Genomic DNA, 57,220 nt, shown 5'->3' with positions numbered 1-57,220 from the left:
TTTCCGTATTCGAGGTGGCTACCCGGCCTGAGTGCGTCCATGCTCACTCCGGCCATGAAACAATGGCGACATCATTTCGACTGGCATGGTCGCCAAAAGAAACTGGCGACGCCGTCCCGATTCCCGGAATCAGGCTGAACGGATGCAAGCAATCGACAGCTCACACCTGGGCCAATGCATTGGCGCGCCACATGCGGTTATCACCGGTGCTGGCTCCCTGGGTATCGGACCGCGTGCATTCCCAATCGCCACGCCCATCATTCGGCCTACCGGTTGCCTGCTCCCTGCCTCCGTAGCCCTACGGATGGCGGGCGTCCTGGGCGGCGAGGCATGATGTCTGCCGTGAAGCCCCTGACGAATATCCGCACTTCTCTTCTCTGGCTGGTCCTGTTCTGCCCCATTGCTGCCTGGATCGGTTGGCAGGACCATGCTGACCGGTACGAGCGTTTCTTCCAGGACACCAGCATCGCGCAGCGCATGCTCAGCCAGAAGACCGTACAGCACGAAGCGGTGCTGGCGACCCTGGCCGCGCTGTCGCATCCGCCCATTCCGGAACGCCTCCTCCCCAGCTTGCAACCATCAATGTCGCAACTGCTGGGTCTGGGCTACCTGCGCGACGGGGCCTGGGCAGGCAGCACCCTGTCCCCGACGGGCCTGGCTGCTGCAGTCGAGCACGCCCGCCAGGAGGGGCGGCCCGTCACACTGCCAGTGGACGCGTCCCGCTACTGGCTGGTTGCCCCATCGGGCTGGAGTCTGTTGCTGGACGCACGGCAACTCATACCGGCCGCCGACTTCCCGCCCTCGCTGGCCATGCTGACACTGGATGTCGGGGCGGGCCCATTTGCGCTGCTGGCGCGCCAGCCCGCCGCCAGCTCGCCGGGCTGGAACATCGACGTGCGCAAACCGCTGGGTGCGGTCAGCCAACCCTTTCCCATGCACAGTTGGCGCACGCTGACGCTCGCCGACTGGCCCTGGGCAGAGTGGCTGGCCTGGGCCGCTGCCAGCTGCCTGCTGGCGGCCAGTAGCGCTGCCTGGCAGCGGTCGCGCGCCGACGCAAGGCGCCAGCAGGAGGAGGTCCGTCTGGCAGCGATGACGCGGCTGAGCACCCTGGGTGAAATGGCCGCGGGTATTGCCCATGAGTTGAACCAGCCGTTGACCGCCATCCTCGCGCAGGTGCGTGCCGCCGAACGTCTGCTGGATGATGAAGAGGAGCGCCCCGCGGTGCGTCAGGCTCTGCTCGCCAGCGCTGGCCAGGCCCGCCGCGCGGCTGACATCATCAGTCGCATGCGCGAGCTGGTGAAGCCCAGCTCGCCCTCGCCGCGCGCGGCGGTGGACCCCGATGCCTTGGCGGCTTCGCTGTTGTTCCTGCGTGAAGAGGAGCTGGCACGCCGTGGTATCCGCCTGACGTGGCGCAACGCCAACCCCGACGCCCGTCCCCTGGGTGACCGGGTGACGCTTGAACAAATCCTCCACAACCTGGTCCAGAACGCCGCCGACGCGCTGGCCGACGCGCCGGGCACCCGGAGTATCGTCCTGAGCGGCGGCGTCGAAGGCACGGAGTATGAGTTCAGCGTCAGCGATAATGGCCCTGGCATTCCCCCCGAAGCCTTGTCGCGGCTGTTCGAGCCGTTCTACACCACTCGGCCGCAAGGCATGGGGCTGGGCCTGGCATTGTGCGAAACGCTTGCCGGTGCCATGGACGGCCGCATCGCTGCCCGCAACCTCGACCCCTCGGGCGCATGCTTCACGCTGCGCCTGCCCCTCGCCGGAGCCGATGCATGAGCCTCCCCGCCCATTCCCCGCTCGTATACCTGGTCGACGACGACGATGCCGTGCGCGACGGACTGGCGCTGTTGCTGCGCAGCGTCGGGCTGCGCAGCGAGGGCCATGGCGATCCCCAGGCCTTCCTCTCCTCGTTGTCGCCACAGTCAATCGGTTGCGTGGTGCTGGACATCCGCATGCCGGGGATCGGCGGGCTGGACGTGCTGGCAAGGCTGGCGGAGTTTTCCGATCTGCCTGTCGTGATGCTGACCGGTCACGCCAACGTCGACCTGTGCCGCCGCGCCTTCAAGGGCGGCGCCATGGAATTCCTGCAAAAGCCGGTGGACGATGACGTTTTCCTGGATGCCGTCCAGGCCGCCGTGCGCACCCATGTCGCCAGTCGCGAGCGCCAGGCTGTGACACAGGCCGCCGTCGAACGGCTGGCACGCCTTTCCGGGCGCGAGCGTGACGTGCTGGTGCGCATCGTCCAGGGCATGAGCAACAAGGAAATCGCGCGCGAATTCGATCTGTCGCCGCGCACCGTGGAAACCTATCGGGCCAACGTCTTCGCCAAGCTCGAGGCCGACTCGCTGGCGCAGCTCATCCGCCAATACGCCACCCTGCTGGACTCGCCGTCTCCGTAGCACTACGGAGGCCGTCGCGTAGTCGGGCGCATACCGCGGCAAGTAGGTTCTGGCCACACTGGCTACTCCTGAAATCGATCCACGAAAAGGACGTAACCATGCCTCGTTTTTCCCTTGCCGCCGTGCTTTGCGCCCTGACCTTCGCGGGCGCCGCCAACGCCGCCGTACTGAAAGAAGGCAATATCTCGACTGCCGATGCCCAGAAACTGGCCGCCGCCACTGTCGCCGCCTGCCAGGCCAAGGGCTACAACGTGAGCGCGTCGGTAGTAGACCGCGCGGGCCTGCTGAAAGCCTTCGCCCGTGCCGACAACGCCGGCCCCCACACCATCGAGGCCAGCAGCGCCAAGGCCTTCACCGCCGCATCCGCCAAGCTTCCGACCCTGACCATCATGGAAAATGCCCAGAAGAATCCGGGTGCCGCCAACCTGACCGAAATTCCGGGCTTCCTGCTGCTGGGCGGCGGCGTCCCGGTCAAGGCCGGCGAGAGCGTGATCGGTGCGATCGGCGTGGCTGGCGCCCCGGGCGGTCACCTGGACGCGCAGTGCGCCGACGAAGTCCTGGCAGCCAACGCTGCACTGTTCAAATAAGCGATCGTTGCACTTCCGCTCTTCCGACAAGCTCCGCAGCCTGCCCTACGACTTCGACAGGCTGCGTGGGCACGAAAATCATCGAGCAAGCGCATGGGCGGCACCGGTATCAGAACACCGTCAGGGTGTAGCTCAGGATCAGGCGGTTCTCATCGATATCGGTGCGGTAGTTCGAGCGCGCAGTCGCATTGCGTACCCGCACCGAGACGTTCTTCAGCGGGCCGCTCTGCACGGTGTAGCCGATATCCAGGTCGCGCTCCCAGTCCTCGCCCTCGAAGCTTCCCGTGTCGACGTTATCACCCCGGATATAGCGGACGCCGGCAATCAGCCCGGGCACGCCCAGCGCGGCGAAATCGTAGTCGTAGCGCAGCTGCCAGGAGCGCTCCTCGGCGGAGGCGAATTCGTAGGTGGGCACCTCGTTGCCCAGCGGCGAGACGGTGACGAACACACGGGGGAAGCCCTGGTCGCCGAACATCGCCTGGTAGCCCAGGTAGAAGTTATGCCCGCCGCGCCTGGCCGAAAGCAGTGAGTAGAAAGCGCGGTTGTCGATCTCGCCGATGAGCTCCCGCCCATCCTCGGCGGAGTCGAAGTAGCCGAGGTTCGCTCCCAGCGTCCAGTCACCCAGGGGTTCGCTGTGCTTGAGCCCCAGGAAGCGCTGGTTGTAGAGGTCTTCCAGTTGCCCGTACCAGGCACTCAGGGTGGTGCGGTTCTGGTTGAAGGCGTAGTCGCCGCCGGCGTAGTTGAAGCGGTCGGAGGTGATCAGCCGCGCCCGGGCGTCGCGCCGGGGTGCGAAACCGACGATGGCGCCGATTTCCTCGTCCCCCGCCTCGCTGCGGATGCTGGTGGAGCGCAGCTGGCCGGCCTGCAGGGTCAGCCCAGCGATTTCCGCCGAGCTGATGGCAACGCCCTGGTAGGTGTTGGGCAGCAGGCGGTTGTCGGTCAGCACCAGCACCGGCACATTGGGTTGCAATTCGCCCACCCGCAGTTCCGTCTTCGACACCCGCACCTTGGCTGTCAGCCCCAGGCGGCTGTAGTCGTCCGGCGCCGTCTCGCCAAAGGTGCCGGGCAGCAGGCCGGTGCCCGCGCGATCAGGGCTGCTATCCAGTTTCAGGCCCAGCAGGCCGATGACGTCGACGCCAAAGCCCACGGTTCCAGGCGTGTAGCCGGACTTGACGTTGAGGATGAAGCCCTGGGCCCACTCCTCCGCCTTCGACTGCCGGCTCGGCCCGATTATGTCGGAGAAGTCGCGGCTGAAGTAGTAATTGCGCGCGGTGAGGGTGGCACCGGAGTCGGCGATGAAGCCGCCCTCCCCGGCCTGGACACCGAACGGCAGGGCGATGAGGGCGGCGGCGAGCAGCGGGTGCGGCCTTTTCGGATTAAAAGTCATTGGGCGTTCTCTTGTTCTTGTCGTGGGGCAGCAAACCCCTGCCGCGGCGCCGTGAGCGGGCGCAGGAAAAAAGGGGCTCGGGAATCAAGCTGGCGGAGTCCGCGCCCATCGGGCCGGGGGCGGACTCCGTGGTACGAGGCCGATCAGCCGGAGCTGGACTCCAGCGGCTCCTCGGCCAAGGCGCCGCCATGGGACGGCTGACCCGGCCGGTGCCAGATAAACACCAGGATGGCGGCGGCGCCGACCAGCCCCGGCAGGGCGAAGGCCAGGAAGCTTGCCTGGATCGGCAACTGCGCGGCATGTAGCGCACCGCCCAGCAGCGGGCCGATGATGGCGCCGAGGCGGCCGACGCCCATGGCCCAGCCAAGTCCGGTGGAGCGGATGTGCGCCGGGTAGAACTGCACGGCGCAGGCATTGGCGAGAATCTGCGTGCCGATGGTGCAAGCGCCGGCCACACCGATCAGCAGGTACAGCACCGGCAGCGGGGACTTCAGTGCCAGCAGGCTGAGGGACAGCGCGCCCAGGGTGAAGAAGGCGAACAGCACGCGACCAAGGGCGACACGGTCCCCGAGCCAGCCACCGCCGATGGCACCGAAGATGGCGCCGAAGTTCAGCACCAGCAGGAACGCCAGGCTGGAGTTGAGCCCGTATCCGGCGGCGTTCATCAGCTTCGGCAGCCAGGAGCTCAGGGCGTAGACCATCAACAGGCAGCAGAAGAACGCCACCCAGAGCATCAGCGTGTTCAGGGTCCGTCCGTCATGGAACAGCTGGGAGATGGTGATCTTGCTCGCCTGCCCTTTGGGCAGGTGCAGGCGGTCACCAGTGGCGGGCACGTACGCAGGCTCCGCGCGACACAGCAGCGCCTGGGCACGCGCCACATCCCCCTGGCGCAGCAGGAAGTTGAGCGACTCCGGCAGCTGGCGCACCAGCAGCGGCAGCACCAGCAAAGGCACCACGGCGACGAAGAACACCGCCTGCCAGCCCCAGGTGGGCATCAGCAACATGCCCAGCCCGGCGGAGAGCATGCCGCCCACCGAGTAGCCGCTGAACATGATCGCCACCAGGGTGCTGCGGATTTTCTTCGGCGCATATTCGTTCATCAGCGCCACCACGTTGGGCATCACGCCGCCGATACCGAGCCCGGCGATGAAGCGGCAGATCGCGAACTCCTCGGGGGTGCGCGCGAAGCCATTGATCACCGTGAAACCGCTGAACAGGGTCACGCAGGTCATGATGGTCTTGCGCCGTCCGATCCGGTCCGACAGCGGGCCGAAGAACAGCGCGCCCAGCATCATCCCCAGCAGTGCGCAGCTGCCGAGCAGGCCGGCCTGCAGCGCGGTGAGGCTCCAGGCCTGCATCAGCGCGGGCAACACCACGCCGTAGATGACCAGGTCATAGCCGTCGAAGATGATGATCAGCGCGCACCAGAACAGTACGCGCGCGTGGAAGGTATTGAAGCGGGCCCCGTCGAGCAGGGCGGAAACGTCGATGGCACGCATGGCATGGCTCTTCTTGTCATTGTTATAGAGCCGGGACGGCCGACTGGGCTCGCCCCGGTAGAACGGAGCGGGTCAGGCGCAGTGGCTGCGGGACTGCCAACCCAGGCGCGCGCGGGCGTCAGCCACATCGGCATCCAGGTCGTGGTTCCACAGCCAGTCGAAGCGGCTGGCCAGGGTTGCGCCCAGGGCCTGCTCGTTGTCGCCCACTGCCGGGTCGCGCAGCTCGTACAGCTCGCCCGCTTCCCAGGAGGTGCGCTGCACACGACAGGCGCGGGGGCGGCGCAAGGCGTCGTAGGCCGCCAGCAGCTCGCCGAGGTTGCCCTGGCTCACTTGCGGATCGCCCAGCAGACGGGCCAGGAAGTAGGCATCTTCCAGTCCCTGCCCTGCCCCGGCTCCCTGGTGCGGCAGCATGGCGTGGGCCGCATCGCCGATCAGGGCCACCCGTCCGTGTACGTAGCCGGGCAGCTCGGCCAGGTCGTGCAGCGCCCAGTGGGTCGGCGCGGGGATGCACTCCAGCAGGATGCGCGCGGCATCGCCCCAGCCGGTGAAGGCTTCGAGCATCTCGCGCTGGCTCGCTTCGCGTACCCACGGCGCATCCTGTGGCCAGGTGGGATTGGGGCTGCTGCGGTCGGAAACGAAGGCCACCACGTTGATGATGCGGCCCTGCTTCACTGGGAAGGTGAGGATGTGGCCGTCGAGGCCGAGGTACATCTGCGGCACGTCCACCAGATGCGCGTCGACACCGGCGACGCGATAGGCCTCGCGCAGACGCAGGCTGTCGATCATCCCGCGATAGGCACAGGTCCCGGTAAAGCGCGGCGCGACTGGCGCGGCGCCGATGCCCTCCAGTACATGGCTGCGGATTGCAGACTTGATGCCGTCGGCAGCGATCAGCAGGTCGCCCCGGTAATCCGTGCCATCGGTGAACAGCACGCGAGCTGCGTCGCCCTGCTGCTCCACGCTGAAGGCGCGCTTGTTGAACCGTGCCACGCCCTCGGGCAGGCGGCTGGCCAGCACATCCAGGAAGTCCGCGCGATGCACCGAGGACTGCCCCACGCCCGGCGCCACGCTGGCGCCGATGTAGCCGGCATCGCTGCTGCGGCGCCATTCGAACCACACGTCCTGCCAGGGCTCCGGCGTGCGGTCGGCGACCTGCCCATAGGGCTCGGCCAGCCCGAGACCGGCGATGGCCCGGACCGCATTGGCGCCGAAGGAAACGCCCGCGCCCACTTCACCGAAGGCCGGCGCGGACTCGAAAAGCTGAACGTCGAGATGGGAGTGACGGCACAGGTCCAGTGCCAGGGCGACGCCGGAGATACCGCCGCCGATGATGCCGACGCGCAAGGCAGGCTTCGTGGTCATGTTCGTACCCATGATGGTGTTGTTGTTGGAGTGGAACCATCATGTCGAAGCCAGGAGTATTGATAAATGCAGCGACTCGCATACAGACTATTACAAGTGTGAATATTCCTCCCGACCCGCCGCCTCACGAGACGCCCCATGGACCTACGCGACCTGGACCTGAACCTGCTGGTGGTCTTCAACCAGTTGCTCATCGACCGGCGCGTCTCCACCGCCGCCGACAACCTGGGCCTGACCCAACCCGCCGTCAGCAACGCCTTGAAGCGCCTGCGCACCGCCCTGCAGGATGACCTCTTCGTACGCACCTACCAGGGCATGGAGCCCACCCCCTATGCGGTGCAACTGGCCGAGCCCGTGTCGCTGGCGATCCACACCCTGCGCGACGCGCTGAGCCGCCAGGACAGCTTCGACCCGCTGACCAGCGACCGCACCTTCACCATCGCCATGACCGACATCGGCGAGATCTACTTCACCCCGCGCCTGATGGACGCGCTCGCCCGCCTGGCGCCGAAATGCCGCATCAGCACCGTGCGCAACACCAGCGTGACGCTGATCGAGGCCCTGCAGAACGGCACCGTCGATCTCGCCGTGGGGCTGCTGCCGCACCTGCAGGCGGGCTTCTACACGCGCCGCCTGTTCCACCACCGCTATGTGTGCCTGTGCCGCAAGGGCCACCCGGTCACCCGCGAGCCGCTGACCCTGGAACGCTTCTGCGCCCACGGCCACGTGCGGGTGATCGCCGCGACCACCGGCCATGGCGAGGTGGATGCCCACATGGCGCGCCTCGGTATCGAGCGGGACATCCGCCTGGAAGTGCCGCACTTCGTCGCCGTTGGCCACATCCTCCAGCGCACCGACCTGCTCGCCACCGTGCCCGAGCGCTTCGCCGACTCCTGCGTCGAGCCCTTCGGCCTGGTCGCTCTGCCCCACCCGGTCGAGCTTCCGGAGATCGACATCAACCTGTTCTGGCATGCGAAGTACCATCGGGATCCCGCCAACCGCTGGCTCAGGCAGTTGATGTTCGAGCTGTTCGCGGATTGAGGGCCTTTGCCGGCCCCGCATCTGTCCCCTTCCCTTCGCTGGTTCGGGGCCACTCGGCAGAAAAATGTTACGGACTATGAACTTCCGCCCGCCGACTCGGCTCAACCCTACATCGTCAATTTTTCGTAGGGAGCGTTAAGCAAGAGAACTTAGACGGAGGCACTTTATGATTGTTAAAAAATGCCTACTGGCTCTGGCTATTGGTGGAGTCCTCTCGGCATCGACAGTGTTGATGCCTGATTACATTTCGGTTGGCTCATACGCGTTTGCCAGGGATGGCAGCAGTGGTGGTGGAGGCCACGGTGGTGACGGTGGCGGAGGTCACGGTGGAGACGGCGGCGGTCACGGTGGCGATGGTCACGGCGGTGACGGCGGCGGTCACGGTGGCGATGGTGGCGGTCACGATGGCGGTGGTCACGATGGCGACCATGGTGAGGCAGGCCATGCCGGTGATGGTCATGATGGAGGCAAGGGACACGGCGACGCTGACGCGGACCATGACAACGACCATGACAGAGACCATGACAGAGACCATGACAAAGTCGGCGGCAACCGGGGTCCTGGCAATGCCCATGACGATGATGCAGGCGATCGCGACGACGCGGACGGCATGGCCGATGCGCCCGACGCGGCAGATGCAGCCAGGGACGCTGCCAAAGATGCGGCGGATGCAGACAGAGACGCCGCCAAGGGTGCGGCGGATGCGGCCAGAGACGCCGCCAGGGATGCGGCAGATGCTGCCCGAGATGCCGCTAGAGACGCTGCAGATGCCGCCCGAGATGCAGCCAGGGACGCTGACAAGGACGGCGCGGATGCAGCCAGAGACGCGGCTAGAGAAGCCGCAGATGGCGCCAGAGAGGCGGCCAGGGAGGCTGCAGATGCTGCCCGCGATGCTGCCAAGAACGAGGCAGATGCTGCCAGGGAGGTTGATAAGGAAGCCGCAGATGCTGCCAGAGAGGCAGCCAAAGAGGCCGCAGATCTAGCCAGAGAGGCTGCTGGCAAGGCTGAAGATGCTGCCAGAGAGGCGGCTGAAGAGGCCGCAGACGCTGCCAGGGAAGCTGCCGAAGACGCCGCAGATGCCGCCAGAGAGGCTGCGGAAGACGCCAATGAAGCCCCTGACGCGCCGGACGTCGATGTGGTCGAGGCAGAGCCTGAACCCAATAACGTACCCGACGCACCGGATGTCGATATGGTCGAGGTACAGCACTAAGGCCGCGGGTTCCGAAAGGAACACGCGGGCATATCGGTAGAGCGTCCCGGGAGTTCCAGGGACGTATCAGAGGGAGTCGCTGGGCCTGAAGCGTCACGGGGCCTGCGGCTCCTTCTCGCATCTGGTCCATTGGCCAGGCTCCCTTCTACGGTATACGGATCCCGCCAACCGCTGGCTCAGGCAGTTGATGCTCGAGTTGTTCGCGGATTGAGGGCGAGCCTGACTGTGCCCGACTCAGCGCATGTTGACGCCGCCGTCAACGCTGATGACCTGGCCATTGATCCACTCGCCGTCAGCCGACGCCAGGAACGCCACCGTGGCAGCAATGTCCGTCGGCTCGCCAAGGCGCGGACTGCGACCACGTTCGAGCACTTCGGCCTTGAACTCCTCCGCCGCCCGCGTGCGGATGGTTTCAGTCAGGATCAACCCTGGCGCGACCACGTTGGCGCGAATGCCCTGCTTCCCCCAGGCCGAAGCGACGTGCCGCATCAGCGCATGAATGCCGCTCTTGCTGATGCCGTAGCAGACTCGCTCCGGCTCCCCCATGAACGCCGCTGCGGAACTGGTGTAGACAATCGCGCCACCACCGCGCTGCAGTAGCGCCGGTAGCGCATGGCGGGTGCACAGCAGGTAGCCGCGCAGGTTGACTGCGATCGTACGGTCGAATATCTCGAGCGGCACATCGAGCACGGTGGTGTCATGCATGATCGCGCCCATGTCGGCCGCGTTGGCGTGCATCAGGTCGATGCCGCCGAAAGCATTCAGCGCGGTCGCCACCAGCGCGGCCACCGAGGCATCGTCGCTGATGTCGCACTGCACTCCCAACGCGCGTTGCCCCCGAGCCTGAATACGCTGCGCAAGCGCGCTTGCGCTGACGCCGTCGAGATCGCCAATCACGACGGCCGCGCCTTCCATGGCCAACCGCTCAGCGGTGGCGGCGCCTATTCCCGAGCCGCCGCCAGCGATCACCGCGACCTTGTCGATCAACCTTTGCATGGGTTCATCCCTCCTTCTACTGGTTCGGCTCATGCGCCGGCGGGTTCTATGCCCGGGTGCGCCCAAGCCGGGATCGTCGGCGCCGGCAGCCTGTCACGGCCGTCAAGGGTGTAGACCGGCAGCTGCTGTGCCAGGGGAAAGTGCAGGCTGTGCGTGATCAGGCCTGTACGCTCGCGGGCGGGCAGTTGGCACAAGGCCAAAGCGGTTTCGGCCAGATACTCGACGGGCTCGGTTGGATAGTCCTCCGGGATGTAACGCCCGCCGCCCGGGGTGCGGATCGCGGTGCTCGGCCCCACCGCATTCACCGCGATGTTGTCCGCCTCCAACTCGGCCGCCAGCGCCTGGGTAAAACGATTGATGGCGGCCTTGGCTGCGGCGTATACAGCGATACCCCCCAGCCGTTCGAAATCATGGTAAGGGCGCAGCGGTGGCAACGCGGTGACCGAGCCCAGGTTCAAGATCCAGCCGCCACCACGTGCCCGCATCAATGGGATTGCTGCCTGGCTTAGCGTGAACGGCACCCGCAGGTAGTGCTCGAGAGTGCGTTCGAACATTGTCAGCGGCATGCTTTCGACGCGGCTGTACTCGGCGAATCCCGCGTTGTTGACCAGAATGTCCAGGCCGCCGGCGGCAGCGGCTGCGCGTGCCACCAGACTGTCGCGCTCAGCCGGTAGCTCCAGGTCGGCGGCCAATGGGATCGCCCGGCCCCCGGCTTGCGTGATCAGCTCGACCGTCTCGGCCAAGGTGCCTGGCAGGCTGGACGTCTGCTGCAGACTGCGCGCACTGACCACCACTGTCGCACCCTCCGCGGCGAAGCGCTGGGCGATGGCGCGACCGATTCCACGGCTGGCACCCGTGACAAGTGCGATCTTGCCGGCCAGTTTTTGCGATACCTGGGTCATGGGAACTCCTCATTTTCAGAAGGGAGAAGGGACAAGGGGTGGGTCAGGATGCTCGTTGCAAGCGGACAGAACGCATGGGCAATCGCTTCCACAGTCCACTCGGGAAATTCGGGGTCGAACCACCGATCCACCCAGCCCCAGTGAAATGGATGGATCAGATACTCACCCTGGAGATCGTCGACACGGGCGAACTCTTGCTGCCAGACGTGCGTCCAACCGCTGTTCGAGCAGACTCGACTCAGTTGCCAGTTGCGGATGCCCGACATGTACGCTGGCATGCGCAGCAGATCACGCTCCAGAGCCGCTACATGACCAGGGTCTCGATGCGGGCGCACGCGCAACAACAAGGTGCGCCAGATTCCGCCTTGCAACCCAACGGCACGCTGACCACCGCCCAGCCGCTCGTAAGCCACTCGATCCACGCGCGAAACGCCCGGCAGCTGCGCCAGGCTGGTCGCAGTGCTGGCCTGGAATGCATTGCTTGCGAAACACAGGTCCAGGGTGAAATCGCCGGCCCCCCAACTGCCTTCGAGATTGCGGCCAAGGCTGAAGTACTTGAGACCAGCCAAGCCTTGAGCCCGGCGCTGCAGTTCGTCTGCCACCTCGCCTGGCCCAGCATCCGGATCGAGATAGAGCTGTGCGGTTTCATGCCACATCTTCCTGCACCTCCGGCGAAGGCAGAGGTTGGTCGGCGCAGCCCAGCACATGCCGAGCGCGGTGCTCGCACAACCTGTCCACAAAGCCCCAGAACTCCAGCACTTCGGCCCCGGCGCCCAGGCGCATACCGTAGTAGCCCCACACGTCGGGCACCTGCCACAGCAACCAGAGTCTGTTGCGCTCGCCGGGAACGGCAACCGGTGGCGACGCCCAGCGCTGCAACAATGTCAGCCCGCGCGCGGCCGCTTGCGGCATATAGCGCTCCTCCAGCAACGCCAGCACGGCGGGGATATGTCTGGGGTCCAGAAGGATTTCATCCAGTATCTGGATCATGGCTTGCCTGCTCCCTCATCAGGTGACAGGCTGGTGCGATTCGGCAATCGGATGACGGCGATAATCACGTTATGAGTGCTCCACTGATGCGCCCGGGTTCGCCGCGACTTGAGCGTTAGCCCAACATTGCCGGCTTGCCCTCATTGAGCCATGGCAGCTGTGGATGCACCGTCACCGAATCGATCACTGACCACTACCGTCGCAATCAACAGGCGAGTTTCATGATGGCCTCCCGATCAGCTCATGCCGTTCGCATTCCCCACGGGCTGGACGCTCGACTCCTGGAGGAGTTGCAGCGCCACAGCCTGCTGCCCCCCGGGCAAGGCGGATCGGCTGAGCAGCTCTCGGCGGACAGCTTTGTAAGGCTGTACCGACAGGCCATCGAGCAACTGGAGGCAAAAGTCGCGCAGGGTGAGGGCCAACCACCGATGCGCAAGAACGAAGTCGACCTGATGTGTCGCTGCCTGCTCAGCTGCGGCACCCTCGGCGAAGCCATCCTCTGTGCCGCAGAGTTCTGCGCCATGCTGCATCCCCGTGCCGGGAAGTTGAGCCTGGACGTGCAGGGTCAGAACGCCACCTTTCACATGGACTCCCTGCGCCAGAAGCGCAGCTCGGCCGCCTGCCTGGTCGACCTGACCGGACTGTTCTGCTACCTGCAACTATTCGCCTGGCTGATCGGGCATGCGCTACGTCCGTCCAACGTGTTCCTGGCCCACCCGGAGCGCAAGGACGCCATGCCCTTCCTCGGCCTGTTCGACGCCCCGGTATCCGTCGGCAAGCAGACCTATGGCTTCAACTTCAACAGCGAACTGCTGACACGCCAGGTGATACGCAATCCAGCCGAGCTGGCCTCGTTCCTGGTGGATTTTCCTTTCCGCCTGATAGGCGCGCCGCCGAGCGTGATGTCGGTCACGCAACAGGTACGGGGCTTTCTCGACGCCGCCATCGCCCATGAACTCGATGTACCGGCACTCGGCGCGATAGCCGCCGCCTTGGGCACCAGCGAGCCGACCTTGCGCCGGCGTTTGGCAGGCGAAGGGTCCAGCTACCAGTTGCTGCGCCGACTCTGCCTGTGCGAGTCGGCACAACGCTGCTTGCGCGACACCGACTGGACGATCGGCCGTATCGCCGGCCATCTGGGTTTCAGCAGCGAGGCGGCATTTCGGCGCGCCTTTCTGAACTGGACAGGGCATGCGCCTAGTCGCTATCGCAGCAAAGGCGACTGAGCCGACCTCCATCCCCGAGCGCATTCAGCACGAAATCCCTCCGGTGCACAGTGGCACATCAATTGCTGACACCGGCATCCAGAGCTAGCTCCAACGGCGGAGTCAGTTCACAGACGATGGCGTCGTTCCCGGTCACCAACCCCATGGTGACTGGGGCGGCGCCTTTTTCGTTCAGTGGTGGGACTAACGACATGACCGATAAGCGTTGCACTCGTAACGACAACCTCGCTTGGGTCGCGGGCAGCGATGCCCCGGAAAAGCGCACAGTGAACCTGGGTTTCATAGCCCTTTCCGATGCCGCCTCGTTGATCGTCGCGGCCACCCAGGGTTTCGCCCAGCCCTATGGCCTGACCCTGAACCTCAAACGACAGACCTCCTGGGCGGCCCTGCGCGACAAGTTGTTGAGCGGTGAACTGGATGCCGCGCACTCGCTCTACGGACAGATATACGGCATCCATCTGGGCCTGGGTAGCGCGCCTACCGCGATGGCGATTCTCATGGGGCTTTGCCAGAACGGTCAGGCCATCAACCTGTCCGAGCAGCTCCGCCGGGCTGGCGTGACCCGTGCGGAAGAACTGGCCACCCATGTGCGCCAGCATGGGGCAAGACTGACCTTCGCCCAGACCTTCCCCACCGGCACCCATGCCATGTGGCTTTACTACTGGCTGGCGGCCCATGGCATCAACCCCCTGGAAGATGTGAACACCGTGGTGGTGCCGCCCGCGCAAATGGTCCAGCACCTGCGTGCCGGGCGCATCGACGGGTTTTGCGCCGGCGGCCCCTGGGGCGCGCTGGCCGTGGATGAGAAGCAAGGATTCACCCTGGCCACCAGCCAGATGATCTGGCCCGATCATCCGGAGAAGGTGCTGGGCTGCACCCGAGCCTTCGTGGAGCAATACCCCAACACGGCCCGCGCCCTGACCATGGCCGTGCTGGAGGCCAGCCGCTTCATCGATGCCAACGACGAGAACAAGCGCAGCACCGCCCAACTGATCTGCGCAAGCGAGTACCTCGATGCACCGCTTTCGGTCATCCAGCCGCGCTTTCTCGGACACTATGAAGATGGCCTCGGTCACGCATGGCGCGATTCACACCCGTTGCGCTTCTTCGCCGACGGCCAAGCCACCATGCCCTGGCTCTCCGACGGCATCTGGTTCATGACTCAGTTCCGCCGCTGGGGGCTGCTCCGGGACAATCCGGACTACCTTGGCGTGGCCAGGCAGATTCATCAGCTGGCGCTCTACCGAGATGCCGCCGAGGCGCTCGGCATTGCTGTCCCTGACCAGGCCATGCGCAGCTCCACATTGGTCGATGGGCGCATCTGGGATGGCAGCGATCCAGCGAGCTACGCCGACAGCTTCGCCATTCACGCTCGCCATTCCCCGACCGCATCCCTGCCCCTCTGACACCTGGAGATGAACGCACCATGCTTCGTATTCTCCTGATCAACGACACCCCGAAAAAGGTTGGCCGCCTGAAGAACGCCTTGCTCGAATCGGGCTTCGACGTCATTGATGAAACCGGCCTGAGCATTGATTTGCCCGAGCACATCGAGGCGAGTCGCCCCGATGTGGTCTTGATCGACACCGAATCCGCCGGCCGCGACATGATGGAACAGGTTGTCATGGTGAGCCGGAACCAGCCGCGCCCCATCGTGATGTTCACCGACGACCACGATCCAGACCTGATGCGCCAAGCGATCCAGGCTGGGGTCAGCGCCTACGTGGTCGAAGGGATCCACGCCGAGCGCCTGCGCCCGATCCTGGACGTGGCCATGGCGCGCTTCGAGAGTGACCAGGCCCTGCGTGCCCAATTGCTGGAACGCGATAGCCAATTGGCCGAACGCAAGCGGATCGAGCTCGCCAAGGGATTGCTGATGAAGTTGAGGACCTGCACCGTAGACGAGGCCTACACCCTGATGCGCCGACAGGCCATGGGGCGGCAACAGAAGCTGATCCAGGTGGCCGAGCAGATCATCGCCACGCACGAGATGCTCGGGGTCTGAACCATGGGGCGCAGCCCCGTAGGTTGGCGCGGGCCGCGCAGGTCTGAGCCTGCGAAGCCCAACATCCCCTGGCAACAAGCTCGGGAGTGCTGCGCACTCCGTGTTGGGCTTCGCTTCGCTCAGCGCCAACCTACGGACCCTTGGCGAATGAATTCGCCCCTACAACGCAAGGCGCAACTCCCGGCAGCGGACGAACCAAAACCGATCAGGCCGCTCGCCCTTCGCACGCATATGGCCCAGTCCCGCCAGCCTGCTCTTCTGCTCCATCCAACCAGCAAGCTGCTGATTTAAAAGGCATTCATAACCTGCCGAAGCCGGCCCCAGCCAGGCCTTGAGCCTACTGTGCAAGCTGGCAAGGCCTTTGCAAATCTCTCAGCAGATTCCAGCGTAGCGCGCCAACGGCGGTGGGCCGCGGATCACGGACAACGGCGTCCGTCAGAGCTCCTTCCCCTATCGGGAGCTCTGGCGCACGTCGTTTTTTGTTTTGCCTTCCAACAAGGACAACACCATGAGCGAACGTGATTCCAAAGACCCGGTGAACAACAGCCGCCGCAACTTCCTCAAGCAATCCATCGCCATTGCCGGCACCGTCGGCGGCGTGACCGCCCTGGGGCTTTCCGCCCCTGGCTTCCTGCGTAGCGCGGCCTGGGCCGCAGGTTCCGACGCACCGGAAAAGGCCGCCCTGAAGGTCGGTTTCATTCCCCTCACCGACTGCGCCTCGGTAGTAGTCGCCGCTACCCAGGGCTTCGCCGCCAAGTACGGCCTCTCCATCACCCCGAGCAAGGAAGCCTCCTGGGCCGGCGTGCGCGACAAGCTGAACACCGGCGAACTGGATGCCTCCCACGTGCTCTACGGCATGATGTACAGCTCCCAACTCGGCGTGGCGGGCCCGCAAAAGAATATGGCGGTGCTCATGGGCCTCAATCAGAACGGCCAGGCCATCACCCTTTCCCGCCAGCTCAAGGAGGCGGGTGTAACCAATGGCGATCAGCTCGCCGCGCATATCAAGAAGGGCGGCACCCCACTGACCTTCGCCCAGACCTTCCCCACCGGCACCCACGCCATGTGGCTCTACTACTGGCTGGCCAGTCACGGCATCAACCCGATGACCGATGTGAAGACCATCACCGTGCCGCCGCCACAGATGGTCGCCAACATGCGTGTGGGCAACATGGACGGCTTCTGCGTCGGCGAGCCCTGGGGCGCGCGGGCGATCTTCGACAAGATCGGTTTCACCGCCACCACCACCCAGCAGATCTGGGCCGACCACCCGGAAAAGGTGCTGGGCTGCTCGCGCGAGTTCGTCGAGCAGAACCCCAATACCGCGCGGGCCCTGGTGATGGCCTTGCTCGATGCGAGCCGCTTCATCGAGGCCAGCGACGAGAACAAGAAGGCCACCGCCAAGCTGATCGCCGGCAAGGCCTACGTGAATGCCCCGGTGGACGTCATCGAACAGCGCTTCCTCGGTCACTACGAGGACGGCCTGGGCAACAAATGGGATGACCAGCACGCCATGGCCTTCTGCAAGGACTGCAACGTGAACTTCCCCTGGCTCTCCGACGGCATGTGGTTCATGACCCAGTTCAAGCGCTGGGGCCTGATCAAGGAAGACCCGGACTATGCAGCCGTCGCCGCCCAGGTCAACCAGACCAGAATATTCAGCGAAGCCGCCAGCGCCCTCGGCCTGCCGGTTCCGCCCAGCCAGATGCGTAGCAGCACCCTGATGGACGGCAAGCTGTGGGATGGTTCGAACGCGGCCGCGTACGCGCAATCCTTCGCCATCAAAGCCTGACCCAGGAGGCCACCATGAACGCTCCCGTGAATCCGCCACTGCCGGTGGCCCCGAAGGCTGCGCCCAGCGTAGCTCCGCGCCAGGCCATGCCTGGCGCGGAGGCCTTGCACAACCTGGCGCGGGTGCTGGTTCCGCCGCTACTCGGCATGCTGCTGTTCATCGGCCTCTGGGCCCTGGTGGCAGCACGCAGCGAAGGGCTCCCGGGCCCGCTGTCGACCTGGCATTCGGCGCTGGAACTGTTCGCCGATCCCTTCTATGACAACGGTCCCAACGACATGGGCATCGGCTGGAACATCCTCCACTCGCTGGGCCGGGTCGGCCTGGGCTTCGGCATGGCCGCGCTGGTGGGCATTCCACTGGGCTTCGCCATCGGTCGTTTCACCTTTCTGGCCGGGATGCTCTCGCCCATCATCAGCCTGCTGCGGCCGGTTTCCCCACTGGCCTGGCTGCCCATCGGACTGCTGGTGTTCGAGGCGGCCGGTCCGGCGTCGATCTGGGTGATCTTCATCAGCTCGATCTGGCCGATCATCCTCAACACCGCCGCCGGCGTGGCCAGCGTGCCGCAGGACTACCTCAACGTGGCGCGGGTGCTGAAACTCTCCGAGTTCAAGGTGCTCACCCGCATCCTCTTCCCGGCCGTACTGCCCCATCTGATGACCGGCATCCGCCTGGCCATCGGCGTCGCCTGGCTGGTGATAGTGGCCGCAGAAATGCTCACCGGCGGCACCGGCCTGGGCTTCTGGGTGTGGGACGAATGGAACAACCTCAACGTCGAGCACATCCTCATCGCCATCATCATCGTCGGCCTGGTCGGCCTGGCCCTGGAACAGAGCCTGCTGTGGCTGGCCAAGCGCTTCGATTACAGCAACTGAACATCCCGTAGGAGCGGGCTTGGCTCGCGAACAGCATTCGCGAGCAAGCACGCTCCTACAAAAGCAGGAGAACCCTGATGGACAAGTTCGTCGAGCTGACCGGTGTCAGCAAACACTTCGATACGCGCAAGGGTCGCTTCCAGGCCCTCAGCAACGTCAACCTGAGCATCGCCCGCGGCGAGTTCGTCTCGCTGATCGGCCATTCCGGCTGCGGCAAGTCCACCGTGCTCAACCTGATTGCCGGCCTGCTGGACACCAACGAGGGCGGGCTGATCTGCAATGGCCGGGAGATCGACGGCCCGGGCCCGGAACGTGCCGTCGTGTTCCAGAACCACAGCCTGCTGCCCTGGATGACCTGCTTCGGCAACGTCTACCTCGCCGTGGAAAGGGTCTTCGCCGCCCGCGAAAGCAAGGCCCGCCTCAAGGAGCGCACCGCAGCGGCCTTGCGGATGGTCGGCCTGGACCATGCGGCCCACAAACACCCCAGTGAAATCTCCGGCGGCATGAAACAGCGCGTGGGCATCGCCCGCGCGCTGGCGATGGAACCCAAGGTGCTGCTGATGGACGAGCCCTTCGGCGCGCTGGATGCCCTGACCCGCGCACACCTGCAGGACGAGTTGCTGCGCATTGTCGGCGAGACCCACAGCACCGTGGTCATGGTCACCCATGACGTGGACGAGGCCGTGCTGCTCTCCGACCGCATCGTCATGATGACCAACGGCCCGGCAGCCACCATCGGCGATATCGTCAAGGTCGACCTGGACCGCCCGCGCGACCGCCTGGCCCTGGCCAATGACGCCCGCTATCACGCATACCGGACGGCCGTGCTGGAGTTCCTCTACCAGCGCCAGCAGCGCCCCGCCGCCTGACCCCACCCGGCTCGCCCCGCAGGAACACCTGCGGGGGCGACTTCAATCGCTGAGACCCCAAGCGCCCTGTAGGTGGGCGCAGAGCGAAGCTCAGCCCAGCGCTCCCTGGCACGTCTCATCCCCCTTGTTGGGCTTCGCAAGCTCAGCACCAACCTACGTCGAAGTCATCTCCAGTCCGCTGGCCTGATCCACCCATCACACCCGCAGGAAACCTGTGGGGGCGAATTCATTCGCGAAGGGCAGCAACGCTGCCCCGAACAGACCGATTGGCAGGCCTTCGGCCTGCTTGGCGATTGAAATCGCCCCCACAAGGGATTCGCCCTGCCCCGTCACCGCCCCGCATCAATGCGATCTGGGCATGAACGGTGCACCGGCTAATCGCCAAATGTTCCAGGTCTGAGAGCAAATCTAGCTAATTCAACAACTTGCATGACATGGCACGACGCCTGCTTTGACCCTCCCCGGTCAGCACAACGGCGTGTCTGCCACTCAACCGACAACGACGTCGCGGAAGCCCCTCCCCATCAGGAGCGCGGGCACCGTGGCGTTTTTTTTGCGCTTTCCAGACCTAGGAAGACCGCTATGCACATGCTGAAACCCGCTCTGCTGTCGCTGGCCGTTGCCGGCACCAGTCACGCCGCCCTGGCCGCAGAGGACATTGGCAACCTGTTCACCCAGGGCAAGCCCATCCTCGACGCCCGCTACCGCTTCGAAAACGTCGACCAGAACAACAACCTGCGCGACGCCAATGCCCAGACTCTGCGTACCCGCGTCGGATTCCAGAGTGGCAAGTGGTACGGCCTCTCGGGCCTGCTGGAAGTGGACAACGTCAGTCGCCTGGGCGACGCCGCCTACAACGACAGCCGCAACGGGCAGACCAACTACGCGATGGTCGTCGACCCGGATGGCACCGAGGTCAACCAGGCCCTACTGCGCTACGATCAGGCCTTCGGCAGCGCCGTGCTGGGCCGCCAGCGCATCAACCTGGACAACCAACGCTTCGTCGGTGGTTCCGCCTGGCGGCAGAACGAACAGACCTACGACGCTGCCCTCGCCCAGCTCAAGCCCCTCGACGGACTGACCCTGACCTACAGCTACCTGGACAACATCAACACCATCTTCGGGCCTGAAAACGGCCGCTTCGACAACCGCACCAATCCGGCGAACATCGAGGGTCACAGCCACCTGCTCAATGCCCAGTACCTGCTGATGCCGGAACTCACGGTGACCGCCTACAGCTACCTGCTCGGCCTGGACAACATCGCGGTCACTGCCACTTCGCCGCTGGGCAGCCTGTCCAGCAGAACCAGCGGCCTGCGCCTGAACGGTGCGCTGGGTGCTTTCAGCTACGCCCTGGAATACGCGCGGCAGCTGGACTACGCGGACAACCCGCTGGACCTGGACAGCGACTACTACCTGGCCGAACTGGGGTACGCCTTCAAGGGCATACAGTTCAAGGGCGGCTACGAGGTGTTGGGTGGTGACAGCGGCCCGGGCAATCGCGCCTTCCAGACGCCACTTGCGACCAAGCACATTTTCCAGGGCTGGGCCGACCAGTTCCTCACCACCCCGGCCGACGGCATCGAGGACGCCTACCTGGGCTTTACCGCGCCACTGGCCGGCGGCAGCCTGCAGGCCTGGTACCACGACTTCGAGACCGAGCGGAACAGCGACAGCTACGGTAGCGAGATCGACCTTTCCTATGGCCATCCGATTCCGGGGGTGAAGGGGCTGGTCGGCTTGGTCAAGTACGCCAGCTACGACTCGGATGATCTGGCTCGCACAGTCGATACCGACAAGTACTGGGTGCAAGTGCAATACAGCTACTGATCAACCACTGCCCACAGCCTGCAGCTCATCGGTGTGCGGCGGCCCGCGCTGCGTACCGATCCTGCCGGTCCGGTCTCAAGGACGAGACAACGGGCAGGACCGAATGAGACCGCCTTGATTTCAGTGGAGGTACCGACCATGAGCAATCTCGCCACCCCTGGTGAGCTGAAGATCGATCGCGCATTCAGCCTCCCTCCAGCACAACCAATCAAGCCCGGACAGCCTGTCGCCTGGCTGCCATTCGAGCCAGGCATCGCCCTGCTCGCCAGCGTCCGGGCCAACACCTGGCCACCTGTAGTCGCGGCACTTGCGGCGGCAACCTGCGCCTACGCCGGCCAGGCGGCGGCCGCCCTGGGCCTGGGTCTCGGAGCGCTCTACCTGGCCGTGGCCCTGCAATTGCACCAACAGCGCCAACGCTGTAAAGAGACCTTCTGGTTCAGCGAGTTGGCGCGCCAGCTGCGCAGCAGATCCGCCAGCGATCAGGCAAGCCTGCTGGTGGCCTGCAGCGAGCGACTGCGTAGCGGTGAGCGTTTGCACAGCGAAATGCGTTTCGCCAGCCAGGCCCTTGAACAGCTGGCGCACAAGGCCAATCTGCAGGGCAGCGAGCAGAGCCATCGGGTGACCATGATCGCTGCCGCCAGCGAACAGATCGAACGCAGCCTGGCCAGCGTCGAGGAAATGGCCGGCGCTGCCCGTTCGGCTTTCGCCGCCGCCCTTGACCAGGGAGAGGAAGGCTGTCGGGCTGCCAAGCAACTGGGCATGGGCATGACTGATATCCGCGACAGCCTGGGCGACACCGCCCTGGCCGTGAAGCAGCTGCTGCAAAGCACCGCCCTCGTCGAGCAGTCGGTGCAGGGCATCCAGGACCTGGCCAAGCAGACCCAGCTCCTGGCCCTCAACGCATCGATCGAGGCGGCCCGAGCGGGTGAACAGGGCCGCGGCTTCGCCGTGGTAGCGGAGGAAGTCCGGCGGATGGCAACCGCCACGGACGAGACAACCCGCGGCATCACCTCCGCCGCCACGGCCATAGCCGCAGCCGTAGGCCGGGTGGACCGGGAGGTCGAGCATCACCGCGAGCTATTGGAGCGCGGCAGCGGACAGAGCAATAGCCTCGCGGAGAGCCTCGACCGGCTGGCGCGCAAGAGCCAGGAAAACCTCCAGCGCTTTGGCGGCATGCAACAGGCGAACCAGGCCCTCAGCGAACAGCTGCAGCAGATCAGCGAAAACCTTCAGGTACAGAGCAGACAGACCGGCAGCCTCCATGACCTGACCCGCTACCTTTCCCGCCTGACCGACGAAGCGAGGCCGTGACCATGCAAAGCCTGCCCACGCTGGCCATTCTCATCGCACTGGCTCTCAGCGGAATTACCCTGCTGAGGGTCGGCCGGCAGCGGCAGCATCGCCGGGATCAGGAACTGACCCTGAAGCTGCTGCTGGGTCTGGACCTCATGCAGGGTGTACAGCGCCATCGCGCACTGGGTACACAGTCCGGCAGTGACGCAACTCGCAACCGCCAGGCGCTCGAGGCGCAACTGGAGCGTGCCTGGAACGCTTGGGCTGATTCGGGCGACCTTGCCAGCTGGCACCGTCTGCTGCGGGCCCCGGCTGATTTCGACGGCCACTGTCGACTGCTGGAAAGCGTGCTGGGTCAGATTCGCTACCTGGAGCTGCAACGTTGCCATCTGCTCGAGACCACGCCGGAAATCGCAGATCGATGCTGGAAGGTAGAAGATCTCGGCCGGCTGAGAGGGCTATCCATCCAGGCAGCGGCCCATCAACAATGCCGACTGGAACTGCAGGTCCAGTTGCTGTATCTGCGTGACCGCCTGCTGACGGATGCGGACGAATCCTTGCGGGGCGCCCTGGCCCAGGTGACCGACAACCTGCTCGGCGGGCAACGAACGACCATTCAGCCTGCCGAGCTCTACTCATTGCTCACACCTCTGATCGACAAGCGGATCGCGGCCATACGAAGCACCCTTTCCGGCGAGAGGCTGCATGGACTTCACCGCGCAGCCTAAGCGGATGTGCGTGCGCAGGCTCCCCTCGAACCCTGCCTATCTGCGCCCCATGCAGTTATCCATGTTCCAGCCATAAAGCCACTGGATGGCATCGTAGAACTGGTCCTGACTGCGCCCTTCCCAGAGTTGGTTGCGCACCAGCCGCTCGACGCCCTTGGCATGGTAGAGGCGGCCCATCTCCCGGGCCGACCAGAGCACGCGGGCGGTGCGCGGGATGCGAATGGACTGGTAGAGACGGAAAGCTGCCTCCAGGTCGTGGTCGCAGGCCTTCACCGCCTGCCCCAATACCACCGCGTCCTCCAGCGCCATGCAGGCACCCTGGGCCAGGTACTGGGTCATGGGGTGGGCGGCGTCGCCGAGGATGGTGGCGCGGCCTTCACCCCATCTCTCCACCGGGTCGCGGTCGGCGGTGGCCCAGCGGCGCCAGGAGGTGGGTCGATCGAGCATCTGCCGCGGCCGCTCGTGGATGCCCTCGAAGTAGGACAGTACTTCCTCCTTGCTGCCGTCGGTGACGCCCCACTGCTCCTCGTTGCGGCTGTGGAAGGTCACCACCAGGTTGTATTGCTGGCCGCCGCGCAACGGGTAATGCACCAGGTGGCAGTGCGGTCCTGCCCAGAGCATGGGCGCGTTGACGCGCAGGTCCTCGGGCATGTTCTCGGCCTCCACCACCGCACGGTAGACCACATGGCCGGTGACGCGAGCGGCATCACCCACCAGCTTCTCGCGGATCACCGACTTCACACCGTCGCAACCGATCACGGCGTCCGCGTGGTACCGATTGCCATTGCTGTCCACCAGCGTAGCCCCACGATCATCCATCTCCATCGACTCTATGTGAGTGGAGGTCTGGAAGCGGATCAACGGGTTGCGCTCCACCGCTTCCAGGATCGACAAGTGGATATCCGCCCGATGAATCACGCCGTAGGGGTTGCCGAATCGCTGGCGGAAGCGTTCGCCGACTTCGACCCGTGCCACTTCGTGGGCGTCGATGGCGTCCATCATGATCAGGTGATCGGTGAACACCGAACGCTTGCGGGCCGCCTCGCCGACGCCCAGGGCATCCAGGGCCGCGTAAGCGTTCGGGCCGAGCTGGATGCCGGCGCCGATCTCGCCGATCTGGCAGGCCTGCTCCAGCAGCAGCACTTCGAGGCCTTGCTGGGTCAGGGCCTGGGCAGCGGCGAGGCCGCCGATTCCACCACCGACGATGATGATCTTCTGTTGTTGGCGTTGGGCAGTCATGGTTCGGTCCTCCACGGAGTCTGTTTCTGGGTCCGCCCCTGGCGGTCCTGCTTGTTATTGGATGAAGTCGGGTTGCTGGCTCGGGGCGGCCTGCTGGAAGGCGGGCTGCGACTGGCAGTGTCGATACACCGCGAGCACGCGCGGGTAACCACTGAGGTCGCAGCCCATGCGTTCGGCATTGGCCACTTGGGGCACCAGGCAGCAATCAGCCAGGGTCGGCAGCTCGCCAAAGCAGTAGGGGCCGGAGCCGTGGCGGCACAGCAGTTCATCCACTGCTGCCAGGCCTTCGGCCACCCAGTGGGCATACCAGGCGCTCTTCTGCTCGGCGCTTACGCCGAGGGTCTGCTGCAGGTAGCCGAGCACGCGCAGGTTGTTGATCGGGTGGATGTCGCAGGCGATCAGGTTGGCCACCTCCAGCACCCGGGCACGCTGCAGCGGCTCGCGGGGAATCAGCGGTACCTCGGGATGGCGTGCATCGAGGTAGTCGATGATGGCCAACGACTGGGTCAGCGTGACGCCGCCGTCGTCCACCAGTACCGGCAACCCGCCCACCGGGCTCAGCTCCCAGTGCTGGGCGCTGCGCTGCTCACCGGCGCGCAGGTTGACGCCGTGGTAGTCCACCACCAGCCCCTTGAGGGCGAGGGCGATGCGCACACGGTAGGAGGTGGAGCTGTTGAAGAAACTGTAGAGCTGCATGGCGGTGGTTCCACTGAGTTCAGAGAAGGGCTGGGGACGCGGCGCGCGCCGTGGCTGTCGCCCGTGCCCCCTTGAGGAAGATGGCAGTGGCGGCGAGCGCGGCAGGCAACATCAGCACCGCGAAGATGCTGCTGAAATCCAGGCCCAGGCCGAGCATGAAGCCGCCGCCAAGGGTTCCGCAGACCGAACCGATGCGCCCCACGCCGTGGGCCCAGCTCACTCCGGTGGCGCGGCTGGCCGTGGGGTAGAAGCCAGCGGCCAGGGCGTTGGCGCCCACCTGCGAACCGCTGATGCAAAAACCCATGCCGGCGACGCACAGGGTCAACAGGCCGTAGTGGGTGTGGTACTGACCGATAGCGAAAAGGCAGACGGCGCCCAGCAGGTACGCCGCCACCAGTACGCGGTGCGGGTCGAAGCGGTCCATGGCGGCACCCAGGCAGATGGCGCCGGCAGTCCCACCGATCTGGAACATGGCGCTGATCATGGCCGCCTGGCTGAGGGTAAGGCCGGTGTCCTTGATCAGCAGTGGCAACCAGTTGGTCATCATGTAGATGATCATCAGGCTCATGAAGAAGGTGACCCAGAGCATCAGCGTGCCGACGCGCAGGGGGCGGCTGAGGATCAGCCGGATCGGCGAGGCAACGCCCTGCCCCACTTCTCCCTGCTGGATGCTGAAGCTTCCATCCCAGCTCGCCGGCAGCGGGCCGATGCGGCGCAGAATGCCGGCCACACGAGCGCTGTCGGCGCCGCGTTGTACCAGGAAGCGCGCCGACTCCGGAAGCAGCCACAGCAGCAGGGGAAGGAGCGCCAGGGGCAGCACACCGCCAAGTGCCAGCACGCTGCGCCAGCCGAAGGCCGGCACCAGGTGCGCCGCGACCACGCCGCCCAGGGCCGAACCCAGGGTGAAGCCGCAGAACATGCTGGTGACCATCAGCGAACGCCGCCGTTGCGGGCAGTACTCGGAAGTCAGCGTAATGGCGTTGGGCATGGCGCCGCCGAGGCCGAGGCCCGTGAGCAGGCGCAGCAGGGCCAGCATCTCGACGTTGGGGGCGAAGGCGGCCAGCAGGCTGAAGCCACCGAAGCAGGCCACTGACAGCATCAGGACACGCTTGCGGCCGAAGCGATCGGCCAGGGGGCCGGCGATAAAGGCGCCGAGCATCAGCCCGACCAGGGCGGCGCCGAGCACTGGGCTGAGGGCGCTGGCGCCTAGCTGCCATTCCTCGCGCAGCGCCGGGGCGATGAAGCCGATGGCGGCGGTATCCAGGCCGTCGACGGCGGTGACCAGGAAACACAGGATCAGGACCAGCCACTGGAACGGGGCGACGGCCTGGCCATCGATGAAGTCCTGTACATCCACGCTGTTGTTCTTGTGTGTGGAAGACATGCGGGAACCCTCCGGGCCGACGCGGGTGCGGCGGCCGGTTTGTCGGTATGGGGACGCGGGCCGGGGGTGCCGGCCCACAGAGGTCAGATCACGCGGACATGGATCTCGCCGAGACCGTCCACGCCGCCGGTCATCAGCTCGCCGGCCACCACTGGGCCGACCCCTTCGGGCGTACCGGTCATGATCAGGTCGCCTGGCTGCAGCTCGAAGAAGCGCGAGAGGTAGGCGATGGTTTCCGGCACCGACCAGATCAGCTTGTCGATGTCGCTGCGCTGCTTGTCGGCACCGTCGACCTGCAACCAGATACCGGCACTGGTCGGATGGCCGACGGTGCTGGCCGGGTGCAGCGGTGCGATGGGCGCGGAGGCGTCGAAGGCCTTGCCAATCTCCCAGGGCCGGCCCATTTCGCGCATCTTCATCTGCAGGTCGCGACGGGTCATGTCCAGGCCCACGGCATAGCCCCAGACGTGCTCGCTGGCACGCTCCTCGGGAATGTCGCGGCCACCCTTGCCGATGGCCACGACCAGTTCGATCTCGTAGTGGTAGTTGGCAGTTTCCGCCGGGTAAGGCAGCTCCAGCGTCTGGCCGTCAGCCACCGGCACCACGGCGTCGGCCGGTTTGCAGAAGAAGAACGGCGGCTCGCGGTCAGGGTCGAAGCCCATTTCGCGAGCGTGGGCTGCGTAATTGCGGCCCACGCAGTAAACACGGCGGACCGGGAATCGCGCGTCGCTACCGGCTATCGGCAGGCTGGTCGGCGCTTGCGGCGGGAATACGTAGGTCATGGCAGTCGGTTCCTCGGTTCAATGGGTTTCGCGGGCTTCGCGCAGTAGCCCCAGGGCTTCCTGGATCGGGCGGTCGGAGTAGCTGAACAGCACGCAGTCCTCATCGGCATGCAGGCTCACCGGCGCCCAGCTGGGTACGACGAAGATGTCCTTGGCGCCAAAGACGAAGGACTGCCCGGCGATCAGCGCTCGGCCGCTGCCCTCCACCACCGAGAACACGGTGGCGTCGGTGCTGCGCCAGGTCTTGCCGGAGAATCCGCGCGGCAGCAGTTGCATGCAGGTGCCGATGGTGGGCATGGCCCAGCCGCCAGTGGCCGGGTTCACGTAGCGCAACTTCACGCCGTCCCACTCGTCCAGTTCGCCCTGGCGCAAGAGGGTGTCCAGCGCCTCGCGGGTCCGGGCGTAGGGGTAGTTGAAGATCGGTGACGTGGCACCGCGTACCGCATGGCGCAGCGGCAGCAGGTTGGCGCCGTAGCGCGCATTGCTGTTGCCTTCGGGCCGGGTAACGGGCTGTACCGCTTCCGGATAGTTCTCCGCAAAACCGGCACCGAAGAAACGCACGGTGGGAATGTCCAGGCCGTCCAGCCAGATGACCGGCTCGCCACCCTCGGCTTCGCTCGGGTTGCCGTGGTCATGCCAGGTCCAGGACGGCGTGATGATGAAGTCGCCCGGTTCCATGGTGGTGCGCTCGCCATCCACCGCGGTGTAAGCGCCTCGCCCTTCCACCACAAAGCGCAGGGCCGACTGGGTGTGGCGATGGCTGGGGGCGATCTCACCGGGAAGGATCAGCTGCAGGCCGGCGTAGAGGCTCGGGGTGATGGATGCCTGGCCACGGATCCCGGGGTTCTCCAGTACCAGCACGCGGCGTACCGCCTCTTCCGCACTGATCAGTTGGCCGGCTTCCATCAGGTAGGGGCGCAACTCGCTGAAGCGCCACAAGGCGGGCACGCAGTCGCTTACGGGTTGGCGGGGAACCAGGTTGTGCAGTTGCTCCCAGAGCGGAAACAGCGCCTGGGTATCGATGCGCTGGTAGAACTCGGCGCGCGCATTGCCGATGTTTTCGTTGTTATTCATCGCTTCACCTATGACGGGCTGTGAAGTGGCTGGCGGGGCACGTGGGTTCGGGCAGCGGCCCCCGTCCTTGGAGCGATTAAACTCCCGCAAGCCATACAGTAAAAATGATATTTTCAGATGGAGTCATACCAAAAACCGTATGGGAGATCCCACCATGCACTGGACCCGTCGCCTGCGCCCGCGCCACCTGCAGCTCCTGGTGAACCTGGCCGAGACCGGCAGCCTGAGCGATACCGCGCGCCAGGCGTTCACCACCCAGCCGGGCCTGTCGAAATGGCTCAAGGAACTGGAGGAAGACGCCGGAGCGGTATTGTTCGAGCGTCACGCCCGGGGCCTGCGACCGACCCCCGAGGGCGCCCTGCTGGTGGGGCACGCGCGGCGCATCCTCAGCGAGATGGAGCGGGCGCAGAGCAACCTGGAGGCGCTGCGCGAGGGCAACACGCCCAACGTCGCCATCGGCACCTCCCCGGCCTCCGCCCCCAGCCTGGTACCCGACGCCATCCTCTATTTCCTCAAGCGCCATCCGAAGGCGCAGGTCTCGCTGCAGGAGAACACCATGAACGTGCTGCTGGAGCGCCTCGAACTGGGACAACTGGACGTGGTAGTCGGGCGGGTCGACAACTACCAGCCGAGCGCGAGCCTCAACAGCGAAATGCTGTTCCGCGAACCCATGCAGGTTGTGGCGCGCCCGGGGCACCCTCTGCTGCAGCGCAAGGGTCTGCGCTGGGCGGACCTCTACCAGTACGATTGGCTGCTCTGGCCACAGGGGACGCCGATCCGCACCCGCCTGGACACGGCCCTGAGCAATGCGGGCCTCAAGCCCCTGCCGTGTCGGGTGGAGTCCTCATCGCTGATGGCCAACCTCTGGCTGATGCAGAACAGCGACATGCTCTCGGTGGCCTCAGGTCGCGTTGCCGAACACTTCCACGGCCGCGGCCTGCTGCGCCGCCTGGACTTCGAGCTGGAGGCCGAAGGCTCTATCGGTATGTGCTGGCGCGACGAGGATCACCCGGAAAGCGCCGTGCTGGATCTGCTGGACAGCCTGAGGGAGGCTGCACGTAGCCCGATTCGGCGAGCGGATGCGTGAGCTGCGCGAGTAACGATCGACTCCAGGTTCGCCACCCCGAGTCCGTTCGGAGTGGCGTCCCCTACCGATCAGCTCCGGCCGTCCGTGGCTGGCGGATTTCGCCAATAATCGCCGTCCCCATTGGCCCCGAACATGGGGTTATCTCATCCAGGATTGGGCCTCAATGCCCACTTGCGAATTTCCATGATGCTTTGCATCGACTCGTTTCAAAGTGAATTCACCAGTTTTGCTGGAGCTGAAGAAACGCTCGGCACTGCGCTTACCTCAGTGCTCCCAACCCGCCAGCCGACGCGGCCGCTGTCATTCGCACCTCCCGGCGCTTCCTCACCGGCCGTTTCAGGCGCGGCGCTTGCCTAGGTCGCAGCAGCGCCTTCAGGGTTCCAGGTAGTCCAGGCGTGGGGAGGCGATGGCGGTAACCCGGCATCGAAGTAGGACATGCGCACCAAAGGGCAAAACCATGGATAGAGCAACCTTGGTCCTGCTGGATGAACTGTTCGAACGAGCTGCCGCAGAATTGCAAGCCCATGGTTTTGCAAGAGAGAGCATCAAGCTTGCGAACCCTACCCCTGAGCGGATTCGTCTTGCGGGGGAGTTGCTGGTGGAACGGGCTGCGGCCAGGTTCCCGTCACTTGATCCTTACGTCTCATCAAGTGCCGATGGAACCATCACCCTGGTGTTGGATAGCCAGAGAGCGAGGTGATCACCGAGCCCCTATGGCGCTCCGTGTATCGATGCGGCGGATATCGAACAGTTAGCAAGGCGGCTCCGGAGTTCCCTCTGGAAAAACCCGGAGCCGCCGCCACTCAGGCTTGCGTCGATGCTCCCATCAGTTTCTGCTCGGTCGCGCGGGGAACCTGGGACGGCTCGGCCGGCCTGGCTTGCTCGACCTCTTCCTGACCATCCAGCGCCTTGCGCATCTTCTCGGTATCCAGGGCGCCGACCCATTTGGCGATGGCCATGGTACCGACCCCGTTGCCGATGGTGTTGGTAATGGCGCGGGCCTCGGACATGAAGCGGTCGACGCCGAGCAGCAGCACCATGCCCGCCACCGGAATGGTGCCGAGGGACGCCAGTGTGGCTGCCAGGATGATGAAGCCGGACCCGGTTACGCCGGCCGAACCCTTCGACGTGAACATCAGCACGGCGAGGACGATCAACTGGTCGCTCAGGGATAGCGGCGTGTTGGTGGCCTGGGCGATGAAGATCGCGGCGATGGTGTAGTAGATCGCCTGCCCGTCCGGGTTGAAGGTCAGCCCGGAGGGGATGATCATCCCCGCCACCGGCTTGGACACACCGGCCTTCTCCATCTTGGCGATCATCTGCGGCAGCACCGATTCCGACGAGCTGGTGCCCAGTACGGTGAAGAGTTCTTCCTTGATGAAGCGCAGGAACTTCCACAGGCTGAAACCGGCGTAGCGGCAGATCGGCCCGAGGATGAAGACCACGAAGAAAATGCAGGTGAGGTACACGCAGGCCATCAGCTTGCCCAGGGAGAACAGCGAGCCGAAGCCGTACTTGCCGATGGTGAAGGCGATGGCGCCGAAGGCACCGATGGGGGCCAGGCGCATCACCATGTTCACCACCACGAACATCCCGCGCATCAGGCTATCGAGGGAGTCGACGAACAGCTGCCCCTTGGGGCCGGCCTTGGCCAGCGCCACGCCCAGCAGGATCGAGAACAGCAGGATCTGCAGGATGTTGCCCTTGGCGAAGGCGTCGACGATGGTGTCCGGGATGATGCCCAGCAGGAAGCCCATGAAGGAACTCTGCTTGGCCGCCGAGGTGTAGCTGGCGATGCTGGCGCCGTCCAGGGTGGCCGGATCGATGTTCATGCCCGCGCCGGGCTGGAACACCTGCACTACCACCAGGCCGATGAGCAGAGCCAGGGTGGAGACCACCTCGAAATAGATCAGGGCGCGGAATCCCACCCTGCCCAGTTCCTTCATGTTCTCCATGCGAGCGATGCCGGTGACCACGGTCAGGAAGATGACCGGAGCGAGGAGCATCTTGATGAGTTTGATGAACGCGTCGCCGATGGGCTTGAGCGCTTCACCGGTCTCGGGGACGACGACACCCACGATAGCGCCGACGATGACGGCGATGAGAACCTGCACGTACAGCTTGCTGAGCATTCGTTTCATGACGGGACCCTGTTTTTTGTTCTTGTCACAGGAAGTGCCCGGGAGCCGGCCGCTGGCCTGCCCCCGTGGCGCCGTACCGCTGGATTGCAGTGATTACCGACGGATCAGTTGCAGGACAGCGTCGGTGACCTGGCGGGTGGTGGCAGTGCCGCCCAGGTCCGGGGTGTGCAGCCCGCTTTCGGTCACGGCTTCGATCGCCGCCATCAGCTCGCGCGAGGCCGCCACCTCGCCCAGGTGTTCCAGCATCATCGCGGCGGTCCAGAAGGTCGCGATAGGGTTGGCCACGCCCTTGCCGGTGATGTCGAAGGCCGAACCGTGGATGGGCTCGAACATCGACGGGAATTCCCGCTCCGGATTCAGGTTGGCGGTGGGCGCGATGCCAAGGCTGCCGGACAGCGCCGCGGCGAGGTCGGAGAGGATGTCGGCGTGCAGGTTGGTGGCGACTACCACATCCAGCTGTTCAGGCTTGAGCACCATGGTGGTGGTCACTGCATCCACCAGCTCGCGGTTGGTGCGCACATCCGGGTAGTCCTGCGCGACTTCGGCGAAGACCTCGTCCCAGAGCACCATGCCGTGGCGCTGGGCGTTGGATTTGGTCACCAGGGTCAGGTGTTTGGCCGGGCGCTTGCGGGCGAGTTCGAAGGCGAAACGATGGATGCGTTCCACCCCGACGCGGGTGAAGGTGGAAACCTCGGTGGCCACTTCGATCGGCAGGCCCTGGTGAACGCGGCCGCCGCTGCCGGAGTACTCGCCTTCCGAGTTCTCGCGAACGATGACCCAGTCGATCGCCTGGCCCTTGTTCAGCGGGCTTTCCACACCAGGCAGCACGCGCGCCGGACGCACGTTGGCGTACTGGTCGAAACCCTGGCAGATGGGCAGGCGCAGGCCCCAGAGGGAAATGTGGTCGGGCACGTCCTGGCTGCCCACAGCCCCGAAGAAGATGGCGTCGAAGGTCTTCAGCTCGGCGAGCCCGCCCGCGGGGATGTACTGGCCTTCCTTGAGATAGCGCTGGGAGCTCCAGTCGAAATGCTTGAAATCCAGAGAGAAGGTACCGGCCTTGTCGGCAAGCGCCTGTAACACTTCTACGCCTGCGGCGATCACTTCGACGCCTATGCCATCACCAGGAATTGCCGCGATCTTGTAGCTGCTCATAACTCGACTCCGATTGTTGTTGTGCCCTGCTTCAGGGGCTGTTCAAGCAGGGTTGGGCCGAGTATATGTAGTGAACAGAACGCAATGATTAACCATAAATCACTTCATACTTAACCTGGAGTTACCAATGAGCCAGACCCAGGACCTCGCGTTTTTCCACTTGCTGGCCAAGCAGGGAAGCCTTGCCGCGACGGCCCGGGAAATGGGGGTAACGCCGCCGGCCATCAGCAAGCGCCTGGCCGCCCTGGAATCGCGCCTGGGTATCCGTCTGGTGAACCGCACCACGCGCTCCATGAGCCTGACCGCCGAGGGCGAGCTCTATTATTCCCATGCGGCGCGCATCCTGGCGCAGATCGACGAAGTCGAGCAGATGATCAGCAGCAACCGGGGCACGCCCAAGGGGCTGATCCGCGTGAACGCATCCCTTGGTTTCGGCCGCCGCTACATAGGCCCGGCACTGGCCGCGTTCTATGGGAAGTACCCGGAGGTGGAGGTGCAGCTGGAAATCAGCGACCACCCGCTGGACCTGGCCACCCACGGTTTCGACCTGGGCATTCGCTTCGGCGCCCTGCCGGACGCCTCTTTCCATGCCCGCAAGATCGCCTCCAACCGACGACTGCTCTGCGCCTCGCCGCTGTACCTGGAAAAGCACGGGACACCGGAGAAACTGGCGGACCTGCAGCAGCACAACTGCATCTTCATCCGCCAGAACGAATCACCCTATGGGGTCTGGAGTTTCACCAACGGCGGACGCACACAGAACATCAAGGTGCGCGGTGCCCTGGGCTGCAACGATGGCGAGGTGGCGCTCAACTGGGCGCTGGAGGGGCACGGCATCCTGCTGCGGGCGGAATGGGATATCGCCCGTTACGTGCGCAGTGGCCGGCTGCGCTTGCTGCTGGAGGACGAGACGCCGACCCGTGCCGACGTCTACGCGGTGTATCCCCAGCAGCTCAATCTTTCGGCCCGGGTCCGGAGCCTGATCGACTTCCTGATCGAACGCTTCGAGCGCATCGACCATCTCGATCTGGACGAGCACGAAGCCGCCCATGGGTAGCTCGGCGCCGGAGTGGCAGGCTGAAGCCCAGCCCGGGGACCGGGAGTCGTTCGGCGCGGCACCAATTCCTGCGAGCCCCGAGCTGAGCTTCAGGTCGTTCCCCGAGCCTCCGCTGCGCAGGGAACCTCAGGTCGCGTAGACCGGCTGGCGAGTGCCACTCCCGGAACCATGAAAAACATACTCGCATCCAGGCATTCGGCAATTGCTCCGGCCGCGAGCCAAGGACTAAACTGCGCAGCATGCAACGCCGCATTCGGTTTCTCCTCATCCTTCTGATCAGCCTTGCGCTACCCCTGAGCGGGATGGCGGGCATCGAGGCGCCAACCGAACCCTGCCCCATGCAAGCTGCCGGCATGAGTCAGATGGCGGACATGGATCACGACTGCTGCGATGACATGGGCAAGATGGGAGAGCATGGCAAGAAGGCCTGCAAAACCGGTCAGGAATGCAAGACCAGCAGCATGCTCCAGGTTTCCATCGTGAAACCGCCGGCCCCCTTGGCCGGGCCCGTTCCGGCCGACACCTATCCCGGCATCTTCCCTGACCGTTCCGCCGACGATCCCTGGCGACCTCCCACCGCCTGATTCCTCTCCCTACCTGAACTCCCACCTGCGTCGCTTGCGGCTGCGGGCGGGCATGCGCCTATGCGCTGGTAATTCAGAGGAATCGTCTGATGACTTCCTTCAGTCTTTGCTTCGGGTGGCCCATTCCTGCCGCCCTGGCAATGATGCTATTCGCCTTGCCGAGCCAGGCTGCATCGCTATCGCTGGACGATGCCTTGCAGCTGGCCGAACGAAATGCCCCTTCCTTGACGGCACAAGCTGCCAAACTGGATGCGGCGAAAAGTGCTGCGATACCCGCCGGCGAGCTGCCGGATCCGAAACTGGCCCTGGGCCTGCAGAACGTGCCCATCGAGGGCGACGACCGCTGGAGCCTGGATCGCGACTTCATGACTATGCAGATGGTCGGCGTGATGCAGGAAATGCCCAATCGCGACAAGCGCAAGGCACGAGTCGAAACGGCCCGGGCGTCGATTGATCGAGCCTCTGCCGAGGCAGAGGCCGAACGCGTCAAAGTCCGCCGGGAAACCGCCCTGGCCTGGATCGCGACCTACACCGAGCAACGCAAGCTCGCCCAGTTCGACGAGTTCTTCAAAGAAAACCGCCTGCTGGCCGAGGCCGTCCGCGCTCGCCTGGCGGGAGGACGAGGCCAGGCTCTGGACGCGGTCGAACCCAGACAGGAAGCGGCCCAGCTGGCGGAACAGCAGGACGAACTGACGCTTCAAGTGGCTCAGGCACGAGCGGCGCTCAAGCGCTGGGTTGGCCAGGAAGCCGCCCTCCCCCTTGCCGGCGACTTTCCGCACTGGCCCATCGAGGCCTCCAGCTACCTGCACGCACTGCATCGCCACCCGGAACTTGCGACCTACGAGCCCATGACGCGGGAAGCCGAAGCCCAGGTGCGCGAGGCCGAGGCAGAGAAGAAGTCGGACTGGAGCTGGGAGGTCGACTACCAACGTCGGGGGCGCGAGTTCGGTGACATGATGACCGTGCAACTCACCTTCGACCTGCCGCTCTTCGCCGGGTCTCGCCAGGACCCCAAGATTGCCGCGCGCCGGGCCCAGGTCAATCAACTGGAGGCGGAGCGCGAAGCGCTGGTGCGCGAGCACGCCCAGCAGCTGGAAACGGATCTGGCGGACTATCAGCGCCTGGACCGCGCCGTGACCCGCAGTCAGTCCGCCCAGGTGCCCCTGGCCGAAGAGAAGGTGAATCTCGCATTGGCCGGTTACCGCGCCGGGAATACCGAGCTGGCCAGCGTCATCGCGGCGCGCCGCGAGCTTGTCCAGGCCAGGCTCAGGGCACTCGATCTGCAAGGGCTGAAAGCACTCGCCGCTGCCCGCCTCTACTTCACCTACGGGGAGGGCCGCCCATGAACCGTGCATCGTGGAAACTTCTGGCGTTGCTGGGACTGGTCCTGCTCGCGGGCGCGGCAGCGGGTTACTGGTTCGCGATGCAAGGCCGTCCGACAAGTGCCTCCATGGCCGTCGGCGGCCATCCCGACTCTCCGCCGACCGACCGCCAGCCGCTCTATTGGTACGACCCGATGTTCCCCCAGCAGAAGTTCGACAGCCCCGGCAAGTCTCCCTTCATGGAGATGCAGCTGGTTCCCAAATATGCCGATGAGCCGGGTGAAAGCAGCTCCGTCCGCATCGATCCCGGCGTCCAGCAGAACCTCGGTGTGCGGCTGGCCAGGGTAACCAGGGGAAAGCTGAAGCAAACCCTGCAGGCGACCGGCGCGCTGGCCTTCAATGCGCGCGCGGTCGCCCAGATACAGGCCCGGGCCGGTGGTTTTGTCGAGCGGACCTATGCGCGCGCTCCTGGTGATCTGGTGGTAGCCGGGGAGCCCCTCGCCGACCTGCTGATCCCCGACTGGGCCGCCGCCCAGGAGGAATTCCTGGCCCTGCGCCGCACCGGCTCCTCCGAGCTGGCTGCTGCCGCCCGACAGCGTTTGCGTTTGCTCGGAATGCCGGCGGAGCTGATCGCTCAGGTTGAGCGCAGTGGCAAGGCCAAGCCCGTCATGACCCTGACCAGCCCCATCCGCGGCGTGATCCGGGAGCTCGACGTGCGTACGGGCATGACCCTGTCAGCCGGGCAGACCCTTGCCAGCATCAATGGCGTGGAGCGCATCTGGCTGGAGGTGGCCATCCCGGAATCCCAGGCCGGGGCGCTGCAGGTCGGGCAGACGGTCGAAGCCCGGCTGCCTGCCCTTCCGGGGGAAGTGATCCACGGGGCGCTCGCCAGCGTACTTCCCGAGGCCGACCCACAAAGCCGTACGTTGCGCATACGCATCGAGCTGGACAACCCGGAAGGCCGTTTGCGCCCGGGCATGACCGCACAGGCGCGGCTGAACCAGCATAGCCGCACGGACGTTCTGCAGTTGCCCAGCGAAGCCGTCATCCGCACGGGCAAACGTGCCCTCGTGATGCTCGCCGAAGACAACGGCCGCTTCCGCCCGGTCGAGGTCCAGCTGGGTCAGGAAAGCGATGGCCAGGTGGAAGTGCTGAATGGCTTGGACGCCGGCCAGCAAGTCGTCGCTTCCGGGCAATTCCTGATCGATTCGGAAGCCAGCCTGAAAGGTATCGAAGCCCGGGCCCTGGACAAGGCGCCTTCCGCGCCGGAACCGCCCGCCTTGCATGAGGCAGAGGGCAGCATCGTCGAAATCGGCGAGCAGCAATTGACCATCTCCCACGGTCCGTTCAAGACCCTGGGCATGCCCGGCATGAGCATGAGCTTCCCGTTGGCCAGGCCCGAACTGCTCCTTGGACTCAAGGTGGGCGACCGCATCCGTTTCAAGGTGCGTGAAACCGACGCCGGACTGCAGATCGAGCAGTTGCAGAAGCTGGAGGCGGCGAAATGATCGAGAAGCTCATACGCTGGTCGGTGGCCAACCGCTTCCTGGTGTTGCTCGCCACCTTGTTCGCGGTGGCCTGGGGCCTGTGGTCACTGCGCAGCACACCCATCGACGCCCTGCCCGACCTGTCCGATGTGCAGGTGATCGTCCGCACCAGCTACCCGGGCCAGGCGCCGCAGATCGTCGAGAACCAGGTCACCTATCCCTTGGCGACCACCATGCTTTCCGTACCGGGGGCCAAGACAGTCAGGGGCTTTTCCTTCTTCGGCGACAGCTTCGTCTATGTGCTCTTCGAAGATGGCACCGATCTCTACTGGGCGCGTTCACGGGTACTCGAATACCTGAGCCAGGTGCAGGGGCGCCTGCCTGCAGCCGCCAAGCCTGCCCTGGGCCCGGATGCCACCGGGGTCGGCTGGATCTTCCAGTACGCGCTGGTGGACCGCCGCGGCACCCACGACCTGGCGCAATTGCGAGCCTTGCAGGACTGGTTCCTCAAGTTCGAGCTGAAGACCCTGCCCAATGTGGCCGAGGTCGCCTCGGTGGGCGGGATGGTCAGGCAGTACCAGGTCCAGGTGGACCCGATCCGCCTGGCAGCCCTGGGAATTACCCAGGACCAAGTGACCGAGGCCATTGGCAAAGCCAACCAGGAAACCGGCGGTGCGGTGCTGGAGCTTGGCGAGGCCGAATTCATGGTCAGGGCGACCGGCTACCTGAAAACCCTGGCCGACTTCCGCGCCGTGCCGCTGAAGCTGACGCCGGAGGGCACCCCGGTCACGCTGGACGATGTGGCGACCATCCAGCTCGGACCGGAGATGCGACGGGGCATTGCCGAACTCGATGGCGAAGGGGAAACCGTCGGCGGCGTGGTGATCCTGCGCAGCGGCAAGAATGCCCGCGACACCATCGCCGCCGTGAAGACCAAGCTCGACGAGCTGAAGAAAAGCCTCCCCGACGGCGTGGAGATCGTCACCACCTACGACCGCAGCCAACTGATCGAGCGGGCCGTGCTCAACCTGAGCCAGAAGCTGATCGAGGAGTTCATCGTCGTCGCCCTGGTCTGCGCCGCGTTCCTCTGGCACCTGCGTTCGTCCATGGTCGCCATCGTCTCGCTGCCGGTGGGGGTGCTGATCGCATTCGGAGTCATGCACTATCAGGGCATCAACGCCAACATCATGTCCCTTGGCGGGATCGCCATCGCCATAGGCGCCATGGTCGACGCGGCGGTGGTGATGATCGAAAACGCCCACAAGCGCGTCGAAGCCTGGTACGCCAACCACCCCGGCGAAACCCTGCACGGCGAACAGCACTGGCGCGCGATGACCGATGCGGCGGTCGAAGTGGGCCCGGCGCTGTTCTTCAGCCTGATGATCATCACCCTGTCGTTCATACCCGTATTCACCCTCGAGGCCCAGGAAGGTCGCCTGTTCGGACCGCTCGCCTTCACCAAGACCTACGCGATGGCGGCAGCGGCGGGTTTGTCGGTGACGCTGGTTCCTGTCCTGATGGGGTACTGGATACGGGGCCGGCTGCCGCCCGAACGACGCAATCCGCTCAACCGTGGGCTGATTCGCCTGTACCAGCCGGCGCTGGATGCCGTACTGCGTTATCCCAAGGCCACCCTGGTCGTGGCCTTGCTGGCCTTCCTCACCACGCTCTGGCCCCTCGCGCGCCTGGGCGGCGAGTTCCTGCCGCCGCTGGATGAAGGCGACCTGCTCTACATGCCCTCGGCGCTGCCCGGCCTGTCCGCGCAGAAGGCCTCCGAACTGCTGCAGCAGACTGACCGCCTGATCAGGACCGTCCCCGAGGTTGACCGGGTCTTCGGCAAGGCGGGACGAGCCGAGTCCGCCACCGACCCCGCACCGCTGGAGATGTTCGAGACCACGGTACGCTTCAAGCCCAGGGATCAGTGGCGCGCGGGGATGACCAGCGAAAGCCTCGTCGAGGAGCTGGATCGCGTGGTCAAGGTGCCGGGGCTGACCAACATCTGGATTCCGCCGATTCGCAATCGGATCGACATGTTGGCCACAGGTATCAAAAGCCCTATTGGCGTGAAGGTCGCCGGAGCGAACCTCGATGAAATCGACCAGGCGACCCGGGCCATCGAGCGTGCCGCCAAGACGGTTCCTGGCGTGACCTCCGCCCTTGCCGAACGCCTGACTGGCGGACGCTACATTGACGTCGACATCGATCGCCAGAGCGCCGCCCGCTATGGCATGAACATCGCTGACGTGCAAGCGATCGTGGCCAGTGCCATCGGTGGCCAGAATATCGGCGAAACAGTGGAAGGACTGGCTCGCTATCCCATCAACCTGCGCTACCCGCGCGAGTGGCGAGACTCGGTCGATGCCCTCGAACGGTTGCCGATCTATACCGCCCAGGGCGGCCAGATCACGCTGGGGGCGGTGGCGCGGATACGGATAGTCGATGGCCCGCCGATGCTCAAGAGCGAGAACGCCCGCCCATCAGGCTGGGTGTACATCGATGTTCGCGGACGGGACCTGGCCTCGGTTGTGGCCGACCTGCGTGAGGCGGTCGAGGGCTCGGTCAGCCTGGCCCCGGGCATGAGCCTCAGCTATTCCGGGCAGTTCGAGTTCCTGGAGCGGGCCAATGCGCGCCTGAAACTGGTGGTGCCAGCCACCCTGGCGATCATCTTCGTCCTGCTCTATCTCACCTTCGGTCGTTTCGATGAAGCGCTGCTGATCATGGCCACCCTGCCCTTCGCCCTGACCGGAGGTGTGTGGTTCCTCTACCTGATGGGCTTCAATCTCTCGGTCGCGACCGGCGTCGGCTTCATCGCCCTGGCTGGCGTGGCCGCCGAGTTCGGCGTGATCATGCTGCTCTACCTGAAGAACGCCTGGACGGAACGGCAAGACGCCGGCCAAACCACGAACGCCGCCCTGCAGGGCGCTATCCGGGAAGGTGCGGTACAGCGCGTTCGACCCAAGGCCATGACCGTCGCCGTCATCATCGCTGGCCTGCTCCCCATCCTCTGGAGCGGCGGCACCGGCAGTGAAGTGATGAGCAGGATCGCCGTCCCCATGGTCGGCGGCATGATCACCGCACCTCTGCTGTCCCTATTCGTCATCCCGGCGGCGTATTGGTTGATGCGCCGTCGCAGCCAATTCCATTCCACTCCCCATCCTCTGGGAGAACGCTCATGAAACAGGTGCTTGCAGGAGAACAAGTCCCTTTCGAGTTCAAAGCGGTAGCTTCGGCAGATCCGCAGAAGCGACATCGGGGGCGAACCGTCATACTGATTCCCCTGCCACCCGCTTGGTGCAAAATAGAAGGCTCTGTCCTGGTTGAGTGTTGCAACAGACCGGAACTCCTGCAGGAGCGAGCTTGCTCGCGAAGTGAGTCCGTTCGCCAGCAAGCCGGCTCCTACGGGGCTTCAGGCTCGTCGGTTGATAACTGGCAACGCCTGACACAGACATAGCCAAATGGAACGCCCAGCGACTTCGCCAGCCCAGGCAGCAAGTCCTGAACCAGTCGCATGATGCAGTGAAACGAGGAGCAATATGAGAGCCGAGCCCAAGGTGCCGTGTGATGGAGACATCCACTGCCTAACCCACCAGCAACCGGCGGTGACAGCATGATCGAGGTAACCGAGGTTTCCATAGCCGAACTGCGCGCTGCGCTCGAGTCTGGCCGAGTGACTGCGGTCGAGCTTGTCCAGGCCTATCTCGCCCGGATCGATGCCTACGACGGACCCGACACGCCCACCGCCCTCAACGCGGTAGTGGTTCGCAACCCCGATGTTCTCAAGGAAGCGCAGGCGTCCGATGCCCGTCGGGCCCGGGGCGAAACCCTTGGCCCGCTCGATGGCATCCCCTACACGGCCAAGGACAGTTATCTGGTCAAGGGGCTCACTGCGGCCTCCGGTAGCCCCGCGTTCGCGAACCTGGTTGCCTATCGCGATGCGTTCACCATCGAACGACTTCGCGCCGCCGGGGCGATCTGCCTGGGCAAGACCAATATGCCGCCCATGGCGAACGGCGGCATGCAGCGTGGGGTCTATGGACGCGCCGAGAGCCCGTACAACGCTGGCTATCTCACCGCCCCCTTCGCATCGGGGTCGTCGAACGGTGCAGGTACGGCAACGGCAGCCAGCTACGCGGCATTCGGCCTCGCTGAAGAAACCTGGTCGAGCGGACGCGGGCCTGCATCGAACAATGGCCTGTGCGCCTACACCCCTTCCCGCGGGGTGATCTCGGTGCGCGGGAACTGGCCACTGACTCCGACCATGGACGTCGTCGTGCCCTATGCCAGGACAATGGCAGACCTCCTCGAGGTGCTGGACGTGGTGGTGGCGGATGATCCCGACACACGGGGAGACCTGTGGCGGCTGCAGCCCTGGGTGCCCATTCCGAGTGTCGCCTCGGTTCGTCCCGCCTCCTATCAGGAGCTCGCCGCGAAAACCGACGCACTCGCCGGAAAGCGCCTCGGCGTTCCCCGTATGTACATCAACGCGGACCCCGAAGCGGGCACCAGCGAAGCGCCCGGCATCGGTGGTCCGACCGGCCAGCGAATCAACACCCGGCCCTCCGTGATCGCGCTCTGGGAAGAGGCTCGAAAGGCGCTCGAAGACGCCGGTGCCGAAGTGGTCGAGGTCGACTTCCCACTGGTCTCGAATTGCGAGGGCGATCGTCCCGGGGCGCCGACGGTGTTCACTCGTGGCCTGGTGTCCAAGGAGTTCCTGCATCACGAGTTGTGGGACCTGTCGGCCTGGGCGTTCGATGACTTCCTGCGCGCCAACGGCGATCCGAAGCTGAACCGTCTGGTCGATGTGGACGGACCGCAGATCTTCCCCCACGACCCGGGCACCCTGCCGAATCGCGAAGGCGACCTGGTCGCCGGTATGGACGAGTACGTGCGGATGGCCGAGCGCGGCATCACCCCGTGGGATCAGATCCCCACGCTGCCTGACGGGCTGCGCGGGCTCGAACAGACACGTCGCATCGACCTCGAAGACTGGATGGAGCGCCTGGGGCTCGATGCAGTGATCTTCCCGACAGTGGCCGACGTGGGGCCGGCGGACGCGGATGTGAATCCGGAGTCTGCGGATATCGCCTGGAGTAACGGAATCTGGGTCGCCAACGGCAACCTCGCGATCCGCCACCTGGGCGTCCCCACGGTAACCGTGCCGATGGGCGTCATGCCGGACATCGGCATGCCCGCAGGGCTGACATTCGCTGGTCGCGCCTATGATGACTCGGCCTTGCTTCGCTTGGCGTCGGCGTTCGAGTCGACCGGGACGAAGCGCCTGATCCCGCCGCGAACCCCACCCTTGCAGCGCGGCTGAAAATGGAAGTGGCGGGATTGAGGCTGTACCAGCTTCAATCCCGCTCGGTCACGGCGCGCCCGAGCAAACTGGCAAAGGCGCGCCGGATCACTTCCGGCGCATTCGCGCTTCATTGCGGCCCATGTTGACCCGGCGCTCATTGGCTCTAACTCTTGCAGGAGCCAGCTTGCTGGCGAAGGGGCTCATTTCGCGAGCAAGCTCGCTCCTACAAAGGAGGCGTAGCCAATTCATTCGCCAAAGGCGACGCCTTCGCTCCGCGTGATCGGACGGATGACCATCGACGCTTGCGCGAGAAGGCGTACGGCAATCAGGTATTGCGTGGGCCTGCTACGCCAACACGAGACGCATTCGCGAACGGCGGTCTGGTAACCCTAGTACCAGGATCCCCAGGCACCAGAAATTTCCGCCCCCTCCCGCAGAATGCGGTTGAACCCGCGCTCCCCATCAGTTCGCTTCGTTCGCGGAACGCCGACCGACCACCTTGCGAACTAGAATTTCAGTAAGGCCCCGCGGAGAAGGGTCCCTGGCCGTCGTAGCACCTTCCCCATCCGCGATGACTCGCGAAGCTTCGGCGGCCTCCTTTGGGAAAAAAGGCACAGAGTCATTACTCCTTCACCTCCGTTTCGGGTCGGATAGCGGCCCTCCTCCGGTGCTGGCCCATGAGCGCCACGCCCCCCAATAGCCATAGACCTGCTCCGGAAGAGGCGGCCCTGGCGAGCCTGTTCGGTGAGGACTTTGCCGCCTATCGCACGCGCGTGCGCAGGTGGCTGTAGGGCAAGTGCCTGTCGCCACCTGCTCCGCCAATGTTGATTCGTGAACGCCTCTGGGCGTCGAGCTTCCGACCAGTCACGTTTTTTGACCGGTAGGCAGAGGCCGCCGTCAACCTGGAAAGGCGCTGCTATAAGTCCGAAAGCCACAGGGGAGGACGCACATGAACGCTGCAGCATTCGGGGGAAGCTACAGGGAGACGGCAGAGGCAAGCGAGATTGCGCCCACGCAGCCATTTAACTTGCTGCGCTGGTTCTCGCTGATCAGTCTGGCAATCATCGCATCCGTGGCACTGGCCATTGGCTCCATTTCCACTCACTTCCTGGTCAGCGAGAGCCTGGAGCGAGACGCCATGCTATCCGCGCAGTTCATCCAGACCCTGGCAAAAGGCGAGACTCGCCACCATGGGCTGGAGGGTATACAAATGGGTAATGTCCTGATCCCGGAGCAGTATTGGATGTTCACGGACGAGGCGCGGAAGAACCGCGAACGCGCCCGCTCGGAGTTCCTCGATCACCTGTCGCACCTGCCAGACTCACTCCTGGCCACCATCTACGCGCCGGACCGGACGGTTACCTGGTCAACCAATCCCGAACTGATCGGCCAACACATTGCCGCGGACGAGGCCCTGGAAGAGGCCTTCGAGTCCGGCGGGCGAGTATCGGCCAAATACAACGAAGTGGAAGAAGGTCGGGTCGAGCAGAAGTTTCTTCGTGCGCCCAAGATGTTCTTCATCGAAAACTACATTCCGCTGATCGACGATCAGGGAAAGGTCCTGGCCGTGGTTGAGATCTACAAGGAACCGGTGGATCTCCTCGAACGCGTCAATCGCGGCAACCGCCTGATCTGGACCGCGACGGCACTGGGCGGGCTGCTGATCTACCTGGCACTGTTCTGGCTCGTGAGGCGGGCATCCAACCTGTTGGCCTCCCAACAGAACCAACTGGTTGCCAACAAGATCTACGTAGGCCTGGGAGAAATGTCCAGCGCCGTTGCCCACAGCCTGCGCAATCCGCTGGCCTCGATCCGTTCCAGTGCCGAACTGGCGCAGGAAATGGATGGTCCCCATCTGCAGAAGTGCATCACTGACATCATCAGCCAGGTGGACCGACTCTCGACCTGGGTCCGGGACCTGCTGCTGTGCCTGCGTCCGCTCCATGGCGAATCCGAGGAAGTCGAGCCGATGGAAATCGTGCGGGCGACCTTGGGCAACTTCGATCAGCAACTCACAAAATCCAAAATCCACGTCTCACTGGTCGATCAGGCCAGTCCGCTGGTCACCAGCCACAAGCTGTTGCTGTCGCAAGTGCTGAACAGCGTGATTGCCAATGCCATCGAAGCCATGCCTGGAGGTGGCCAGCTCTCAATCCAAGCCTTCCCGGATCTGAACGGCCAATGGTTGGATCTGATTATCAGCGACTCGGGCAAAGGCATGTCCCGGCAGCAGGAAATGATGGCCTTCAAGTCCTTCTACACCACCAAGCAGGGCGGATTGGGCATCGGTTTGATCATGGTGAAGCAGATCATGGAGCGATTCGGTGGCAGAGTCAGTCTGACCAGCCGGGAAAAGGAGGGCACCAGTGTCCGGCTGAGTTTCAGGGTCGCTGAATCAGTGCAGAAAACCTCCGAGACGGAACCCGATAATGCTGACCGAGCGGAGCACATGGCCTGAGGCCTGTGCCACTTCGAACTTGTTGCCGAGTCTTCGATAACGACTAGATGCTCCAGCGTGAGAGATGTCCGTATATGGACTCCCCCTCATTGCAAGCCCCCTTCGCTTTGGCGCCCGCGCCGACTGCGCACGTATATTCGGCCTCGGACTACGGCATCGTTTCGATGCGGGGCCATGATGGGCTAATCGCGCGCCGGCTCCCATTCGCTTTTCCGTGCTGGTCGCACCAGGACATTTGAGGGTTTTGCCGGCGCCGGTTCGACCGGTTTGCCATCGCTCGGGTTGCATCGCAATCGTGGTGTGGGGCGGTTTCTCCGGGGATGAATGGGTCAGGCCGCTGCTCGCCCGGGGTGGTAATCCGTGTCATACCGCAGCATGGCCCACGCCAGGCGCGCCGTTTTGTTCGCCAATGCGATAGCGGCCACATGGGGATGAGCGCGCTCCGCTAAACGGACGACCCACTGGCTCAGTCGATCGTCTTTGGACTTGGCCGTGCGTAGCGCAGCGCGTGCGCCGTGAACCAGCAGGGTGCGCAGATAGGCGTCGCCACGTTTGCTGATGCCCAAGAGTCGATCCTTGCCACCAGAGCTGTGTTGCCGTGGTGTCAGCCCCAACGAGGCAGCAAATTGTCGGCCGTTGGCAAACTGGCGGACACCTTGCCGGTCAAGATCAACCAGAGGCGTCGCCCGCTACCCGGATCTCATGGAAAAGGTCACTCGAATCATGAACAGGCGCGTCGTCGCACTTCTTCTGCCGTTGGCCGCAGCGGCGTTGCTCCTCACATCGGGCATCGTCACGCAAACGGCGGCACAAACCTCTGAGGAACCAGACATGAATCAGAACGAACAAGCCGTCCGGACTGGCTACGCGCCCGTCAACGGCCTGCGCCTCTATTTCGAGATTCACGGCGTCGCCAACCCCACGCAACCGCCGCTCGTACTGCTGCATGGCGGCGGCGACACCATCCAGACGTCTTTCGGCCGCATCTTGCCGGCGCTGGCGGATGGGCGCCAGGTCATCGCCTTCGAGCAGCAGGGCTATGGACACACGGCGGATATCGCCGATCGGCCGTTCAGCTTCGAGCAGTCCGCGGACGACACGGCGGCGCTGCTGGAGTATCTGCACATCGAGAAAGCGGATCTCTTCGGGTTCAGCAACGGCGGCACCATCGCGTTGCAGGTGGCGATCAGGCATCCGAATATCGTACGCAAGCTGGTGCTGGCGTCGGCCCTCGTCAAACGCGATGGTGCTTATCCATGGCTCTGGGACGCGATGGACAAGGCCAAGCTGGAGAACATGCCGCCGGAACTGCAGCAGGAATACCTCAAGGTCGCGCCCCAGCCCGAGAACCTGCGGATGATGCATGACAAGGCGGCCCGGCGCGTGCGCGACTTCAAGGACATCCCGGCCGATGCAATCCGCAGCGTCGCCGCGCCGACCCTCGTGGTAGTCGGCGACGCCGACGTCATCCGGCCCGAACATGCCGTGGAGATGTTCCGGCTCCTTCCGCACGCACAGCTCGCCGTGCTCCCCGGCACCGATCACATGCAGGTGACGGCGCGCACCCGTTGGCTGGCGCCGATGATCGACGGTTTTCTCGATGCGCCGTAGCCGGCCGGTAGGGTGCGCCGTGCGCACCAGCGGCTGAGCGTCGCGTGCAATGACCGATCCCGCAATCGGTGCGCACAGCGCACCCTACGACAAGCCAGGTGTCGAGGTCCCGATCAGGGTCTGGAGCCCTTTCCGGTGGCGCCCTTCCCTCCCTGCTCCCGCCACCCGGCCAGCATGCGCTGGGCGTTCTCCTCGCAGCCCATGCCTTCGGGTTTGCCTTCGATACCGGCGATGATTTCCAGCAGCCGCGCGCGGCTCTGTGCCAGGCGCTGCTGCATGGCGTCGATCTCAGTGACCTTGCGCTGGAGGCTTTCCAGCAGCAGATCGTGGTTATCGGTACGCCGGGCCGGATCGGGTATGAGGTTGCGCATTTCCTCGAGGCTGAACCCGGCCTGTTGGCCACAGGCGATGATCTCCAGGGCGTGCAGCGTCTGCTCGGGATAGTCGCGATAGCCATTGCCCAGGCGCTGGGCGCTGATCAGGCCGCTGGCTTCGTAGAAGCGGATGCGCGAGGCGGCCAGGCCGCTGCGCCGGGCGAGTTCGCCGATCTTCATTTAATTGGGGCTCCCCTATTGACCTTGAAGCTGACTTTAACCTTAGGCTTTGCCGCGACACAGCCCCGCCGTCGCCCGGATAGCCACAAGCCGACGCACGGCGCCCAACCATCCGGAGAGCCCCATGTCGCCCTTCCAGCCCTTGCAATTGCCCAATGGCGCCGTCATCCCCAACCGCATCGCCAAGGCGGCGATGGAGGAGAACCTCGCCAATCAGGACCAGACCCCATCGGACCAACTGCTGCGCCTCTACCGGGCCTGGGCCGAAGGTGGCTCCGGGCTGCTGCTGACCGGCAACGTGATGGTGGACGCCCGCGCCATGACTGGCCCCGGCGGCGTCGTGCTGGAGGAAGGACAGCGGCTTGAGCGCTTCCGCGAGTGGGCGCGCATCGGCCGGGCGCAGGGGGCGCAGTTCTGGATGCAGATCAACCACCCCGGCCGGCAGATGCAGGCCAACCTCGGCCAGTCCACCGTGGCCCCTTCCGCCGTGGCGCTGGACATGGGCGGGCTGTCGAAACTGTTCCCGGTACCCAAGGCGCTGGACGAGGCGGAGATCGCCGCGCTGATCCAGCGCTTCGCCCGCACCGCGGCGCTGGCCGAACAGGCCGGCTTCAGCGGAGTGCAGGTGCATGCCGCCCACGGCTACCTGCTGAGCCAGTTCCTCTCGCCCCTGAGCAACCGTCGCGAGGACCGTTGGGGTGGCTCCCTGGAGAACCGCGCGCGCCTGCTGCTGGAAGTGGTGAAGGCGGTGCGCGCCCAGGTGTCGCCCGGCTTCTGCGTGGCGGTGAAGCTGAATTCGGCGGACTTCCAGCGCGGTGGCTTCGAACCGAGCGACGCGCGCCAGGTGGTGCTCTGGCTCAGCGAACTGTCGGTGGACCTGGTCGAGCTTTCCGGCGGCAGCTACGAGGCGCCCGCCATGCAGGGCGATGCCCGTGATGGCCGCACCCTGGCCCGCGAGGCCTACTTCCTCGAGTTCGCCCGGGAGATCGCCGCCATCGCGCCCATGCCGGTGATGGTCACCGGCGGCATCCGCCGCCTGCCGGTAGTGGAACAGGTGCTGGCCAGCGGCGTGGCCATGGCCGGCATCGCCACCGCCCTGGCGGTCGACCCGACGCTGCCGGGCCTCTGGCAAGCGGGCCAGGCCCACGCCAGCGCCGAGCTGCCGCCGATCCGCTGGAAGCGCAAGGCCCTGGCCGCGCTGGCCTACATGTCCCTGGTGAAGTTCCAGATGCTCCGCCTGGCACACGGCAGCCAGCCCGACCCTAATGCTTCGCCACTGCGGGCACTGCTGCAGGAGCAATGGAAGACCCTGCACCGCGCGCGGCAATACCGGCGGTTGATGAGCCGCCGGGCGGGCTGAGCTCGCTCCTACATGTCCGGTCCGAGCGCGTCAGCCGGTGCCCCCCGTGACCGGGTACCACGCACCAGCCCTACGTTTACCCTCGCCCGGCCAGCCTGAGCACCCGCGCGATGTCGCGGGCGCGCTCGCGCAACAGGGTCGGTGCCTGGCGGCAGGCCTGTTCCAGGGTCATGGGGCCGGAGGCCAGGGAGAAGGCGGCCTCTATGCCCTGCTCGTAGATGTCCGCATAACCCTCGCCGAGGGTGCCGGCCAGTACGATCACCGGCACCTGTTGCTGCCGGGCGATGCGGGCGACACCCAGGGGCGTCTTGCCGCGCAGGGTCTGGGCATCGAAGCGCCCTTCCCCGGTGATCACCAGGTCCGCACCCTGCGTATGGCGCGCGAGCCCGGTCAGCTCCGCCACCATCTCGATACCGGGGCGGAAGCCGGCCTTGAGGAAGGCCCGCGCCGCGAAGCCGATGCCACCCGCCGCGCCACTGCCGGGGAAGTCTCGGTGATCTTCGCCCAGCAACTCCTGGCACAGGTTGGCGAAATGGCCGAGGGCCGCGTCCAGCAGCAGCACCTGTTCTTCGCTGGCGCCCTTCTGCCGGCCGAAGGTATTGGACGCCCCATGGGGCCCGCAGAGCGGGTTGTCGACATCGGCGGCGAGCTCGAATTGCACATCGGCCAGGCGCGGGTCCAGGTCATCGATATCGATCCGTGCCAGGCCGGCCAGCGGCAGGCCGCCGGGCGGCAGCTCCGCACCGGCCGCATCGAGCATGCGTGCACCGAGAGCCTTCAGCATGCCTGCGCCGCCATCGTTGGTCGCACTGCCGCCGACGGTAAGGATGACTTTACGCACGCCAAGCTCCAGTGCCTCGCGGATCAGCTCGCCGGTGCCCAGGGTGGAGCTGACGCAGGCATCGCGGCGATCCAGGGCGACCAGTTGCAGGCCGCTGGCTTCGGCCATTTCAATGATCGCCGTGCGGGATTCCGGCAGCCAGCCCCAGCGTGCATCCACGGGCTCGCCCAGCGGCCCAGAGACCCGGCTGCTGCGACGCTCGCCGGCCAGCGCCGAGAGGATGGCATCGACCGTACCTTCTCCACCGTCGGCCATCGGGCACTTGACCAGCTCGGCTTCGGGAAACACTTCTTGCAGGCCCAGTTCGATGGCGCTGGCCACTTCGGCAGCGCTCAGGCTGTCCTTGAACGAATCGGGGGCTATGACGATTTTCATGGATCACTCCAACTCCGGCGAGACTCCATGCTGTCATGCCACCCAGCGCGTCGCCTTGTTCAAATGAACAAGGCGACGTCGCAGGCACTGTGCATCCTGACAAAGCTCAGGCGTCGGCATCAACGGCCAGCAGCTGTACGCCGAGATAGAGCTCCACGAGGTCGTTCAGCCGGGTCACGTCCTTGCCGCTCAGCTCGGCGATCCGCTCCATGCGGTAACGCAGGCTGTTGCGGTGGATGCCCAAGGCGTCGGCGCAGGCCTGGGGCTGGCCGTCATGCTCGCACCAGCTGCGCAGCGTGCGCATCAGCTGGCCGTTGCTGTCGCGGGACTGGATCTCCAGCAGCGGCGCCAGGAGTTCGCCGATTGCATCTTCCTCGCGGTGCGTCCAGAGCAGGGTGTGCAGGCGGCAGCGGGCCAGGGAAAGGTGCTGGCGGTCCGGCTTCACCGCTTGCCCATAGGCCAGCAGCTCGGCGACCCGGTGGCAGCCCCGGCGCAAGCCGTGGACATCGTCGGCGGGCACCCCCGAGGCGATCCGCGCCACCTTCCAGCCATGGTTTTTCAGCCGTTCGATCAGCCGCAGCGGGTCGATGCCCGGGTTCGACGGGCAGCACCAGAGCACGGTGTGGGACGACGGCATGATGCACCAGCTGTCCGCATAGCGCGCGCCCAGCCACTCGGCCAGGGTCGCCGCGGAGGGGCCTTCGCCTATGTCGATCAGGTAGGGCGTGCGTCCCAGATTGGGCTTCAGGCCCAACTGCTGGGCTTCGTCGATCAACCGCTGGGAGCCGCCGGTCTCCCCGAGCAACACCGCCAGCAAGTCGTCGCTGCGCTGCTTGCGCCACCGCCGCTCGGCCTGCATGTGGCTCTGGTCCACCAGCATCTCGGCGGTCATTCGCACAAGTTCGGCGTAGGTGCGCAGGGTTTGCGGCTCGCCCGAGATGCCGAGCACGCCGATCAGTTCGTCGTCGTGCATCAGCGGCAGGTTGATGCCCGGCTGCACCCCCTTGAGGTTGCGCGCAGCCTGCTCGTCGATCTCGACGATGCGCCGGTTGGCCAGCACCAGTTGGGCGCCTTCGTGGCGGGTATTGATGCGATTCTTCTCGCCGCTGCCGAGGATCAGCCCCTGGCTGTCCATGACGTTCACGTTGTACGGCAGGATCGCCATCGTGCGGTCGACGATGTCCTGGGCGAGCTGGTGGGTGAGTTCGAACATGCGGGCGGATCCAGGTGACGGACTTGTTCAAACATACAACAAGTCTTCCTGAGCGTTGTCATTCCGCCCAAATGATCCTCCATGTCGGCGCCATAGACTCCCTGGGGACCCACCACCCGGACCGCCAACAGGAAGTCGTCATGCGCAAACGCCGAACCAAGATCGTCGCCACCATAGGCCCCGCCAGCAGCAGCCCGGAAGTGATAGAGCGGATGATTCTCGCCGGGATGGATGTCGCCCGGCTCAACTTCTCCCACGGCTCGCCGGAAGAGCACATCGCCCGTGCGCAGCTGATTCGCGAGACCGCCGCCCGCCACGGCCGCCATGTCGCCCTGCTGGGCGATCTGCAGGGGCCGAAGATCCGCATTGCCAAGTTCAGCGGCAAACGCATCCAACTGGCCGTAGGCGACCGCTTCAGCCTGTCGGTCAGCCACCCGCTGGCGGACGGCAACCAGGAGGTGGTGGGCATCGACTACCCCGAACTGCTAGGCGACTGCCAGGTGGGCGACGAGCTGCTGCTGGACGATGGCCGCGTGGTGATGCTGGTGGAGGCGAAATCCGCCGACGCCCTGCATTGCCACGTGCTGGTGGGCGGGCCGCTGTCCGACCACAAGGGCATCAACCGCCGCGGCGGCGGCCTGACCGCTCCCGCGCTGACCGACAAGGACAAGGCCGACATCCGCCTCGCCGCCGCCATGAACCTCGACTACCTGGCGGTATCCTTCCCCCGCGATGCGGCCGACATGGAGTACGCCCGACGACTACGCGACGAGGCCGGCAGCGACGCCTGGCTGATCGCCAAGATCGAGCGTGCCGAAGCCGTGGCCTGCGACGAAACCCTGGATCGGCTGATCGAGGCCTGCGATGGCGTGATGGTCGCCCGTGGCGACCTCGGCGTGGAGATCGGCGACGCCGAGCTGGTGGGCATCCAGAAGAAGATCATTCTTCACGCGCGCCAGCACGACAAGGCGGTGATAGTCGCCACCCAGATGATGGAATCCATGATCGACAGCCCCATGCCGACCCGCGCGGAGGTGTCGGATGTCGCCAACGCGGTGCTGGACTGCGCCGATGCCGTGATGCTCTCGGCCGAAAGCGCGGCGGGCAGCTACCCGGTTCAGGCCGTCGAGGCCATGGCGCGCATCTGCGTCGGTGCCGAGAAACACCCCATCAGCGAAAAGTCCGGCCACCGCCTGGGCAACCGCTTCGTTCGCTGCGACGAGAGCATCGCCCTGGCAGCCATGTACGCCGCCAACCACTTCCAGGATGTGAAAGCCATCATCGCCCTCACTGAAAGTGGCTACACGCCGCTGGTGATGTCACGCATCCGCTCCGCCGTGCCCATCTTCGCCCTCTCGCCCCACGCGTCCACCCAGGCCCGCACCTGCCTCCTGCGCGGGGTGTATCCGGTGCCCTTCGACCCGTCCGCCCACGCACCCAATGGCGTCAGCCGCGCCGCCGTGGAAGCCCTGGTGGAGCGCGGCCTGCTCGGCGCGGGCGACTGGCTGGTGCTGACCAAGGGCGACAGCTACAGCGCCTCCGGCGGCACCAATGGCATGAAGCTGCTGCAGGTCGGCCAACCCATCCTCTGACTCCGGAGCCCAGCGATGCACCCGCACGACGAGCACGAAACCCTACCCCACGCGGCCTGGCCCCGCGACTTCGACGTCCGCGCCAGTCGCGCCGAGCAGCAGGAGCTGCTCGCCCCTCCCCCCAACCACCAACAAGCAGAACAAGGTGAAGCGCCATGACCCGGACCTCAGCAATCCAGCAGGTTACCGCCCGCGAAATCCTCGACTCCCGTGGCAACCCCACGGTCGAAGCCGAGGTCAGGCTCGAGGACGGCAGCCAGGGCACCGCCAGCGTGCCGTCCGGAGCCTCCACCGGCTCGCGGGAAGCCCTCGAACTCCGTGATGGCGGGCAGCGCTACGGGGGCAAGGGCGTGCTGCAGGCGGTGGCCAACGTCAACGGCGAGATCGGCCGGCGCCTGCTCGGCCTCGATGCGCGGGACCAGCATCAGGTCGACGCGGCGATGATCGATCTGGACGGCACCGAGAGCAAAAGCCGCCTCGGCGCCAATGCGCTCCTCGCCGTCTCCCTCGCCACCGCCAAGGCGGCGGCCCGCTCCCGGGGCGTTCCGCTCTACCAGCACCTGGCTGCGCTCCACGGCAACCCCGGCCGCTTCAGCATGCCGGTGCCGATGATGAACATCCTCAACGGCGGCGAGCATGCCGATAATAACGTCGATATCCAGGAGTTCATGATCCAGCCCGTCTCGGCCGGCAGCTTTCGCGAAGCGCTGCGCATGGGCGCCGAGGTGTTCCACACGCTCAAGGCCGTGCTCGGCGAGCGTGGTTTGAGTACCTCCGTTGGCGACGAAGGCGGCTTCGCCCCATCCCTGGCGTCCAACGAGGAAGCCCTGGTATTGATCGAGGAAGCCGTGTTGCGCGCCGGCTACGAGCCAGGCCGGGATATCACCCTGGCGCTGGATTGCGCATCGTCCGAGTTCCATCACCAAGGAGCCTACGTGCTGGAAGGCGAAGGCCAGCGCTTCGATGCCGAGGGTTTCAGCGACTACCTGGCCGCACTTTGCGAGCGCCACCCCATCGTTTCCATCGAAGACGGTATGGACGAAAGCGACTGGGACGGCTGGGCCGCTCTCACCCACAAGCTGGGTCAGCGCGTGCAACTGGTCGGCGACGACCTCTTCGTCACCAATCCACGCATCCTGCGCGAGGGCATCCAGCGCGGCATCGCCAACTCGGTGCTGATCAAGCTCAACCAGATCGGCACCCTGAGCGAGACCCTCGAGGCCATCCGCCTGGCCCAGGCCGCCGGTTACAACGCGGTGATCTCGCACCGCTCGGGCGAAACCGAGGACACCACCATCGCCGACCTGGCCGTGGCCACCCTCGCCGGCCAGATCAAGACCGGCTCGCTGTGCCGTTCCGATCGCGTCGGCAAGTACAATCGCCTGCTCCGCATCGAAGAAGCGCTCGGCGCCGCCGCCCGCTATGACGCAAGTGGCCTGCGCAAGGCCATCTGACCATCCGTCCCGGCGCGCTGCACGGCGCCGGGGCTTTTTTGTGCAAAAGCACAGTTTTCGCCGGGTAATGACGTGCAAATACCCGATGACCACGCCAACTCGCTTCAACCAAGCTGTCGCCCCTGCGAACCCCCATAAAAACAACAAGTCCTGAGGAACCGATCGACATGAATCCCTCGACCCACGAAGCCGGTGCACTGGACGGCAACAGCGTCTACCGCCGCATCACCTTGCATCTGATTCCCTTCATCTTCATCTGCTACCTGTTCAACTACCTGGACCGCGTCAACGTCGGCTTCGCCAAGCTGCAGATGCTCGACGCGCTGAAATTCAGCGAGACGGTCTACGGCCTCGGCGCCGGCATCTTCTTCATCGGCTATGTACTCTGCGGCCTGCCCAGCAACCTGGCGCTGACTCGCTTCGGCCCACGGCGCTGGATCGGCGTGATGATGATCGCCTGGGGCACCCTCTCCACCTGCCTGCTGTTCGTCACCACCCCGACCCAGTTCTACGCGCTGCGCCTGCTCACCGGCGCCGCCGAGGCCGGCTTCTTCCCCGGCATCGTGCTCTACCTCTCGCAGTGGTATCCGAGCCATCGCCGTGGCCGGATCATGGCGCTGTTCATGTCCGCCATTCCCGTTTCCGGCCTGCTGGGCGGCCCCTTCTCCGGCTGGATCCTCAACCATTTCGCCGTTGGCCAGGGCGGTCTCGCCGCCTGGCAGTGGATGTTCCTGATCCAGGGGCTGCCGACTGTGGTGCTCGGCCTTCTGGCCTTCATGCTGCTGTGCGACAAGGTCAGTCATGCCCGCTGGCTGTCGCCCCAGGAGCGCCAGCTGGTCGCATCGGAGATTGCCGCTGATGAGCGCGCCCGGCCGCAAGTGGAGAAAACCTCCATCGGCGCCATTCTCACCCTGCCCTTCATCTGGGTGCTGGGGTTCATCTACTTCTGCATCCAGGCCGGGGTCTACGCCATCAACTTCTGGCTGCCCTCCATCATCAAGGGCCTGGGCTTCAGCGACGCCCTGGTGATCGGCTGGATCAGCGCCATCCCCTACCTGCTGGCGGGTGTGTTCATGGTGCTGGTCGGCCGCTCGGCGGACCTGCGCAACGAGCGGCGCTGGCACCTGGTGGTGCCGATGCTGATGGGCGCCGGCGGACTGATCATCGCCGCCAACTTCGCCGGCACCCCGGCCATCGCCATTCTCGGCCTGACCATCGCCACCATGGGCGCCCTCACCGGCCTGCCAATGTTCTGGCCGCTGCCCACCGCCTTCCTCAGCGCCAGCGTGGCAGCTGGCGGCCTGGCACTGATCAACTCGATTGGCCAGATGGCCGGCTTCCTCAGCCCCTACATCGTCGGCTGGATCAAGGACCAGACCGGTTCCACCGATGTTGCGCTCTACTCCCTCGCCGGCCTGACCGTGGTCGGCGCCATCGTGGCCCTGCGCGTCAGCCGCAACACCGCGACCGCGACCGAGGCCGCAGAGGTCGCCTGAGCCCAAGCCCCGGCGGAGAACCTGATCCCGGGCTCTCCGCCTTTCCTTCCTGGGCTTCAATCCGGAGCGAGCGCTGGAGGTGATGCCTCCAAACGCAGACATTCGTCAGCCTGTGGACTGAGCCCACGGGATCACTGCACTGGCACTTTTCCAGCGCTTGCAGCTTGCGTCAGGGGGCTACACTCAAAGACGCCCTGCAACCGGGAGCGCCCTGCTTCCCCAGACGGGCGCTTCTCCCATCCCGCCCGATGTCCTCCGCGGCGTCCATCCCTAGGGAGGCACACACATGAAGATCGTAGTCATTGGGGGAACCGGCCTGGTCGGAACCCAGCTCTGCGCGAACCTGCGCCAACAGGGACATGATGTCCTCGCGGCCTCGCCGAAATCGGGAGTCAACGCTGTCACCGGTGAAGGCCTGGAGAAGGCGCTTGAAGGTGCCGATGTCGTCGTCGACGTCGCGAACTCGCCGTCGTTCGAAGATGCCGCCGTGCTGGACTTCTTCGAGAAATCCGGACGTAACCTCTCCGCGGCGGAAAAGGCCGCCGGGATCAGGCATCACGTCGCCCTCTCCGTCGTAGGCACCGAGCGGCTGCTGGAAAGTGGCTACTTCCGGGCCAAGATGGCCCAGGAAAAGCTGATCAAGGCATCGGGAGTTCCCTATTCCATCCTGCGGGCCACGCAGTTCTTCGAGTTCATCGGCGCCATCGCGCACTCCGGAACCCAGGGCGACACCGTTCGCCTGCCCGCGGCCGCACTGCAGCCGATCGCCTCGGCCGACGTCGCGGCGGCACTGGCGAAAATCGCCGAGCAACCACCCAGCAACCAGACGGTAGAGGTGGCTGGACCTGACCGGCAGCCGATCGCCGCGTTCGTCAAAGCCTACCTTCAGCACAACGGCGACCCGCGGGAGGTGGTTTCGGACGCCCAGGCCACCTACTTTGGCGCACCGATCGACGATCGGACGCTGACCCCCGGCGCCAATCCGCTCATCGGAACCAACCACTACGACACCTGGCTCAAGAACTCTGCCCCTCCGCGCTGACGGGCAGGCCGGTGAAGTGTCCCGCCGACAGGGGGTGACCGCGTTTCGCGGCTCGCCGCCTGCCAGCCCTCGACATCCCATTCGACGGAATCAGACGTATCCCCGGAACTCCAGATGAGGAGAGCCACATGCAAATCCATCATCTCTTCGCCCTGCTTTCCCTGTTGTGCGCCGGGGTCGCCATGGCCCAGGACAAGCCTGCCACCCCGCCGCCCCCGGTTGTCGCGACCGTGATGGTCAAACCGCTTCCCGAGTACCCCGGCAAGGAAGTGCTGATGATCACGGTGGAGTATCCGCCCGGTGGCGCCGATCCGGTTCATCGTCATGACGCGCATGGCTTCATCTACGTACTCGAGGGCTCCGTCGTCATGGGCGTGGCCGGCGGCAAGGAGGTCACGTTGATGCCCGGAGAGAGCTTCCATGAAGGTCCGGAAGACGTGCACACGGTTGGACGCAACGCCAGCAAGGAGAAGCCCGCCAAGTTCCTGGTGTTCCTGCTGAAGGATGTGAAAAAGCCCCCGCTGATTCCGGTCAATTGACTGGAGCCACCGGGCCAGGAGGATGGTGGTCCAGGTCGGAGGCAGACGGTCCCGAACCTCTGCTTTCGGCTGCGGACTCAACGGACATGCTTTGCGCAAGAGTAGAAGACTCGCGCTCCGGCAAAGGAGACGAATCACGGACCTGGCCTGGGTAGACCACAGGCAAGCGATTCAGAAGGCTATGTCTGCGTTAGCTGTTGCAGAACCGAATAGAAGCGTCTAGCACGGACCTTTCAGACCTTCGCTCTTGCCTGATGCAACCCTCTCCCCCGGCCCCCGCCCTGCGCCCCGGCCTGATCGCTTCGCGCTCAGTCGCTCATCGGCACCGGAAGCGGTGCTTCCGAAAGCGTGCCTCTTCGCCCCAGAGGTAGAGGGGTGACTCGCGCC

Annotated in this window: 48 protein-coding genes and 1 pseudogene; 30 read left to right on the top strand and 19 right to left on the bottom strand. The window is 65.2% G+C overall.

What is annotated here, in order from left to right:
• Window positions 1-333: 333 nt before the first annotated feature.
• The 3 genes from E8F11_RS02845 (at window position 334) to E8F11_RS02835 (ending at window position 2,992) form a co-directional block, all read left to right on the top strand.
• Complete coding sequence (locus E8F11_RS02845; RefSeq protein ID WP_280287290.1) at window positions 334-1,782, top strand: ATP-binding protein; 1,449 nt, start codon at window positions 334-336, stop codon at window positions 1,780-1,782.
• Window positions 1,779-2,405, top strand: a complete 627-nt coding sequence (locus tag E8F11_RS02840; protein WP_280287289.1) for a response regulator — start codon at window positions 1,779-1,781, stop codon at window positions 2,403-2,405. Before E8F11_RS02845 ends, E8F11_RS02840 begins: the two co-directional genes overlap by 4 nt.
• A 98-nt stretch (window positions 2,406-2,503) precedes the next feature.
• Window positions 2,504-2,992, top strand: coding sequence for a heme-binding protein (locus tag E8F11_RS02835; protein ID WP_280287288.1), 489 nt, complete (start codon window positions 2,504-2,506; stop codon window positions 2,990-2,992).
• A 109-nt stretch (window positions 2,993-3,101) separates the two neighbouring features.
• Here the strand turns inward: E8F11_RS02835 and E8F11_RS02830 are convergent, their stop codons facing one another.
• The 3 genes from E8F11_RS02830 to salA all read right to left on the bottom strand — a co-directional run bounded on the left by E8F11_RS02830 (window position 3,102) and on the right by salA (window position 7,240).
• A complete protein-coding gene (locus E8F11_RS02830; RefSeq protein WP_280287287.1) occupies window positions 3,102-4,379 on the bottom strand; it encodes an OprD family porin in 1,278 nt (425 codons plus the stop codon).
• 143 nt (window positions 4,380-4,522) lie between these two features.
• Window positions 4,523-5,878, bottom strand: a complete 1,356-nt coding sequence (locus E8F11_RS02825) for an aromatic acid/H+ symport family MFS transporter (protein WP_280287286.1) — start codon at window positions 5,876-5,878, stop codon at window positions 4,523-4,525.
• 72 nt (window positions 5,879-5,950) lie between these two features.
• Window positions 5,951-7,240: a salicylate 1-monooxygenase gene (salA, locus tag E8F11_RS02820; protein ID WP_280287285.1), complete on the bottom strand. Its 1,290-nt coding sequence runs from the start codon at window positions 7,238-7,240 to the stop codon at window positions 5,951-5,953.
• Between the two features lie 138 nt (window positions 7,241-7,378).
• Between salA and E8F11_RS02815 the strand changes: the two genes are divergently transcribed.
• Window positions 7,379-8,281: a LysR family transcriptional regulator gene (locus E8F11_RS02815; RefSeq protein WP_280287284.1), complete on the top strand. Its 903-nt coding sequence runs from the start codon at window positions 7,379-7,381 to the stop codon at window positions 8,279-8,281.
• A 256-nt stretch (window positions 8,282-8,537) separates the two neighbouring features.
• Here the strand turns inward: E8F11_RS02815 and E8F11_RS02810 are convergent, their stop codons facing one another.
• On the bottom strand, window positions 8,538-8,792 hold the full coding sequence (locus E8F11_RS02810) for a hypothetical protein (RefSeq protein WP_280287283.1): 255 nt from the start codon (window positions 8,790-8,792) through the stop codon (window positions 8,538-8,540).
• A gap of 99 nt (window positions 8,793-8,891) precedes the next feature.
• On the opposite strand from E8F11_RS02810, the gene E8F11_RS02805 reads away from it, so the two are divergent.
• Window positions 8,892-9,491 carry a hypothetical protein gene (locus E8F11_RS02805; protein WP_280287282.1) on the top strand — a complete coding sequence of 200 codons (600 nt, stop codon included), beginning with the start codon at window positions 8,892-8,894 and terminating at the stop codon, window positions 9,489-9,491.
• Window positions 9,492-9,725: 234 nt separating this feature from the next.
• Here the strand turns inward: E8F11_RS02805 and E8F11_RS02800 are convergent, their stop codons facing one another.
• The 4 genes from E8F11_RS02800 to E8F11_RS02785 are packed head-to-tail and all read right to left on the bottom strand — an operon-like array spanning window position 9,726 to window position 12,379.
• Window positions 9,726-10,487 (bottom strand): SDR family oxidoreductase, encoded by a 762-nt coding sequence (locus E8F11_RS02800; protein ID WP_280287281.1) that lies wholly within the window; start codon window positions 10,485-10,487, stop codon window positions 9,726-9,728.
• Between the two features lie 29 nt (window positions 10,488-10,516).
• Complete coding sequence (locus E8F11_RS02795; RefSeq protein WP_280287280.1) at window positions 10,517-11,389, bottom strand: SDR family NAD(P)-dependent oxidoreductase; 873 nt, start codon at window positions 11,387-11,389, stop codon at window positions 10,517-10,519.
• A complete protein-coding gene (locus E8F11_RS02790; RefSeq protein ID WP_280287279.1) occupies window positions 11,386-12,045 on the bottom strand; it encodes a Dabb family protein in 660 nt (219 codons plus the stop codon). Before E8F11_RS02790 ends, E8F11_RS02795 begins: the two co-directional genes overlap by 4 nt.
• Complete coding sequence (locus E8F11_RS02785; RefSeq protein ID WP_280287278.1) at window positions 12,035-12,379, bottom strand: hypothetical protein; 345 nt, start codon at window positions 12,377-12,379, stop codon at window positions 12,035-12,037. The genes E8F11_RS02790 and E8F11_RS02785 overlap by 11 nt, the downstream gene beginning before the upstream one ends.
• A gap of 221 nt (window positions 12,380-12,600) precedes the next feature.
• Here E8F11_RS02785 and E8F11_RS02780 point away from each other — a divergent pair, with 221 nt between their 5' ends.
• The 9 genes from E8F11_RS02780 (at window position 12,601) to E8F11_RS02740 (ending at window position 22,994) form a co-directional block, all read left to right on the top strand.
• A complete protein-coding gene (locus tag E8F11_RS02780; protein WP_280287277.1) occupies window positions 12,601-13,605 on the top strand; it encodes an AraC family transcriptional regulator in 1,005 nt (334 codons plus the stop codon).
• Between the two features lie 191 nt (window positions 13,606-13,796).
• Window positions 13,797-15,011: a CmpA/NrtA family ABC transporter substrate-binding protein gene (locus E8F11_RS02775; protein WP_280287276.1), complete on the top strand. Its 1,215-nt coding sequence runs from the start codon at window positions 13,797-13,799 to the stop codon at window positions 15,009-15,011.
• A 20-nt stretch (window positions 15,012-15,031) separates the two neighbouring features.
• On the top strand, window positions 15,032-15,610 hold the full coding sequence (locus E8F11_RS02770) for an ANTAR domain-containing protein (RefSeq protein WP_280287275.1): 579 nt from the start codon (window positions 15,032-15,034) through the stop codon (window positions 15,608-15,610).
• Window positions 15,611-16,118: 508 nt separating this feature from the next.
• Entirely contained in the window at window positions 16,119-17,402 is a 1,284-nt protein-coding gene (locus E8F11_RS02765; RefSeq protein ID WP_280287274.1) for a CmpA/NrtA family ABC transporter substrate-binding protein, read from the top strand.
• A gap of 14 nt (window positions 17,403-17,416) precedes the next feature.
• Complete coding sequence (gene ntrB, locus E8F11_RS02760; RefSeq protein WP_280287273.1) at window positions 17,417-18,274, top strand: nitrate ABC transporter permease; 858 nt, start codon at window positions 17,417-17,419, stop codon at window positions 18,272-18,274.
• 77 nt (window positions 18,275-18,351) lie between these two features.
• Complete coding sequence (locus E8F11_RS02755; RefSeq protein WP_280287272.1) at window positions 18,352-19,143, top strand: ABC transporter ATP-binding protein; 792 nt, start codon at window positions 18,352-18,354, stop codon at window positions 19,141-19,143.
• 582 nt (window positions 19,144-19,725) lie between these two features.
• Window positions 19,726-20,973 (top strand): alginate export family protein, encoded by a 1,248-nt coding sequence (locus tag E8F11_RS02750; RefSeq protein WP_280287271.1) that lies wholly within the window; start codon window positions 19,726-19,728, stop codon window positions 20,971-20,973.
• Between the two features lie 138 nt (window positions 20,974-21,111).
• A complete protein-coding gene (locus tag E8F11_RS02745; RefSeq protein WP_280287270.1) occupies window positions 21,112-22,284 on the top strand; it encodes a methyl-accepting chemotaxis protein in 1,173 nt (390 codons plus the stop codon).
• Between the two features lie 2 nt (window positions 22,285-22,286).
• A complete protein-coding gene (locus E8F11_RS02740; protein ID WP_280287269.1) occupies window positions 22,287-22,994 on the top strand; it encodes a hypothetical protein in 708 nt (235 codons plus the stop codon).
• A gap of 36 nt (window positions 22,995-23,030) precedes the next feature.
• Here the strand turns inward: E8F11_RS02740 and E8F11_RS02735 are convergent, their stop codons facing one another.
• From E8F11_RS02735 to gtdA, 5 genes are all read right to left on the bottom strand, one after another.
• Window positions 23,031-24,233: a 3-hydroxybenzoate 6-monooxygenase gene (locus E8F11_RS02735; protein WP_280287268.1), complete on the bottom strand. Its 1,203-nt coding sequence runs from the start codon at window positions 24,231-24,233 to the stop codon at window positions 23,031-23,033.
• 54 nt (window positions 24,234-24,287) lie between these two features.
• The gene (gene maiA, locus E8F11_RS02730) at window positions 24,288-24,929 is read right to left on the bottom strand and encodes a maleylacetoacetate isomerase (RefSeq protein ID WP_280287267.1); all 642 of its coding nucleotides are present in this window, start codon (window positions 24,927-24,929) and stop codon (window positions 24,288-24,290) included.
• A gap of 19 nt (window positions 24,930-24,948) precedes the next feature.
• Complete coding sequence (locus E8F11_RS02725; protein ID WP_280287266.1) at window positions 24,949-26,313, bottom strand: aromatic acid/H+ symport family MFS transporter; 1,365 nt, start codon at window positions 26,311-26,313, stop codon at window positions 24,949-24,951.
• 83 nt (window positions 26,314-26,396) lie between these two features.
• On the bottom strand, window positions 26,397-27,095 hold the full coding sequence (locus tag E8F11_RS02720; RefSeq protein ID WP_280287265.1) for a fumarylacetoacetate hydrolase family protein: 699 nt from the start codon (window positions 27,093-27,095) through the stop codon (window positions 26,397-26,399).
• An 18-nt stretch (window positions 27,096-27,113) separates the two neighbouring features.
• Window positions 27,114-28,169 (bottom strand): gentisate 1,2-dioxygenase, encoded by a 1,056-nt coding sequence (gene gtdA / locus E8F11_RS02715; protein WP_280287264.1) that lies wholly within the window; start codon window positions 28,167-28,169, stop codon window positions 27,114-27,116.
• 154 nt (window positions 28,170-28,323) lie between these two features.
• On the opposite strand from gtdA, the gene E8F11_RS02710 reads away from it, so the two are divergent.
• Together E8F11_RS02710 and E8F11_RS02705 are read left to right on the top strand one after the other, a co-directional pair.
• Entirely contained in the window at window positions 28,324-29,256 is a 933-nt protein-coding gene (locus E8F11_RS02710; protein ID WP_280287263.1) for a LysR substrate-binding domain-containing protein, read from the top strand.
• 457 nt (window positions 29,257-29,713) lie between these two features.
• Complete coding sequence (locus E8F11_RS02705) at window positions 29,714-29,956, top strand: hypothetical protein (RefSeq protein WP_280287262.1); 243 nt, start codon at window positions 29,714-29,716, stop codon at window positions 29,954-29,956.
• A gap of 103 nt (window positions 29,957-30,059) precedes the next feature.
• Here E8F11_RS02705 and E8F11_RS02700 read toward each other — a convergent pair whose 3' ends face one another.
• Together E8F11_RS02700 and E8F11_RS02695 are read right to left on the bottom strand one after the other, a co-directional pair.
• On the bottom strand, window positions 30,060-31,397 hold the full coding sequence (locus E8F11_RS02700; RefSeq protein ID WP_280287261.1) for a dicarboxylate/amino acid:cation symporter: 1,338 nt from the start codon (window positions 31,395-31,397) through the stop codon (window positions 30,060-30,062).
• Window positions 31,398-31,490: 93 nt separating this feature from the next.
• Entirely contained in the window at window positions 31,491-32,549 is a 1,059-nt protein-coding gene (locus E8F11_RS02695; RefSeq protein WP_280287260.1) for a tartrate dehydrogenase, read from the bottom strand.
• Between the two features lie 127 nt (window positions 32,550-32,676).
• On the opposite strand from E8F11_RS02695, the gene E8F11_RS02690 reads away from it, so the two are divergent.
• From E8F11_RS02690 to E8F11_RS02660, 7 genes are all read left to right on the top strand, one after another.
• A complete protein-coding gene (locus E8F11_RS02690; RefSeq protein WP_280287259.1) occupies window positions 32,677-33,606 on the top strand; it encodes a LysR family transcriptional regulator in 930 nt (309 codons plus the stop codon).
• Between the two features lie 239 nt (window positions 33,607-33,845).
• Entirely contained in the window at window positions 33,846-34,190 is a 345-nt protein-coding gene (locus tag E8F11_RS02685) for a hypothetical protein (RefSeq protein WP_280287258.1), read from the top strand.
• A gap of 89 nt (window positions 34,191-34,279) precedes the next feature.
• The gene (locus E8F11_RS02680; RefSeq protein ID WP_280287257.1) at window positions 34,280-35,536 is read left to right on the top strand and encodes a TolC family protein; all 1,257 of its coding nucleotides are present in this window, start codon (window positions 34,280-34,282) and stop codon (window positions 35,534-35,536) included.
• Complete coding sequence (locus E8F11_RS02675; RefSeq protein WP_280287256.1) at window positions 35,533-37,020, top strand: efflux RND transporter periplasmic adaptor subunit; 1,488 nt, start codon at window positions 35,533-35,535, stop codon at window positions 37,018-37,020. The genes E8F11_RS02680 and E8F11_RS02675 overlap by 4 nt, the downstream gene beginning before the upstream one ends.
• A complete protein-coding gene (locus E8F11_RS02670) occupies window positions 37,017-40,175 on the top strand; it encodes an efflux RND transporter permease subunit (RefSeq protein WP_280287255.1) in 3,159 nt (1,052 codons plus the stop codon). The genes E8F11_RS02675 and E8F11_RS02670 overlap by 4 nt, the downstream gene beginning before the upstream one ends.
• Window positions 40,176-40,606: 431 nt before the next feature.
• Window positions 40,607-42,316, top strand: coding sequence for an amidase (locus E8F11_RS02665; protein WP_280287254.1), 1,710 nt, complete (start codon window positions 40,607-40,609; stop codon window positions 42,314-42,316).
• Window positions 42,317-43,247: 931 nt separating this feature from the next.
• Window positions 43,248-44,756, top strand: coding sequence for a HAMP domain-containing sensor histidine kinase (locus E8F11_RS02660; protein ID WP_280287253.1), 1,509 nt, complete (start codon window positions 43,248-43,250; stop codon window positions 44,754-44,756).
• 329 nt (window positions 44,757-45,085) lie between these two features.
• Here E8F11_RS02660 and E8F11_RS02655 read toward each other — a convergent pair.
• Window positions 45,086-45,406, bottom strand: a pseudogene (locus E8F11_RS02655) (transposase); the annotation flags it as partial.
• A gap of 181 nt (window positions 45,407-45,587) precedes the next feature.
• On the opposite strand from E8F11_RS02655, the gene E8F11_RS02650 reads away from it, so the two are divergent.
• Complete coding sequence (locus tag E8F11_RS02650) at window positions 45,588-46,367, top strand: alpha/beta hydrolase (protein WP_280287252.1); 780 nt, start codon at window positions 45,588-45,590, stop codon at window positions 46,365-46,367.
• 113 nt (window positions 46,368-46,480) lie between these two features.
• Here E8F11_RS02650 and E8F11_RS02645 read toward each other — a convergent pair whose 3' ends face one another.
• Window positions 46,481-46,921 carry a MerR family transcriptional regulator gene (locus E8F11_RS02645; protein ID WP_280287251.1) on the bottom strand — a complete coding sequence of 147 codons (441 nt, stop codon included), beginning with the start codon at window positions 46,919-46,921 and terminating at the stop codon, window positions 46,481-46,483.
• A 124-nt stretch (window positions 46,922-47,045) separates the two neighbouring features.
• Between E8F11_RS02645 and E8F11_RS02640 the strand changes: the two genes are divergently transcribed.
• Window positions 47,046-48,281 carry an NADH:flavin oxidoreductase/NADH oxidase family protein gene (locus E8F11_RS02640; protein ID WP_280287250.1) on the top strand — a complete coding sequence of 412 codons (1,236 nt, stop codon included), beginning with the start codon at window positions 47,046-47,048 and terminating at the stop codon, window positions 48,279-48,281.
• 76 nt (window positions 48,282-48,357) lie between these two features.
• Here E8F11_RS02640 and E8F11_RS02635 read toward each other — a convergent pair whose 3' ends face one another.
• Window positions 48,358-49,497, bottom strand: coding sequence for a glycerate kinase (locus E8F11_RS02635; RefSeq protein ID WP_280287249.1), 1,140 nt, complete (start codon window positions 49,495-49,497; stop codon window positions 48,358-48,360).
• A 106-nt stretch (window positions 49,498-49,603) separates the two neighbouring features.
• The gene (locus tag E8F11_RS02630) at window positions 49,604-50,710 is read right to left on the bottom strand and encodes a sugar diacid recognition domain-containing protein (RefSeq protein ID WP_280287248.1); all 1,107 of its coding nucleotides are present in this window, start codon (window positions 50,708-50,710) and stop codon (window positions 49,604-49,606) included.
• A 140-nt stretch (window positions 50,711-50,850) separates the two neighbouring features.
• Between E8F11_RS02630 and pyk the strand changes: the two genes are divergently transcribed.
• The 5 genes from pyk to E8F11_RS02605 all read left to right on the top strand — a co-directional run bounded on the left by pyk (window position 50,851) and on the right by E8F11_RS02605 (window position 56,833).
• The gene (gene pyk / locus E8F11_RS02625; RefSeq protein ID WP_280287247.1) at window positions 50,851-52,302 is read left to right on the top strand and encodes a pyruvate kinase; all 1,452 of its coding nucleotides are present in this window, start codon (window positions 50,851-50,853) and stop codon (window positions 52,300-52,302) included.
• 155 nt (window positions 52,303-52,457) lie between these two features.
• The gene (gene eno / locus E8F11_RS02620) at window positions 52,458-53,756 is read left to right on the top strand and encodes a phosphopyruvate hydratase (RefSeq protein WP_280287245.1); all 1,299 of its coding nucleotides are present in this window, start codon (window positions 52,458-52,460) and stop codon (window positions 53,754-53,756) included.
• 167 nt (window positions 53,757-53,923) lie between these two features.
• A complete protein-coding gene (locus E8F11_RS02615) occupies window positions 53,924-55,252 on the top strand; it encodes an MFS transporter (RefSeq protein WP_280287244.1) in 1,329 nt (442 codons plus the stop codon).
• Between the two features lie 286 nt (window positions 55,253-55,538).
• Window positions 55,539-56,294: an SDR family oxidoreductase gene (locus tag E8F11_RS02610; protein ID WP_280287243.1), complete on the top strand. Its 756-nt coding sequence runs from the start codon at window positions 55,539-55,541 to the stop codon at window positions 56,292-56,294.
• Window positions 56,295-56,422: 128 nt separating this feature from the next.
• Window positions 56,423-56,833 carry a cupin domain-containing protein gene (locus E8F11_RS02605; RefSeq protein ID WP_280287242.1) on the top strand — a complete coding sequence of 137 codons (411 nt, stop codon included), beginning with the start codon at window positions 56,423-56,425 and terminating at the stop codon, window positions 56,831-56,833.
• The last annotated feature ends 387 nt before the right edge of the window (window positions 56,834-57,220 follow it).

It is taken from the genome of Pseudomonas sp. BN417, assembly GCF_029871205.1.
GTDB lineage: Bacteria > Pseudomonadota > Gammaproteobacteria > Pseudomonadales > Pseudomonadaceae > Metapseudomonas.
Note: the sequence above shows the minus strand (reverse complement) of the source record. Positions and strands in the feature narration are given on the sequence as shown.

Bases quoted from the DNA above. Each gene is read 5' to 3' on its own strand.
- E8F11_RS02720 (WP_280287265.1), bottom strand. From the start codon at position 27,095: ATGACCTACGTATTCCCGCCGCAAGCGCCGACCAGCCTGCCGATAGCC.
- E8F11_RS02610 (WP_280287243.1), top strand. From the start codon at position 55,539: ATGAAGATCGTAGTCATTGGGGGAACCGGCCTGGTCGGAACCCAGCTC.
- E8F11_RS02755 (WP_280287272.1), top strand. From the start codon at position 18,352: ATGGACAAGTTCGTCGAGCTGACCGGTGTCAGCAAACACTTCGATACG.
- E8F11_RS02800 (WP_280287281.1), bottom strand. From the start codon at position 10,487: ATGCAAAGGTTGATCGACAAGGTCGCGGTGATCGCTGGCGGCGGCTCG.
- E8F11_RS02670 (WP_280287255.1), top strand. From the start codon at position 37,017: ATGATCGAGAAGCTCATACGCTGGTCGGTGGCCAACCGCTTCCTGGTG.
- E8F11_RS02790 (WP_280287279.1), bottom strand. From the start codon at position 12,045: ATGTGGCATGAAACCGCACAGCTCTATCTCGATCCGGATGCTGGGCCA.
- E8F11_RS02690 (WP_280287259.1), top strand. From the start codon at position 32,677: ATGAGCCAGACCCAGGACCTCGCGTTTTTCCACTTGCTGGCCAAGCAG.
- E8F11_RS02745 (WP_280287270.1), top strand. From the start codon at position 21,112: ATGAGCAATCTCGCCACCCCTGGTGAGCTGAAGATCGATCGCGCATTC.
- maiA (WP_280287267.1), bottom strand. From the start codon at position 24,929: ATGCAGCTCTACAGTTTCTTCAACAGCTCCACCTCCTACCGTGTGCGC.
- E8F11_RS02845 (WP_280287290.1), top strand. From the start codon at position 334: ATGTCTGCCGTGAAGCCCCTGACGAATATCCGCACTTCTCTTCTCTGG.
- E8F11_RS02725 (WP_280287266.1), bottom strand. From the start codon at position 26,313: ATGTCTTCCACACACAAGAACAACAGCGTGGATGTACAGGACTTCATC.
- E8F11_RS02840 (WP_280287289.1), top strand. From the start codon at position 1,779: ATGAGCCTCCCCGCCCATTCCCCGCTCGTATACCTGGTCGACGACGAC.
- E8F11_RS02825 (WP_280287286.1), bottom strand. From the start codon at position 5,878: ATGCGTGCCATCGACGTTTCCGCCCTGCTCGACGGGGCCCGCTTCAAT.
- ntrB (WP_280287273.1), top strand. From the start codon at position 17,417: ATGAACGCTCCCGTGAATCCGCCACTGCCGGTGGCCCCGAAGGCTGCG.
- E8F11_RS02675 (WP_280287256.1), top strand. From the start codon at position 35,533: ATGAACCGTGCATCGTGGAAACTTCTGGCGTTGCTGGGACTGGTCCTG.
- E8F11_RS02635 (WP_280287249.1), bottom strand. From the start codon at position 49,497: ATGAAAATCGTCATAGCCCCCGATTCGTTCAAGGACAGCCTGAGCGCT.
- E8F11_RS02795 (WP_280287280.1), bottom strand. From the start codon at position 11,389: ATGACCCAGGTATCGCAAAAACTGGCCGGCAAGATCGCACTTGTCACG.
- E8F11_RS02685 (WP_280287258.1), top strand. From the start codon at position 33,846: ATGCAACGCCGCATTCGGTTTCTCCTCATCCTTCTGATCAGCCTTGCG.
- E8F11_RS02700 (WP_280287261.1), bottom strand. From the start codon at position 31,397: ATGAAACGAATGCTCAGCAAGCTGTACGTGCAGGTTCTCATCGCCGTC.
- E8F11_RS02750 (WP_280287271.1), top strand. From the start codon at position 19,726: ATGCACATGCTGAAACCCGCTCTGCTGTCGCTGGCCGTTGCCGGCACC.
- E8F11_RS02605 (WP_280287242.1), top strand. From the start codon at position 56,423: ATGCAAATCCATCATCTCTTCGCCCTGCTTTCCCTGTTGTGCGCCGGG.
- E8F11_RS02705 (WP_280287262.1), top strand. From the start codon at position 29,714: ATGGATAGAGCAACCTTGGTCCTGCTGGATGAACTGTTCGAACGAGCT.
- E8F11_RS02770 (WP_280287275.1), top strand. From the start codon at position 15,032: ATGCTTCGTATTCTCCTGATCAACGACACCCCGAAAAAGGTTGGCCGC.
- E8F11_RS02645 (WP_280287251.1), bottom strand. From the start codon at position 46,921: ATGAAGATCGGCGAACTCGCCCGGCGCAGCGGCCTGGCCGCCTCGCGC.
- E8F11_RS02775 (WP_280287276.1), top strand. From the start codon at position 13,797: ATGACCGATAAGCGTTGCACTCGTAACGACAACCTCGCTTGGGTCGCG.
- eno (WP_280287245.1), top strand. From the start codon at position 52,458: ATGACCCGGACCTCAGCAATCCAGCAGGTTACCGCCCGCGAAATCCTC.
- E8F11_RS02615 (WP_280287244.1), top strand. From the start codon at position 53,924: ATGAATCCCTCGACCCACGAAGCCGGTGCACTGGACGGCAACAGCGTC.
- E8F11_RS02630 (WP_280287248.1), bottom strand. From the start codon at position 50,710: ATGTTCGAACTCACCCACCAGCTCGCCCAGGACATCGTCGACCGCACG.
- E8F11_RS02785 (WP_280287278.1), bottom strand. From the start codon at position 12,379: ATGATCCAGATACTGGATGAAATCCTTCTGGACCCCAGACATATCCCC.
- E8F11_RS02680 (WP_280287257.1), top strand. From the start codon at position 34,280: ATGACTTCCTTCAGTCTTTGCTTCGGGTGGCCCATTCCTGCCGCCCTG.
- E8F11_RS02665 (WP_280287254.1), top strand. From the start codon at position 40,607: ATGATCGAGGTAACCGAGGTTTCCATAGCCGAACTGCGCGCTGCGCTC.
- salA (WP_280287285.1), bottom strand. From the start codon at position 7,240: ATGACCACGAAGCCTGCCTTGCGCGTCGGCATCATCGGCGGCGGTATC.
- E8F11_RS02710 (WP_280287263.1), top strand. From the start codon at position 28,324: ATGCACTGGACCCGTCGCCTGCGCCCGCGCCACCTGCAGCTCCTGGTG.
- E8F11_RS02735 (WP_280287268.1), bottom strand. From the start codon at position 24,233: ATGACTGCCCAACGCCAACAACAGAAGATCATCATCGTCGGTGGTGGA.
- E8F11_RS02640 (WP_280287250.1), top strand. From the start codon at position 47,046: ATGTCGCCCTTCCAGCCCTTGCAATTGCCCAATGGCGCCGTCATCCCC.
- E8F11_RS02815 (WP_280287284.1), top strand. From the start codon at position 7,379: ATGGACCTACGCGACCTGGACCTGAACCTGCTGGTGGTCTTCAACCAG.
- E8F11_RS02810 (WP_280287283.1), bottom strand. From the start codon at position 8,792: ATGGTCGTTGTCATGGTCCGCGTCAGCGTCGCCGTGTCCCTTGCCTCC.
- E8F11_RS02835 (WP_280287288.1), top strand. From the start codon at position 2,504: ATGCCTCGTTTTTCCCTTGCCGCCGTGCTTTGCGCCCTGACCTTCGCG.
- E8F11_RS02805 (WP_280287282.1), top strand. From the start codon at position 8,892: ATGGCCGATGCGCCCGACGCGGCAGATGCAGCCAGGGACGCTGCCAAA.
- E8F11_RS02740 (WP_280287269.1), top strand. From the start codon at position 22,287: ATGCAAAGCCTGCCCACGCTGGCCATTCTCATCGCACTGGCTCTCAGC.
- E8F11_RS02830 (WP_280287287.1), bottom strand. From the start codon at position 4,379: ATGACTTTTAATCCGAAAAGGCCGCACCCGCTGCTCGCCGCCGCCCTC.
- gtdA (WP_280287264.1), bottom strand. From the start codon at position 28,169: ATGAATAACAACGAAAACATCGGCAATGCGCGCGCCGAGTTCTACCAG.
- pyk (WP_280287247.1), top strand. From the start codon at position 50,851: ATGCGCAAACGCCGAACCAAGATCGTCGCCACCATAGGCCCCGCCAGC.
- E8F11_RS02695 (WP_280287260.1), bottom strand. From the start codon at position 32,549: ATGAGCAGCTACAAGATCGCGGCAATTCCTGGTGATGGCATAGGCGTC.
- E8F11_RS02650 (WP_280287252.1), top strand. From the start codon at position 45,588: ATGAATCAGAACGAACAAGCCGTCCGGACTGGCTACGCGCCCGTCAAC.
- E8F11_RS02765 (WP_280287274.1), top strand. From the start codon at position 16,119: ATGAGCGAACGTGATTCCAAAGACCCGGTGAACAACAGCCGCCGCAAC.
- E8F11_RS02780 (WP_280287277.1), top strand. From the start codon at position 12,601: ATGATGGCCTCCCGATCAGCTCATGCCGTTCGCATTCCCCACGGGCTG.
- E8F11_RS02660 (WP_280287253.1), top strand. From the start codon at position 43,248: ATGAACGCTGCAGCATTCGGGGGAAGCTACAGGGAGACGGCAGAGGCA.